At 52.2% G+C, this 47,331-nt stretch carries 45 protein-coding genes, 2 tRNA genes and 1 pseudogene; 30 read left to right on the forward strand and 18 right to left on the reverse strand.

Annotated elements, in window-relative coordinates:
* Window positions 1-23 precede the first annotated feature (23 nt).
* From JRI95_03745 to JRI95_03755, 3 genes are read right to left on the reverse strand one after another with little or no spacing between them, the layout of a single operon-like run.
* Window positions 24-548, reverse strand: coding sequence for a hypothetical protein (locus JRI95_03745; protein ID MBW2060658.1), 525 nt, complete (start codon window positions 546-548; stop codon window positions 24-26).
* A 2-nt stretch (window positions 549-550) separates the two neighbouring features.
* Window positions 551-958 (reverse strand): helix-turn-helix transcriptional regulator, encoded by a 408-nt coding sequence (locus JRI95_03750; protein ID MBW2060659.1) that lies wholly within the window; start codon window positions 956-958, stop codon window positions 551-553.
* Window positions 942-1,355, reverse strand: a complete 414-nt coding sequence (locus JRI95_03755; GenBank protein MBW2060660.1) for a type II toxin-antitoxin system RelE/ParE family toxin — start codon at window positions 1,353-1,355, stop codon at window positions 942-944. Before JRI95_03755 ends, JRI95_03750 begins: the two co-directional genes overlap by 17 nt.
* A gap of 310 nt (window positions 1,356-1,665) precedes the next feature.
* Here JRI95_03755 and JRI95_03760 point away from each other — a divergent pair, with 310 nt between their 5' ends.
* Together JRI95_03760 and JRI95_03765 are read left to right on the forward strand one after the other, a co-directional pair.
* Window positions 1,666-2,409 carry a hypothetical protein gene (locus JRI95_03760; protein ID MBW2060661.1) on the forward strand — a complete coding sequence of 248 codons (744 nt, stop codon included), beginning with the start codon at window positions 1,666-1,668 and terminating at the stop codon, window positions 2,407-2,409.
* Window positions 2,406-3,815 carry an aminopeptidase gene (locus JRI95_03765; protein MBW2060662.1) on the forward strand — a complete coding sequence of 470 codons (1,410 nt, stop codon included), beginning with the start codon at window positions 2,406-2,408 and terminating at the stop codon, window positions 3,813-3,815. Before JRI95_03760 ends, JRI95_03765 begins: the two co-directional genes overlap by 4 nt.
* 21 nt (window positions 3,816-3,836) lie before the next feature.
* On the opposite strand, the gene radA is transcribed toward JRI95_03765, so the two are convergent.
* Window positions 3,837-5,192 carry a DNA repair protein RadA gene (gene radA / locus JRI95_03770; GenBank protein ID MBW2060663.1) on the reverse strand — a complete coding sequence of 452 codons (1,356 nt, stop codon included), beginning with the start codon at window positions 5,190-5,192 and terminating at the stop codon, window positions 3,837-3,839.
* A 261-nt stretch (window positions 5,193-5,453) separates the two neighbouring features.
* Between radA and trxA the strand changes: the two genes are divergently transcribed.
* The 3 genes from trxA to JRI95_03785 are packed head-to-tail and all read left to right on the forward strand — an operon-like array spanning window position 5,454 to window position 7,439.
* Window positions 5,454-5,786, forward strand: coding sequence for a thioredoxin (gene trxA, locus JRI95_03775; GenBank protein MBW2060664.1), 333 nt, complete (start codon window positions 5,454-5,456; stop codon window positions 5,784-5,786).
* A gap of 1 nt (window position 5,787) precedes the next feature.
* The gene (gene trxB, locus JRI95_03780) at window positions 5,788-6,729 is read left to right on the forward strand and encodes a thioredoxin-disulfide reductase (GenBank protein MBW2060665.1); all 942 of its coding nucleotides are present in this window, start codon (window positions 5,788-5,790) and stop codon (window positions 6,727-6,729) included.
* A gap of 14 nt (window positions 6,730-6,743) precedes the next feature.
* Window positions 6,744-7,439, forward strand: a complete 696-nt coding sequence (locus JRI95_03785; GenBank protein ID MBW2060666.1) for an outer membrane protein assembly factor BamD — start codon at window positions 6,744-6,746, stop codon at window positions 7,437-7,439.
* A gap of 66 nt (window positions 7,440-7,505) precedes the next feature.
* Here JRI95_03785 and JRI95_03790 read toward each other — a convergent pair whose 3' ends face one another.
* Entirely contained in the window at window positions 7,506-8,108 is a 603-nt protein-coding gene (locus JRI95_03790; protein MBW2060667.1) for an IMP cyclohydrolase, read from the reverse strand.
* Between the two features lie 303 nt (window positions 8,109-8,411).
* Here JRI95_03790 and JRI95_03795 point away from each other — a divergent pair, with 303 nt between their 5' ends.
* From JRI95_03795 to JRI95_03835, 9 genes are all read left to right on the forward strand, one after another.
* The gene (locus tag JRI95_03795; GenBank protein MBW2060668.1) at window positions 8,412-8,654 is read left to right on the forward strand and encodes an AtpZ/AtpI family protein; all 243 of its coding nucleotides are present in this window, start codon (window positions 8,412-8,414) and stop codon (window positions 8,652-8,654) included.
* Window positions 8,655-8,793: 139 nt separating this feature from the next.
* A complete protein-coding gene (locus JRI95_03800) occupies window positions 8,794-9,195 on the forward strand; it encodes an ATP synthase subunit I (protein MBW2060669.1) in 402 nt (133 codons plus the stop codon).
* A gap of 1 nt (window position 9,196) precedes the next feature.
* Window positions 9,197-9,868, forward strand: coding sequence for a F0F1 ATP synthase subunit A (gene atpB, locus JRI95_03805; GenBank protein ID MBW2060670.1), 672 nt, complete (start codon window positions 9,197-9,199; stop codon window positions 9,866-9,868).
* Window positions 9,869-9,885: 17 nt separating this feature from the next.
* Complete coding sequence (gene atpE, locus JRI95_03810) at window positions 9,886-10,857, forward strand: ATP synthase F0 subunit C (GenBank protein ID MBW2060671.1); 972 nt, start codon at window positions 9,886-9,888, stop codon at window positions 10,855-10,857.
* Window positions 10,858-10,877: 20 nt separating this feature from the next.
* On the forward strand, window positions 10,878-11,126 hold the full coding sequence (gene atpE / locus JRI95_03815) for an ATP synthase F0 subunit C (GenBank protein MBW2060672.1): 249 nt from the start codon (window positions 10,878-10,880) through the stop codon (window positions 11,124-11,126).
* A gap of 50 nt (window positions 11,127-11,176) precedes the next feature.
* Window positions 11,177-11,602 (forward strand): ATP synthase F0 subunit B, encoded by a 426-nt coding sequence (locus JRI95_03820; GenBank protein MBW2060673.1) that lies wholly within the window; start codon window positions 11,177-11,179, stop codon window positions 11,600-11,602.
* The gene (locus JRI95_03825) at window positions 11,602-12,195 is read left to right on the forward strand and encodes an ATP synthase F0 subunit B (protein ID MBW2060674.1); all 594 of its coding nucleotides are present in this window, start codon (window positions 11,602-11,604) and stop codon (window positions 12,193-12,195) included. Before JRI95_03820 ends, JRI95_03825 begins: the two co-directional genes overlap by 1 nt.
* A gap of 98 nt (window positions 12,196-12,293) precedes the next feature.
* The gene (locus JRI95_03830) at window positions 12,294-13,139 is read left to right on the forward strand and encodes a hypothetical protein (GenBank protein ID MBW2060675.1); all 846 of its coding nucleotides are present in this window, start codon (window positions 12,294-12,296) and stop codon (window positions 13,137-13,139) included.
* An 81-nt stretch (window positions 13,140-13,220) separates the two neighbouring features.
* The gene (locus JRI95_03835) at window positions 13,221-13,445 is read left to right on the forward strand and encodes an NAD(P)-dependent oxidoreductase (protein MBW2060676.1); all 225 of its coding nucleotides are present in this window, start codon (window positions 13,221-13,223) and stop codon (window positions 13,443-13,445) included.
* Here the strand turns inward: JRI95_03835 and JRI95_03840 are convergent.
* On the reverse strand, window positions 13,412-15,265 hold the full coding sequence (locus tag JRI95_03840; protein MBW2060677.1) for a M48 family metalloprotease: 1,854 nt from the start codon (window positions 15,263-15,265) through the stop codon (window positions 13,412-13,414). The two genes, JRI95_03835 and JRI95_03840, sit on opposite strands and share 34 nt — an antisense overlap.
* Window positions 15,266-15,578: 313 nt before the next feature.
* Here JRI95_03840 and JRI95_03845 point away from each other — a divergent pair, with 313 nt between their 5' ends.
* From JRI95_03845 to JRI95_03855, 3 genes are all read left to right on the forward strand, one after another.
* The gene (locus tag JRI95_03845; protein MBW2060678.1) at window positions 15,579-17,816 is read left to right on the forward strand and encodes a DNA translocase FtsK 4TM domain-containing protein; all 2,238 of its coding nucleotides are present in this window, start codon (window positions 15,579-15,581) and stop codon (window positions 17,814-17,816) included.
* Window positions 17,809-18,519, forward strand: a complete 711-nt coding sequence (locus JRI95_03850; GenBank protein MBW2060679.1) for an outer membrane lipoprotein carrier protein LolA — start codon at window positions 17,809-17,811, stop codon at window positions 18,517-18,519. The genes JRI95_03845 and JRI95_03850 overlap by 8 nt, the downstream gene beginning before the upstream one ends.
* 214 nt (window positions 18,520-18,733) lie before the next feature.
* A complete protein-coding gene (locus JRI95_03855; protein ID MBW2060680.1) occupies window positions 18,734-20,185 on the forward strand; it encodes a CoA-binding protein in 1,452 nt (483 codons plus the stop codon).
* A 366-nt stretch (window positions 20,186-20,551) separates the two neighbouring features.
* Here the strand turns inward: JRI95_03855 and JRI95_03860 are convergent.
* Window positions 20,552-20,644, reverse strand: a tRNA-Ser gene (locus tag JRI95_03860).
* A 17-nt stretch (window positions 20,645-20,661) separates the two neighbouring features.
* A tRNA-Ser gene (locus tag JRI95_03865) sits at window positions 20,662-20,747 on the reverse strand.
* Between the two features lie 948 nt (window positions 20,748-21,695).
* Between JRI95_03865 and JRI95_03870 the strand changes: the two genes are divergently transcribed.
* Entirely contained in the window at window positions 21,696-23,396 is a 1,701-nt protein-coding gene (locus JRI95_03870; protein MBW2060681.1) for an acyl-CoA dehydrogenase, read from the forward strand.
* Window positions 23,397-23,509: 113 nt separating this feature from the next.
* Here JRI95_03870 and JRI95_03875 read toward each other — a convergent pair whose 3' ends face one another.
* From JRI95_03875 to JRI95_03900, 6 genes and pseudogenes are all read right to left on the reverse strand, one after another.
* Entirely contained in the window at window positions 23,510-23,845 is a 336-nt protein-coding gene (locus JRI95_03875) for a hypothetical protein (protein MBW2060682.1), read from the reverse strand.
* A gap of 42 nt (window positions 23,846-23,887) precedes the next feature.
* Window positions 23,888-24,128: pseudogene (locus JRI95_03880) on the reverse strand (integration host factor subunit beta).
* A 94-nt stretch (window positions 24,129-24,222) separates the two neighbouring features.
* Window positions 24,223-25,737 (reverse strand): hypothetical protein, encoded by a 1,515-nt coding sequence (locus tag JRI95_03885; protein MBW2060683.1) that lies wholly within the window; start codon window positions 25,735-25,737, stop codon window positions 24,223-24,225.
* A 157-nt stretch (window positions 25,738-25,894) separates the two neighbouring features.
* Window positions 25,895-26,176, reverse strand: a complete 282-nt coding sequence (locus JRI95_03890; protein ID MBW2060684.1) for a hypothetical protein — start codon at window positions 26,174-26,176, stop codon at window positions 25,895-25,897.
* Between the two features lie 235 nt (window positions 26,177-26,411).
* Window positions 26,412-27,074 carry a ribulose-phosphate 3-epimerase gene (locus JRI95_03895; protein MBW2060685.1) on the reverse strand — a complete coding sequence of 221 codons (663 nt, stop codon included), beginning with the start codon at window positions 27,072-27,074 and terminating at the stop codon, window positions 26,412-26,414.
* An 18-nt stretch (window positions 27,075-27,092) separates the two neighbouring features.
* A complete protein-coding gene (locus tag JRI95_03900; GenBank protein ID MBW2060686.1) occupies window positions 27,093-28,043 on the reverse strand; it encodes a PASTA domain-containing protein in 951 nt (316 codons plus the stop codon).
* 162 nt (window positions 28,044-28,205) lie between these two features.
* Between JRI95_03900 and JRI95_03905 the strand changes: the two genes are divergently transcribed.
* Window positions 28,206-28,820 carry a CoA pyrophosphatase gene (locus JRI95_03905; protein ID MBW2060687.1) on the forward strand — a complete coding sequence of 205 codons (615 nt, stop codon included), beginning with the start codon at window positions 28,206-28,208 and terminating at the stop codon, window positions 28,818-28,820.
* Window positions 28,821-28,834: 14 nt separating this feature from the next.
* Here JRI95_03905 and JRI95_03910 read toward each other — a convergent pair whose 3' ends face one another.
* Window positions 28,835-29,596 (reverse strand): AAA family ATPase, encoded by a 762-nt coding sequence (locus JRI95_03910; protein MBW2060688.1) that lies wholly within the window; start codon window positions 29,594-29,596, stop codon window positions 28,835-28,837.
* Between the two features lie 23 nt (window positions 29,597-29,619).
* On the reverse strand, window positions 29,620-30,237 hold the full coding sequence (locus JRI95_03915) for a DUF3786 domain-containing protein (protein MBW2060689.1): 618 nt from the start codon (window positions 30,235-30,237) through the stop codon (window positions 29,620-29,622).
* Window positions 30,238-30,379: 142 nt separating this feature from the next.
* On the opposite strand from JRI95_03915, the gene JRI95_03920 reads away from it, so the two are divergent.
* From JRI95_03920 to JRI95_03940, 5 genes are all read left to right on the forward strand, one after another.
* Window positions 30,380-31,090: a Smr/MutS family protein gene (locus JRI95_03920; protein MBW2060690.1), complete on the forward strand. Its 711-nt coding sequence runs from the start codon at window positions 30,380-30,382 to the stop codon at window positions 31,088-31,090.
* A 162-nt stretch (window positions 31,091-31,252) separates the two neighbouring features.
* The gene (proC, locus tag JRI95_03925) at window positions 31,253-32,065 is read left to right on the forward strand and encodes a pyrroline-5-carboxylate reductase (GenBank protein ID MBW2060691.1); all 813 of its coding nucleotides are present in this window, start codon (window positions 31,253-31,255) and stop codon (window positions 32,063-32,065) included.
* A gap of 126 nt (window positions 32,066-32,191) precedes the next feature.
* Window positions 32,192-33,802, forward strand: coding sequence for an efflux RND transporter periplasmic adaptor subunit (locus tag JRI95_03930; protein MBW2060692.1), 1,611 nt, complete (start codon window positions 32,192-32,194; stop codon window positions 33,800-33,802).
* Window positions 33,803-33,807: 5 nt separating this feature from the next.
* A complete protein-coding gene (locus JRI95_03935; protein MBW2060693.1) occupies window positions 33,808-34,494 on the forward strand; it encodes an ABC transporter ATP-binding protein in 687 nt (228 codons plus the stop codon).
* Between the two features lie 46 nt (window positions 34,495-34,540).
* Window positions 34,541-35,773 (forward strand): ABC transporter permease, encoded by a 1,233-nt coding sequence (locus tag JRI95_03940; protein MBW2060694.1) that lies wholly within the window; start codon window positions 34,541-34,543, stop codon window positions 35,771-35,773.
* 95 nt (window positions 35,774-35,868) lie between these two features.
* Here JRI95_03940 and JRI95_03945 read toward each other — a convergent pair whose 3' ends face one another.
* Window positions 35,869-36,771, reverse strand: coding sequence for an MBL fold metallo-hydrolase (locus JRI95_03945; GenBank protein MBW2060695.1), 903 nt, complete (start codon window positions 36,769-36,771; stop codon window positions 35,869-35,871).
* Between the two features lie 48 nt (window positions 36,772-36,819).
* A complete protein-coding gene (locus JRI95_03950) occupies window positions 36,820-37,680 on the reverse strand; it encodes a DMT family transporter (GenBank protein ID MBW2060696.1) in 861 nt (286 codons plus the stop codon).
* Window positions 37,681-38,239: 559 nt separating this feature from the next.
* Between JRI95_03950 and JRI95_03955 the strand changes: the two genes are divergently transcribed.
* The 6 genes from JRI95_03955 to JRI95_03980 form a co-directional block, all read left to right on the forward strand.
* Window positions 38,240-42,460, forward strand: a complete 4,221-nt coding sequence (locus JRI95_03955; protein MBW2060697.1) for a CoA activase — start codon at window positions 38,240-38,242, stop codon at window positions 42,458-42,460.
* A complete protein-coding gene (locus JRI95_03960) occupies window positions 42,457-43,965 on the forward strand; it encodes an Rne/Rng family ribonuclease (GenBank protein ID MBW2060698.1) in 1,509 nt (502 codons plus the stop codon). The genes JRI95_03955 and JRI95_03960 overlap by 4 nt, the downstream gene beginning before the upstream one ends.
* Window positions 43,966-43,970: 5 nt before the next feature.
* Window positions 43,971-45,005 (forward strand): hypothetical protein, encoded by a 1,035-nt coding sequence (locus JRI95_03965; GenBank protein MBW2060699.1) that lies wholly within the window; start codon window positions 43,971-43,973, stop codon window positions 45,003-45,005.
* A 56-nt stretch (window positions 45,006-45,061) separates the two neighbouring features.
* Window positions 45,062-46,036, forward strand: coding sequence for a P1 family peptidase (locus JRI95_03970; GenBank protein MBW2060700.1), 975 nt, complete (start codon window positions 45,062-45,064; stop codon window positions 46,034-46,036).
* Window positions 46,037-46,067: 31 nt separating this feature from the next.
* A complete protein-coding gene (locus tag JRI95_03975) occupies window positions 46,068-46,931 on the forward strand; it encodes an amidohydrolase family protein (GenBank protein ID MBW2060701.1) in 864 nt (287 codons plus the stop codon).
* A gap of 115 nt (window positions 46,932-47,046) precedes the next feature.
* On the forward strand, window positions 47,047-47,331 hold a 285-nt coding region (locus tag JRI95_03980), incomplete at its 3' end, for a patatin-like phospholipase family protein (protein MBW2060702.1).

Here is a 47,331-nt window from a genome sequence, read left to right on the forward strand (position 1 = left end):
CCTGCAAACCAGGGGCTTTTGTTTTACAGATCTTCGGTTTCCTCAATTACTAATTCTGATAACTTATATCTAGGTTGCCTTATTGGTAAAGTTATTGGCTCAATGCCCATGCGGGAACTCATGTTGTGAACAAGTTCCCTCCAGAAAGGCCAAACTTGATGTTCTCCATTTATCACCACAAATGAGGCGATATCATCAGTGGTTATGCCTTCTCTATCTTTTAAAATATAAGTTAAAAGGAAAGATCCTTCAATTATAAAGGCTTCTATAGGTTCTACCCCTTCATTTTCCAACATACCTCTGACGCCGAATTCACATATTCCCATAAAAGTCTTGCCAGGGGGTTCTTCTTCACCAGTTTGTGCTATACTTTTAGTTTGGATCGTTAGATCATTATAATTTATATCCTCTTTTATCCGTTTAGTGGATGAATCTAAAAGGATGATATCGACCAATTGGACTCTGCGAATTATTGTTTCTAGTGTCTTCTTATCTGGTCTGAATTTGCAGGGTCTCTTCTTCCCTTTTTTTTCTCTTTTTACTGTCAAGGTCAATTCACCACCTTTTTATAGGTTTGCTCTTGACCGGATGCCCAAGTTTCATAAAAGGTTACTTGTTGAGAATGCTTCTTCTGTTTTGTACCACGACCGGATAAAATCTCCCATTTAGTTTCTTCATCCTTACGGGGGGTTGCGGTTGGGGCTAGTTCGAATCGAAGCTCACAATTGAGCGCCCAGAGAAAATCTGCCAAAGTGCGCAAAGTCAGGTTGCGACCGCCATTTAGTACTTGTGAGACGAAGCTTTTGTTTTTACCTAACTTACGAGCTAGTTCGACTCGCGAAACATTATGATCTTTCATATATTTGCATAACGCTTCCGTTACCTTTAAAATTACGCGTTCTTGATTATAAAGGCGATGATAATCCTTATCTTTAAGGTATTCATCCATTAGCGCCATCTTGATCCTCCTTTTTCTGGGGCTTTTTCATTTGTTTTTCATACTCATCCTTTATATATTTTGCTCTTTTGATTTCAGCTCTGGGAATTTTGTTTGTTTGCTTTTGGTAGCCGTGAGTCAATACAATCCTGCCCTGAGCCTTTTTGGTAAAATATCCTATGATCCTATGGTGAGGCCTTGTGTGTTTGAATTCAAAAAAACCTTCTTCTAAAAATCTGAATTTTTCCTCATTCCAAATAGAGCCTACTTCGGCCATAGTACTGATGAGGGCTTCAAATTTTGCCTTGACTCTTGGTTCCAAGTTTTCCAAATATTCTTTAGCAGGATAGGTTCCATTAGGCCGCCGAGCTATGTAAACCTCGAATTTCCAGCCCGTTTTCCGACTTACATACTTCATCGGACTGGTTCCCTAAGGAGTTTACATAAAAGTAAACCCAGGTCAAATAAAAAATAACCTATATGGTAATTTTTTTCAATCCCTGATTCCATTTCAAAACTATTTTAACTTAAATGACCTTTCTTTTGCAAATCATGGGCCTCTCAATAAAAGCCTCTGCAAACCAGGGGCTTTTGTTTTACAGATCTTCCAAATGTAAGGCAAGTTGGACCATTTTAAGCGCTCGCAGGCATTTTCAAATACCGGCCCTTTGATATTCTATGCTATCATGGCCTGGCAAGTTAAAAACTTGAAGCTGGCTTGACGAAATATGCATCAAAGAATTCCCAAAAGACAAGGCGGTCCGGCTGGTCATACCGGAAGACGTGGCTTAATACCACTCATGATTTCCGTGTCGCTCATCCTGGTCGTCCTGATACTGCAAGCGGTTACGCTCGGAGGATGCACTGCTCGGGTTCCTTCCAGACTGACGCCGCCCAAATCCGGAATCCAGGATATGGTGGGCCTGGCCCTGGCCGAAGAGGTTTATCTCAACTTCAAACGGCAGGCCATGGTTAAGCTGGCGCCTGCCTTGGGGTCCAGTTCCATTTACCGCGGTAAAATCCTCCCTCAAGGAACGGAGTTGATTTTCAAGCAGCAGCGCCCCGGCCAGCTTTATCTGGCCTGGGTTCCGGCCAGTCGTCTTCTTCTGGGCGAAGGAAAACCGGTCGTGATTCTGACCGGCCATGAGATAAAAAGCCGTGCCGGTGTTTTTCGAACCACCTGGCCTCAAAGGCAGGCCCCTGTCATTTCCAGCCGTTTTCAAGCCGGTCGGGTAACCTACCTCGGTTTAGTCAAGCGCCGTCTATACCCTTTGCCTCGAACATTTGAGCCGGAAAAGGAACGGTCAGTGTTTCAAAAATCGCCTCCCTCCCGCATCGAATTGACTTACTCACCCGACATGGAAGGATGGGGCCTCATGACCGCCTGGCATGACAGCCCCTGGTTAAAGGCAATACTTCTTAACCCGCCCCCGGGGCTAAAAAACCATACAGGAGAAAAGCAAAAACCATGAACAAGGCAAGTATCAAGAGACTGGAAAAGGAATTAAAATTCAAGTCCACCCTGGTGTGGGACAGGCTCAAACCTGTGGAACGCAAAGCCGCCTTGAAGCTGGCCGAGGATTACAAGACCTTCCTCGATGCAGGTAAAACTGAGCGTGAAGCCGTGAGAGAGATAGAAATCCGGGCCAAAGCAGGCGGCTTTCGAGCCATATCGGCTCGAAAAAAACCGGGCCGAGTCTACGTCGCTTTCATGGATAAGACCATGGCCCTGGCCGTGCCGGGGCAGAGGCCCCTGACCGAAGGGCTGCGCCTGATCGTGTCACACATAGACGCCCCCCGTCTGGACCTCAAACAGCACCCCCTCTATGAAGAGGTGGACCTGGTCCTTTTGAAGACCCATTACTACGGCGGGATAAAAAAGCATCAATGGCTCTCTCGGCCTCTGGCCTTGCACGGGCGGGTCATCAAGGCCGACGGGAGCGCGCTGGATCTGGTTCTGGGCGAGGATGACGCCGACCCGGTCTTCACCATCGCCGATCTTCTGCCTCACCTGGCCAGGAAGGTTCAGGCCGAAAAAAAGGTCTCGGACGCCTTCCCCGGGGAAAAGCTCAATCTCTTGGTCGGCTCTCTGCCGCTGGGGGATGACGAGGTCAAGGAGCGGTTCAAGCTGGCCGTGCTGGAGATTCTGCGCCAGCGCTGGGGTCTGATTGAGGAGGATTTCTTGAGTGCTGAGTTTGAAGCGGTGCCTGCGGGCCGGGCCAGGGACGTAGGTCTGGATTCGAGCCTCATTGGGTCTTATGGCCAGGATGATCGCGTCTGCGCTTTTACCAGCCTGGCGGCCTTACTTGACGTGAAACAGCCGGCTTACACCTGCCTGGCCCTGTTCATGGACAAGGAAGAAATCGGGAGCGACGGCGCCACCGGGGCCAAGTCCAGGTTCTTTGAGGACTTTTTGGCTGATCTTTTCGTTATATCCGGCTTAACGCCCACCTCGGCTGTGCTCCGGAAAGCCTTGATGAACACCCGGGCCATATCCGCCGATGTGACCGGCGCCCTTGATCCGGATTTCCAGGAGGTTCATGAAAAGATGAATGCGGCCCGCATAGGGTACGGTCCCTGTGTCACCAAGTACACCGGATCGCGAGGAAAGTACGGCGCCTCGGACGCTTCGGCTGAATATTTGGGCTGGCTGCGGCAGGTCTTCAACCGGAACAGGATAATCTGGCAGGCTGGAGAACTGGGCAAGGTTGATGAAGGCGGAGGAGGAACCGTGGCCAGGTTCCTGGCTGAACACGGGATGGAGATTGTAGATTGCGGCCCGCCCCTACTGGACATGCACTCACCTTTTGAAATCGCCTCCAAGGCGGACGTCTATATGACCCGCCAGGCATACCAGGCTTTTTATGAGGCGAAATGAAGCCGATAAGGCTTTTTAAAATCAAGATAGCCACTCAAGGAGATCGGCCGCTGAGTTTATTCCGACAAGTTCCAGGTCTGTCCCCGAACCCAGGCGCTTGAGGTCATTTCCAGACAGGACGGCCCGTTTGAATCCGAGCTTGGCCGCTTCTACCAGCCGAATGTCGAGCCGACTCACCCCCCTGACCTCACCGGCCAGTCCAACTTCGCCCAGGAAGACCGCATCGTAGTCCACCGGCTTTTCGAAATAACTGGAAAACACCGCCGCCACCAGGCCAAGATCGGTTGCCGGTTCAATGACCTTGACACCACCGGCCACATTGACAAAGATGTCCCGATCAAACAGCTTCAATCCAACCTTCTTTTCCAGGACAGCCGCCAGAAGTGAAAGCCGCGCCTGGTCAATGCCCAGGGCCTGCCGCCGCGGTATGGCCAGACCGCTGGTCGAGACCAGGGCTTGCAGCTCAATCAGGATGGGCCGTGTTCCTTCAATAGTGGGCACCACGACCGATCCAGGCGCCGAGGGGGAGCGTTCAGCCAGGAACAAGGCCGATGGATTGGTGACCTCGACCAGGCCCCTGTCCTTCATCTCAAAGACCCCGATCTCGTTGATCGAACCGAACCGGTTCTTAAAGGCGCGCAAAATACGCAGGTTGTGTGTGCGTTCCCCTTCAAAATAAAGGACTGTATCAACCTGGTGCTCCAGGACCTTGGGACCGGCAATACCTCCCTCCTTGGTTACGTGACCCACCAGAAAGATCGGCCGGTTTTCACTCTTGGCCAGGTTGATCAGCCGCGCGGCCGCCTCTCTGATTTGAACCAGGCTTCCCGGCGCCGAAGCCACGTCAGCGCTTGAAACGGCCTGGATGGAATCAATAGCCAGCATATCCCAGGCATAATCCGCTGCCAGGCTCTGAATAGCCTCAAGGGAAGTCTCGGCGGCCACGTGCAGCAGGGACAGGTCCAGTCCCAGCCGCTCGGCCCGAAGCTTGATCTGAGCCAAGGACTCTTCGCCGGAGATATAGAGTAAACAACGGCCCTGAAGCCCCAGTTCGGCCGCGGCCTGCAGGAGCAGGGTTGACTTCCCGATGCCCGGGTCTCCGGCCAGGAGCACCACCGAACCGGGAACCAAACCCCCGCCCAGGACTCGATCCAACTCGCTCCAGCCGGTGATGAGCCGGCCTTCCTCTTTTAAGGGGAGTTTGTCCAGGGTCAGCGGTCCTTGCCCTGGCCTGACTGCAGCCGACGATTTTCGTGTCAGCGGCTGGATTTCTTCTTCCATCGAGTCCCAGGCCTGACAGTCCGGGCAGCGCCCCAGCCACTTGGGCGAACGGTGGCCGCAGTTGCTGCAGACAAAGTAGATTTTCATTTTAGACATCGTTCTCCACCATGGCTGCGGGTGCATTAGACTCTTCCGGATTAAAGAGCAATCTACAGTTTCCGCTTCGGGATGTACCTCATATAAGCCCTCTTCACGCCAGGCTAAAATCTTCTGAAACGCCACATCTTCCAGAAGGGTTTTTCCCCGCCTGGCAGAAGCCAACAGGCCTGAGAATGCCGGGACTTCATATTCAAGAGTTGACAGTTCACACCCTGTGATATATATCATTAAAAACAGTAGTTTCACAAGGAGATCGTTATGAACCAAGAAAACCTATTCCATGTAAGCGATGATGTCTTTGAAGAAGAGGTTCTTAAATATAACCAACCGGTGCTGGTTGACTTCTGGGCGGCCTGGTGCGGTCCGTGTATAGCCATCGCCCCAACCATAGAGGCTCTGGCTGACGAGTATGCCGGACGCATGCGCGTCGCCAAGCTGGATGTGGACAGCAACCCCAAAACAGCCAGTAAGTATGCCATCAGAGCCATCCCGACCATGCTCCTTTTCAAGGATGGTGAAGTGGCAGACCAGATAACCGGGGCCGTGGGTAAGGCCCGGCTGGAAGAGGCCGTTAAGAAAGTACTCTCTTAAGATGAGCCAGCCTGAATACGATCTAATTATCATTGGAGGCGGGCCGGCGGGCCTGACCGCGGGTATCTATGCGTCCCGGGCGCGTTTAAAGACCAGGCTCATCGAGAAACTCTCCCCTGGAGGCCAGGTTCTGACCACAGACTGGGTGGAGAACTACCCCGGCTTTCCGGAAGGCGTTTCCGGCTTCGATTTAATGGACAAAATGCGGCAGCAGGCCGAACGCTTCGGCCTGGAGATCGCCTCTGGCGAAGCGGCCTCCCTGAAAAAAAACGGGGAACTCATCCAGGCGAATCTGGCCGAAGGTGAAATTTTATCCAAGACGATCATCATCGCCACCGGGGTGCAGCCCAACAAGCTCGGGGTGCCCGGTGAGGAGGAACTGACTGGTAAAGGGGTCTCCTACTGCGCAACCTGTGACGGGCCCTTTTTTAAGGACGTAGAGGTGCTCGTGGTCGGCGGAGGAGATACGGCCGTGCAAGAGGCCCTTTTCCTGACGCGGTTCGCGTCCAGGGTCCACCTCTGCCACCGGCGGGATGAGCTTCGGGCTACGGGCATACTTCGCGAAAGAGTTCTGGCCGAACCCAAGATCGAGCTCCACTGGTCTACGGTCGTGACCGCTATTGAGGCCGACTCCCAGAACCAGGTGGAGGCCGCGGAAATCAAAGACCTCAAGACCGGAAAGACGTCCCGGCAGCCGGTGCAAGGGGTTTTCATGTTTGTCGGTATCCAGCCAACGACTGAATTTCTTAAAGGGTTCATTGAACTGGATGAGAGAGGGTTCGTCAAAACCGATCTGGAAATGGCCGCTTCCCAGCCGGGTGTCTGGGCTGTCGGGGACGTGCGGGTGAAGTATTTAAGACAGATTGCCACTGCCATTGGCGACGGCGCCACAGCCGCCTTTAATGTCGAGAAATATATTGAGGAAAGATTCAATACGCCGTGATAATCCCCAGGAATATGAAGATCCATAAGCTGATTAGATATCTAACTCTTTTAATACTGCTTCCGCTGCTGCTTCCAGGCTGCGGCTTTTTTAAAGGTCTCACCGGAGAGATCGAAGAGCCTCCTCAGGTCTTGATCGAAGAAGGCATGAGGGACTTGAAGGCAGAACGTTATGAGGCTGCAGCCGAAACGTTCCAGGAACTCATAGATCGTCACCCATACAGCCGCTATGCCGTGCTGGCCGAACTGAAGATGGCCGACGCTCTCTACCTGCGGCAGGATTATATCGAGGCGGTCGAAGCCTACAAGAATTTTGAAACACTTCATCCCAAGAATGAGGCTATCCCCTATATAATATTTCAGCAGGGCATGTGCTATCACCGCCGGATGAGAAGCCTGGACCGGGATCAGACCCCGGCCCTTAAAGCCATCCAAACCTTTAATCGTTTGCGACAGGCCTATCCTGAAAATAAATATGCGGCCCTGGCCGAAGCCCGCCTGGTTGAGGCTCAGAATCTGCTGGCCGGACATGAATTTTATGTCGGGGAGTACTATTTTAAGAAGAAGAAGTATCGCGCCGCCCTGGGACGCTTTGTAAACCTGATCAAGAGCTTTCCTGATACTGGTTACCACGGGCCGGCCATGGCCTATATCAAGGTCTGCCGAGAGAAGATCGCGGCAGAGGAAGAGGCCACCCTGAAAAAAAAATAGAAAAAGCGGCATCCGCCTCTCAATTAGCGCACATCTCCCAATGCCTCTTGACGCCTGGAAATGTCTTTATTCCGGCCCCTTCACCCCTTCAAGGTAACGGCTGATAACGGCGTCGTAGCTGTGAGTCAAGGCGAAGACTTTTTTGGCCAAGGCAAATCTGGTGGCAAGGGTTGTGCCTTGGTCATGAGTCTCTAGCTCTTCGATGATCTTGGGATAGTCGCTTGGATCAATGATAACCGTCACACTGGCATAGTTCTTGGCCGCCGCCCTGAGCAGGGTCGGTCCCCCGATATCTATGTTCTCAATGGCCTCCTCAAGGGTTACGTCGGGTTTAGCTACCGTTGCTTCAAAGGCATAGAGATTAACGCAAACAAGATCAATCGGGGGAAGATGATGCGTCGCCATCTGGGAAACGTGATCCTTGTTGTCGCGGCGGAAAAGGACACCGGCATGGACTTTGGGATGGAGCGTCTTGACGCGGCCGTCAAGCATTTCCGGGAAGCCGGTGTAGTCGGCCACTTCAACCACGTTGATCCCGCCCTTGCCAAGCGCCCTGGCCGTGCCGCCCGTGGATAAGATTTCGATCCCCATCTGAGCAAGCTGCCGGGCAAAATCAACCACGCCCGTCTTGTCAGTCACGCTGATCAAGGCTCGTTGGATCCTGCTCATATCATTTTCCTTTCGTTAAAAAGTGGTGTTTCAATATAGCCCTCTTTCCTGCCCTGATCAAGGTAAACTCTATGTAAAAGGAAAATTTGAAGGGGAAAAACCGTATTTGTTTTGAGGTGTTTCTCGCTGAGAAAGAGAACATTGACGCTAGGGACAATAATTGTTATTTAACAGGTAGCATAATCTCGAATACCCGTTGGTTACGCCGTATGGTTAGCAGAGACACTGCTCCGGGTTTACTTATAAATTAACAATTCCTGCAAGGCCGGACACTTAAAAGAAGTCCGGTTCGGGCGCGGGCTTATGGCTAACGGTAATTATAAGGATTTATTCAAAGAATTAACCCTGGTGACCCAGCTCGGGTTGACCATGGTCGGTTCCATCCTGCTTTGCTTTGCTATCGGCTATTTTTTGGATAAATGGTTAGGCACCCGAGGCATATTTCTAATTATTTTTATTATCCTCGGGGTGATTGGAGGAGGCTTTACCGTCTATCGTCAAATCTTACAGTTGTATGAAAAGCGGGATAACAATGATTCTTCCTGAGCTGCCTTGATGGCTGACAGTCGGCCCAGGCGTGAATATAAAGTTCTCTAAAAAGCTTTTCCGGTTGACAAAACATGTCCATTCAACTAGATTTAGGCCTGTTAACCTGTGAGGCACTTGCTTTCTGTTTAAGTGGTTTATGGAATCTCTCATCCAGTTCAAGAAGACGATTTCGGTTCAGATAGTGGTCATCGCGGCCGTTGTCGCTGTTATCGCCCTGGGTCTTGGTTATGTGAATGTGGCTAGAGGATTCGTGCTGGGCAGTATCTTTTCCTGGGGCAACTTTTTTGTGATGAACTTTTTCCTTGCCTCTCGGCTAGGCAAACGTCCCAGACGAGCCGGGGTTGAGAGCACCTTGAGCTTGCTGGTCCGGTTGAGCCTCCTGGGGTTACCCATCTTTCTGGCAGTCCGATACTCCACCAGGTTTAACCTTGTCTGGACTATTATCGGTATTTTAAACCTTCAAATCTCCGTCTTGTTCTACCAGCTAGTCGTCGAACGCTACGGTCTAGTTCGCTCGACCGATCTCAAGAGGCGCTGAAATGGAAGAATTAACCACCATTTCACAATGGACCTTTATGTTCGGCGGCTACCAGGTAGTCTTCAACTCCGCGACCCTGATTAACACCTGGATGATCATGGCCGTGCTCATTATTTTCGGTCTTCTGGCCACCCGTCAAACCAAACTGGTGCCAAACCCGCTGCAAAGCATGGCCGAAATCATTATCACCGTTTTTGACGACCTGGTGCGGGACGCGCTGGAACTGGACGACCGCCGCTACTTTCCCTTGATCTGCGGCCTGTTCATGTTCCTGCTGCTCAGCAATATCTGGGGCATCATCCCGACTTTCCAGGAGCCGACCCGGGATCTGAACACGCCTTTGGGCCTGGGTATTCTGGGTTTCGTTATTGCTCACTATTCAGGCATCAAGTTCAAGGGATTCAAGGGTTACCTCAATGAATACTTTCAGCCCATTTTTTTCATGCTGCCTTTAAACATCATCAGCGAGCTGGCCAAGGTCGTTTCCATCTCCTTCCGGCTCTTTGGCAACATCATGGGCGGTTCGATCATCATCATCGTCGTCAGCCACCTTGTTTACAGTCTGGTCCTGCCGCCATTCCTGAGCGTCTTCTTCGGGCTTTTTGTCGGGACCATTCAGGCCTTTGTTTTCACCATGCTCACCCTGGTCTATATTTCGGTCCAAATAAGATAGGGAGTCGCAAGCGGTAAATGGCCTTTGATGTCGAAATACTGGTAAAAGGGGCGGCCTTCCTCGGGGCTGGCATGGCTATAGGTCTGGGTGCCATCGGAGCCGGTATCGGCGAAGGATATACCGCCGGTCTTGCCAACCGGGCTATTTCCAGGCAGCCCGACAAGGCCGGGGATGTCCTGAAGAGTATGCTCATCGGGCAAGCCCTGGCCGAATCGGCCGCTATCTTCGCCCTGGTTATCGCTATGCTTCTCGTGCTCATGGATTTCGGAACGAACATCATCACGGCCGTGGCCCTGGCCGGGGCAGGAATCTGTATGGGCTTTGGAGCGCTCGGCCCGGGCATAGGCGCGGGATTTCCCGCCGGCCGGGCTTGTGAAGGTATTTCCCGGCAGCCCGCGGCCTCGAGTTCACTCTCTAACACCATGCTCATCGGGTCGGCCATCTGCCAGACCTCGGCCATCTACTCCATGGTCGTGGCCCTGATGCTGATGTTTTTTGATTACAGCTCACGCGCCCTTAACCCCAACGCGGCTGCTCTCTTCGCGGCCGGATTATCCACCGGACTGGCGGCCATCGGATCCGGAATTGGAGAAGGCTTGACCGCCGGCGGTGCCATGCAGACCATAGCCCGCCAGCCCACGTCTGCCGGCCCCGCCACCGCGGGTATGCTGGTCGGCCAGGCCGTGGCCGAAACTCCGGCCATCTTCGGTCTCCTTATCAGCCTGATCCTGCTGTTTAGGGTCTATCCGCCCGCGGACACAATTATTACGGCCGCAGCGCTGGTTGGAGCCGGGCTCTGCATGGGCCTCGGGGGGATCGGTCCGGGTATTGGCAGTGGTGCGGCCGGAGAGTATGCCATAAACTGGCTTGGCCGCAATGAAGAGATCAGCGGCCTTCTGACCCGGACCATGCTCGTGGGACAGGCGGTGAGTCAGTCCACGTCAATATACGCGATGGTAATTTCTCTGGTATTAATATTCGTCATCTAAAACCTGTTTAGGAGGCAGTCATGGACATTTCAGGACCTGATATTATTCGGGCAGTTTCACTGTTAGGAGCAGGATTGGCCATGGGATTCGGAGCTATCGGACCTGGCATTGGCGAGGGTTATGCCGCCGGCCGGGCCTGTGAGGCTATCGGCCGGAATCCCAAGGAAGCTGGTTTGCTTACGCGTACCATGCTTGTCGGTCAGGCCGTCTCGGAATCCACAGGTATTTATGCCTTGGTTGTGGCCCTGCTGCTGATATTCGTGGTTTAGAGTCAAGAGCCAGGACCCTGAAACCTTACACCTAAACGGAGCCTGGGGGTATGATCAGCATAAACGCCACCCTCGTCGTCCAGATTATCAACTTCCTGGTCCTGATCTGGATTCTCAACCGGATTCTGTTCAGACCCATCTTTAGAATCATCGAAGAGCGAGAGAAGTCCGTCGAAAGTTCAAGGGCTGACATGAGACGGCTCAAGACCTCCTCCGAGGAAAAAATTAAGGCTTGCGAAGTCCAGCTCAAAGAGGCTCGAACGGCTGCCGCGGTTCACAAAGAAGAAATCCGCGGCCAGGCCGCGGTCCAGGCCCGGCAGATCATGGAGCAGGCCCGGACTCAGGCTCAGGAACATATTTCCGCTATCCAGACTGAAGTGGCCATCGAAGCTGAGCGGGCCAAGGCGGACCTGGCTGATTTTAAGGAGTCCATTGTCAGGCTGGTCTTTACCAAGGTCATGGGCAGGGAAGGTTAATGAAGAAGCTGCCATTTATAAAAAGATGTTTGATCCTCCTGGGCGTGATCCTGGTTCTGTTTGCGGCCGTCCCGGCCTGGGGGTCAGAAGGCCCTGGTACGGTACGCAAGATATGGGACACCGTCTGGCTCTTTATCAACTTCGGAATTCTGGCCTTTTTTCTGGTTAAGTACGGCCGAAAACCTCTCATGGACTACCTGGTCCGGCACGGCTCTGAGATCGGACAAGACCTGGACAGGGTCAGGGACCTTCTGGCCAAGGCGGAAGACGAATACAAAGAAAGCGAGAAGAGCCTGGCTGAACTCGAACAGAGAATCGCCGAGATTGAAACCATAACACAGAAGGAGGCTCAGCGAGCCAGGCAGCGAATTCTTGCGGGGGCTGAACAGAACTCGGCCAAGATACTGGATGAGGCCAGGGAGGTTGCGGAGTCGGAGATTAAAAAGGCCTGGTCTCAGGCTAAAACCGAACTCGTGGAAATGGCTATCGTGGAGGCTGAAAAACGGATCCGGGAGCAGATCAAGCTGGAGGATGAAACCCGAATCATCGAAGAATACGTAGGCCGACTTTCGGCTCAAAACCAATCTTCTTAACCTGAAAAATTATCAAGTCTGCGGCTGTATATGCAGCCGCAAGCTGTTTAAGATTTTTGATGAAAAAATAATAAACAAACTTGATTAATGCCGCTACCTTGAGTAACACATCGAAATTTTCCACCCTGTGCCAGCCTGATAACGAAAAATCATGTTTTGCCTGCTGCCCTCCCATCCGGCCGGAGGGATATGACCACGCCGATTATCAGAAATCTCTGATTAAACAACTCCGGAAGAACACTACTTCATTTCAGGATAAAGGACCCCGTCAAAAAACCATCACTGGTTTTCATTGCTGGGGTCTGGGCTTTCTGGACCGGAAAGGGTCCCTGATCGGGTGCCTGCTCCACCCGGCCCAAAATCAGGGCTGCGATCTCAGAGACTTAACAGGGTACGGGGATAAGTGTCGGCGAGAGCTCTGCCAGGAAGCAAAAGTTTTTTCACGGTTGACGCCTGGCTCTACTGAATTTGTCCTGGGACTGACCAGGGGACTGGACTCTTTTGCCTACTCCAGCTCAAAAAGGAACCCGGCCTTCAGGTTGCTTCGCTGGGGACCCAAGGTCATAGAGCGCCTGGCTTTGTCCGGGTCCCATGGCCTGAGTTATGATGAATACCACAAGCGTTACGGCTTCCTTGACCATGATTTAGACCCGAGGCGGGACGCCTTTTCTATTGAACTGCTTCTCGACCGGGTTAACTTGGATGTTTTAGGCCAGCACAATTTTTTAACTGAATATAAAGAGACCCTTTCCCACTTTAGAGCTCGCCACCGGCAGATTGCCACTCTACCTCTGGATAATCGGCCCTTCCTGCACCAGCTGGACCTGCCTTCTTCATTCATCAGCTTCCTGCGCTACGGTCTGGACTGGACGCGGGCGCTTCCTTCAGAGGCCGAGACAGTGAGGCAGGAGTTTGAAGATTTAATAGCAGAACTTACGGTCTAGCTGTTTTTAATAAGATTGAATCGTTAGTGTTAGTTCAGCGCATGGGCTGCGGCCAAAGGGCTGGGCGGGAAGGCCGAGATCGTGTGGGGCGATCTACGTCGCCCGGCGGACGCGGCTGCATCTATGCAGGACCAGGAGGTCGTCGTTCATCTGGCCTTTGTCATTCCCAGGCTGTCGGCCACAGGAGTCAGCAGTGAGGATGACCCGGAATGGGCCAGGAGAATCAATGTACGCGGCACGCGGAATCTTCTGGAGGCCATGGAAGCGCAACCTCAGCCCCCTGAGCTACTCTCAATCGCCGCTTGAAACTTGGCACGCTGTTTTTGATAGTATTCCTTGCTTTCCTGCGGCTTGAGCAGAGAGATGGCCTGGTCCATAATTTTTAGAGACACCTCGGGGTAACCATTGACGTAGTAAGCCTCAGCCAGGGTATCCAGAATAAACGGCGCGGCCATGAGGCCGGCGGCCTTTTTAGCCAGAATTAAGGCCAGGGCCTTTTCAGACGGGGTGGCTTGCTGTTTAGTGACCAGGAGCCAGGCATAATTATTAATTGTCAGAGGATCGTTTGGGGCCATGGCCAGGGATTGCTCATAAGCTGAGATGGCTTCGTCCTGGCGGGACTGCTTGTTGTAAAAATCTCCAAGCAAGCGGTATAGTTGGGAATTTTGAGGGTAACGCCTGATTTGAGCCTTGATCAATTTGAGGGTCAGGCTGGTGTTGACCTCTTCCCCCAGCCCTTTCTCGTGAACCTGAAATCCCACCAGTGCAACCAGGGCCAGCCCGAGACAGTACGCCAGGATCATGCGGCGCACCTTTCGCTCGTGCCTCTGAACCAGGGAAGGATCCCCCTCACAGGCCTCTAAAAACGTCACCCGTTCCGCCACGGAGTAATGGTGCCAGCTTGGCAGGGAGCGGCTCTGGCCGGAATGAAAGGCGATCTTTTCCAGGGAGGTGACCAGGCCCTTGACGGTTCCGGTGACGCGAAAGGAAAACAGGTCTGCCTGCCGTTCGAAATTGCGCATAAAGACACCGAAACCGAAACGGAAGTAAAAGAGCATGACCAGGACAAAGGGTATGCTGAGCAGCAGGGTGATGGTCGTGCTCTGCCGACCCTGCTCGGCCAGGAGAAGATCAATGGTCCAGTCGGTTGTCAGAAGGAGGTAGAAGCTGAGGTCAAAGAGGGAGTATGCGATGATCAGATAACCAATGAAGAAAAAAAGATAAAACGGAAGGTGACGCCGTTTGACATGCCCGAGTTCGTGAGCCAGAACCGCCCCTATTTCATCCTCATCCAAGATGTCCAATAAGGACTTGGTGATGAGGATGTAGCGCCAGCGCCGAATCAGGCCCATGACGCCGGCGGTCATGGCTTCGCCCTCGTAGAGCGGCCAGAGCATAATCTCAGCATAGGTAAACCCGCTTCGCGCGCAGAAGGACTCGATAACCGCCCGGTGCGGACCGGATGGCAGCGGAGTTAGTCCCCACATGTACCGGACCAGCACTGGGAAGATGACGGCCAATATAACGAGGAAGACCAGGAAAAAAACGACCTGACCCATCCCGGTCTCCAGCCAAACTTTGAGCCCAACCTGAGGCATCAGGGTCATCAGGTCGGTCACTGCCGAAAGAAGCAGCCAAGGCAGAATGATGGGGAAGTTTAATTGAAGCTGACTCAGGATGAACCGCGAGCGGGTGAGCCGGCTGCGGTACAGCCGCGCATAAGACTCAAAGGCCTCATACCAGAGGATACAGAGATACAAAGCAAATAAGCCCAGGCCCGCAAGTCCGGTCAGGGCCACCGAACCGCCAATCACAGGAATGGATGCAACGAGGTCTTTAAATCCTAACAAATAGATATGGATCGCGAAAAAAACAATGGCCAGGATGGAAAGACGCATCATGAGCCGGTGGTAATTGATAGAGGCCGTTCCACCCGACGGATGCATATGGGCCTCCCGGCGTCTTAACCGCATAAAAGAGACTCGCGCCAGCGTATAGTACCCCGCCAAGAGGGCCAGGCAAAAAGCCAGACTAAGCCCATGAGGCAAAATGAGTTCACCCGAAGGCTGGTAGGTACTGAATATCAGCAGCACCAGGATGAAATAAACCAGGTTGTTGAACATCATACCACCGGTCTCCTGCTCTTTAGACAGTATCTTGTCTGACCCGATATCGCAAGGGTTTATGATATAAACCAGGCATATAAAGGAAATTTGGCCATAGCTCAAGTTTAATCTTAAAGAGGGGGGCGGCTAGTATAAAAATATTACTCTTCAGCCCCGGTCCTGTACCTCCCATACTTTACAGACACTTGATCCAGGCCGTCCGCTAGATATAATTTATAATAATTTTAAATAAATTGTTGACAATTGTGGCTGGGTTGGGTATTGCTTTAAAAGGGGAGGGGTTCATCCTTAATATATGAGGATACCCTTATCAATGCCCAGCACCATCAAAGAATCCCATAGTTACATCACCCGAGAGATCCCGGGCCTTATCTTCCTTTTCCTGGCGGTTATCACCTTTCTCTCTCTGGTTTCGTACAGCCCTGCGGATCCCTCCTTTTCCAGGTACATCACCTCACAGGCTTCAAGGACGTTCTCCAACTACATCGGCCTGTTCGGGGCTTACTTTTCCGCCCTGTTAATTGATCTGCTCGGTCTGTCCGCCTACTGGCTGGTTATCGCCCTTTTGCTACTTTCCTGGCGTTTTTTCCGGGGACGGCCCTTCACCCTCTCCTGGCTTATTGCCTTGGGTATTTTGCTCTTACTGGTTTCCACTTCGGCCGGTCTCTCCCTGTCAAGGCCCGAAGGTGAAAGCTTGCGCGATTTTCCTTTAAGCGGCGGCTTTTTAGGTGATGCGCTCGTTAAAATTTTCGTTCATTTCCTGAACCAGGTCGGGGCGACATTAATCGTGGTCGCCTTGGCTCTGATCGGTCTTCTCCTCACAACCGGCCTGTCCTTGATTCGCCTTGCCAGAGCCATAACACGCCTCGTCGGCGAAATGATAGCCCGAGGCAGGGAGGGTCGGGTCAAGCGGCGGGAACGCACCGAACGGTCCAGGCGACTTCAGAAGATGCTGGCTGATCAAAAAGAACGCGCCAAACCAAAGATTAAAGAGCGGCCAAAACCGGTCGAGGTTCCTCCAGAATCGCCCAAGCAGGAGGTCTTCGACTGGATGATCCCGGAAGGGCCTTATGACCTTCCGCAGCTCGACTTTCTTGATCGAACGGACAAAGGCCATAACGGCATGGCCGAAGAGAGCCTCATGGTCAGTTCCCGGCTGCTGGAAAAAAAGCTCGCAGACTTCGGCGTGGAAGGCAAGGTGGTGGCGGTGTCTTCAGGCCCGGTCATCACCATGTTCGAGTATGAACCCGCGCCTGGCATCAAGATAAGCAAAGTCGCCAGCCTGGCTGACGACCTGGCCATGAGCATGCGGGCCACCTCTATACGGATCATTGCCCCCCTGCCAGGCAAGGCGGTCATTGGCATCGAAGTTCCCAATCCCAGACGGGAGCTGGTTTCCCTGCGAGATGTCATCGGCACGCCGTCTTATCAGGACTCCAGGTCACTGCTGACGCTGGTCATGGGTGTGGATATCATGGGCCAGCCTGAAGTGACCGATCTGAGAAGGATGCCTCACCTCCTCATCGCCGGGGCCACCGGTTCAGGCAAATCGGTCGGACTGAACGCCATGATTCTTTCCATCCTGTATAAGGCCCGGCCGGATGAGGTTCGATTCCTGATGATTGATCCAAAACGGATCGAGCTGGCCGCATACAACGACCTGCCTCATCTGCTCTACCCGGTCATCTCCGAGCCCAAAGAGGCCAACCAGGCCCTGAAATGGGCTGTAGTGGAAATGGAAAACCGCTACCGTCTCCTGGCTGACAAAGGGGTCCGTAACATCGAGGCTTATAACCGGAAGGTGAAACGCGAACTGGCTCAAGCCCCGGTCTCCAATCCCAGAGAGAAACCGGAATCAGATCAAGAGGTCGAAAAAGACGAGGCCGAAACGGTCTTCCCGCTCAAACCGCTGCCTTATCTGGTGATCGTCATTGACGAGCTGGCCGATCTGATGATGGTCTCCTCCCGGGATGTCGAGGAATCCATCACGCGTCTGGCTCAGATGGCCCGGGCTGCGGGCATCCATCTCATCCTGGCGACACAGCGGCCTTCAGTGGACGTCCTGACCGGCATCATCAAGGCGAACCTACCGACTCGCGTCTCTTTTCAGGTTTCCTCCAAAACGGACTCCCGAACCATCCTGGACGCCAATGGCGCGGAAAAGCTGCTCGGTGACGGCGACATGCTCTTTATGCCGCCTGGCACGGCCAAGCTGCACCGGATTCATGGGGCCTTTGTTTCCGAAGATGAAATCAAGCAGATCACCAATTTTATCAAGGCTCAGAAGAAACCCGAATACCTGGAAGACCTGAAGGTGGCCTCTGAGGAGCTTGAGGACGAACTGGATGATGAGGAGTATGATGAAAAATACGATGAGGCCGTGGAACTGGTGACTAAGACGGGCCGAGCCTCCATCTCGTTAATCCAGCGCCACCTTCGTGTCGGATACAACCGCGCCGCCCGCATGATCGAGGTCATGGAACGTGAAGGTGTCGTCGGCCCGGCTGACGGCATCAGGCCCCGACAAATCCTGGCAAAAAGCTATGACTAAACAGCGGTTTCATTCAAAGGCCCTGCCTCTGGCAGCAGCCTTGATGTTCCTGGTCATGTTATCCATCCCGTGCGCCGCCCCTGCCGGTCCAACCAAACAGGAGATCCTCAAGGCGCTGCAGCAGCGATACCTGGGCGTGAATGACATAGCCGCGGATTACACAAGAATAACCACCTCACCGGCCATGGAAAGTTTTTTCAAGGCCGCCTCAAGGCACCGCGCCTCCGGCCGGCTCATGTTTAAAAAGCCCAATCAGCTGACCCTCAACCAGCTGGAACCCCGGCCGGAAAAGCTGGTCACCGACGGGGTTACGGTCTGGTGGTACATCCCGGCGGACAACAAAGTCCAGCGCTACTCCGGCCTGGACCTCTTTGCTGAACTTAAACCCTTCGTGGACTTCCTGGGCGGCCTGGCCAACCTGGAAGATCGTTTCGCCGTTGAACTGACACAGGGCGAGGAAGTTCCGAACGCCATTCACGAGCTTGTGCTCCTTCCAGCCAAACGAGGCGCCGGTCCGCAGAAGATCACGCTCTGGGTGGATGTCCGGGATTATACCCTGGTCGGCTTCCGCTTAACTTCGGTCCTGAAAGAAACCACTGATTTTCATCTGGAAAACATCCAGTATAACCAGGGGCTAAGGGGCGACCGCTTCGTTTTTCAAATCCCGCCGGGCACTGAAGTCATAGACATAGAAAGTCAGTAATTAAAAGGTCTTATTTGGGGGAGTCTTTTTATATTATAAAGGATATCCTCTAAAGTTTTTTCAGAGTCTATATATCCGGCTGCGGCTGCGGAAGCTGGCGCAGCCCTGTTTATTTATAACGATGCGCCTGCTTTTTCTTGACCTTCATGGGTTTTTACAATATCTTTTCGGCGCATTTGTGATGTAGCGTGCAATCTGGTGCTGGAGGTCTTTAATGTCAGATAAGGCAACTCATGAACTGGATAAACTTTTTTATCCAAAAAGCATCGCCATGGTCGGCGCTTCGCCCAAACGCGGCAAAGGATGGTCGAGCGGGAACGCTTATATTGCCGGTAGTATCAAACAGGATTTTCCAGGAAAAATCTTTCCGGTACATCCCCAGGCAGACTATATCCTTGGATTTAAGTCATACCGAAGCATTCGGGAAATCCCCCATGAAATTGACCTGGTCGTTTTGACCGTGCCTGTCTCGGTAGCGTTTGAGGTTATGGAGGAGTGTGTGGACAAAGGCGTGAAATTTGTTCACCTGCTCACGGCTGGTTTTACTGAAACCGGCCGTCCGGAGCATGCTGCACTTGAAAAGAAGCTCCTTGAGATAGCTCGAAAGGGAGGTGTGAGGATCCTCGGTCCCAACTGTATGGGACTCTATTGCCCTGAAGGTGGTCTGGCCTGGATGGATGAGTTTCCCACGGCGCCCGGTCCAGTCGGTCTCTTTTCCCAGAGCGGGCAGCTAGCCAGCCATATTGTCTTTGAGGGTGCGCCACAGGGCTTGCGTTTTAGCAAGGTGGCCAGCTATGGCAATGCTCTCGATCTGCAAGCTCACGAATTTCTTGCCTATTTTGCCCAGGATGAAAAGACGGCTCTCATCGGGTCATACATCGAAGGCTTAAATGACGGACGGGCCTTTTTTGAAATCGCCCGGGAGGTGACCCGGAAAAAACCCCTGGTGATCTGGAAAGGCGGACAGACCGAGGGCGGCTCAAGGGCCACTCAGTCCCATACTGCCGCCATGGCCGGGTCCTCAAAAATCTGGCAGGCCCTGTGCAGGCAGGCAGGGGTTATCTCAGTGGATTCAATGGAAGAACTGATCTTCACCCTGTCAACCTTGCAGAGGATAGACCTGCCTCATGGCACGAACGTGGCCATCCTGGGAGGGGCCGGCGGCGGATCCGTGACCATGACCGACATTGCGGAAAAAGAGGGCCTGAAGGTCCCTCGTCTGGCCGATAAAACCATCCGTTCCCTGGAAGAATTCGTACCCCTGGAAGGCAACAGTTCCAAAAACCCCCTTGATCTCATGGAAGCCGTATTTTCCACAGAAAAATTCACAAAATTGATTACCCTGCTGCGAGACGATCCTAATATTGACGCCCTTATTTTTGCAATGCACCTGAACTGGTTTTACCGGGAAATGGGGCGCACCGGCCTCAGCATGTTCTTTGAATCAATAATTAAACTGAAAAACCTGCTGAAAAAGCCCTTCCTGACTATCCTGGAAAGGGAAAACGATCCCATAATTGAGAGCGCGCGGCAGGATATCGAAGAAAGGCTGCGCGAGGCCAAGGTTGCCACCTTTCCCACCTTTGAACTGGCCGCCCGCGTGCTGTCTAAGACTAAAAAATATAACGACTTTTTATCTTCTCATAAGGAAGCCTCTGCTATATAGAGAAGATGGAGGTTCTGCTTAAGGAGACGATTGAGGTAGCCAAGCGCAATAAGGTTTTGAAGGCCGTTACCGTCACGCCAATCAACACAAGCGGGCAAACAGGGAGGTAAAAAGGCTCAAGACATACCTTGGCCGTGTGGTTCGTGACATCCGCTGGCCCGATTTTTTGGCCGCCATATTCCGTGCATATCAGGATTTTTTCGTTTCTTATATGACTCAAAACCGGCGTCGAGCATTAATATGGGCGTAATGGCTGCCTAAACAGATTTTTTCAGGGACGACTAAATAGGGTACGCAGATGGGTACAGTTCGGGTCAGTTTTCGAGGATTCTTTATAAGAATGAAGTGGCCTAAGTATTTGATATATGGCGGAGAGAGAGGGATTCGAACCCTCGAACGAGTGTAACCCCGTTACTCGCTTAGCAGGCGAGCGCCTTCAGCCAGCTCGGCCATCTCTCCACATTTGACGCCAAAAATGGCGGAGGGAGTAGGATTCGAACCCACGGTGCTTTCGCACAACGGTTTTCAAGACCGCCTCCTTAAGCCACTCGGACATCCCTCCATGTAAAATGATTAATTAGCACCTTCTAAATATAGTGTCAACGAGCCATTTGCATTGTCAGGATGTTTTCTTATCCGGCTTCATGACTGTGCACTGGATAATCGTTCCGGCCCTTGTCCTGCTCCTATTTCAAGAACCTGCATCAAGGCTTTATCTGTAATTATGCGCAGTCGCCGCGTTACTCATGTTTTTCTGCGTTCGTTTCCGTTTTTTACTTGGCATTTAAGGTTCATCAGCCCAGCAAACTATTTTTCAAAGGCTCTTGCGTGTCAGATGCGCCGATAAACAGCCCGGTAAAACGGTATACCCAATTTTTAGAGATACTACTCCATAGGAACTCCCGCAGTCAATATTTCCCGATCGGTCACTCATATCCAAACACCGCTTGGCAATGGCGGTGTAGCGGGAAGGCCGAGCCATCATTACCGGGCGGTGCTTGGACATAGGTAAGGTAAATATTTGGTTGACAGAGTAAATTTTTGAGGGTTACTATGCTTGAAAATCAACAGTTAGGGTTTTCTTCTGTATTTTTGACGAGAAATCGTCATTATAGGGCAGGCAAAGGCTTTTCAACACCCCCAAATGGTCCAACGAGTTAGATGGCGGCTGCGAAAGGCTGATTATAAATGAAACGCGGCAGTTGCCGCATAATTTAGGTTAAGAAGTACGAAAATATGTGGTTGAAGGTGATTATAAAGGGAAGGAAGATGAAAATTTCCAGGAATGATATCGAACCGAGAATATTACTTTTGGCCATCTGGGGGATCTTGAACTAGACTGTGAAATGGTTCAATCCGAATGGTAAGTACAGCTTTCAAGAAGTAGCTGAGGTCTATGCGGCATTCATTTTAACTGGCCCGCAGGGAACGTGCCGCTATGAATAGAAAATGGATCATCCGCTTTTCCCGTCAAATAACTACAGCTTTCATATAAGGAAAGGATTTTATAATGTTATTTAATCCTAGGAAATACGACCGAGAACACGCCGATGAGCGCTCCAGAGAAATCGTGCTTAAAACCATTGATTTCTTTGAGAAGAAAGGCCTGAAAAAAATTAAATCAGACGATCAGGAAGGTGTTTGGCATGAAGACTTCCTCGAATTCATTAAAAAAGAACAGGTCTTTTCGACCCTATTGACTCCGAGTGGATATGGTGACCCGGATTCACGGTGGGACATGTGGAGAATCAGTGAGTATAACGAGGTCTTGGCATTCTATGGACTTTGTTACTGGTACGCCTGGCAGGTCTCGATCCTCGGTCTGGGACCGATATGGATGGGAGAAAACGAACAGGTTAAGAACAAAACCGCCCGGCTTTTACAACAGGGGGGTATATTTGCGTTCGGCCTTTCCGAGAGAGAGCACGGGGCGGATATCTATTCCACGGAAGTTGTGCTTCAGCCTCAGAATGATGGAACATACATGGCCAACGGTAGAAAATATTATATAGGTAATGGTAATTGCGCAGCCCTTGTTTCCACCTTTGCCAAGATGGCTGACACTGGTGATTATGTGTTCTTTGTTGTCGAAACCGATCATGAGAATTATGAATGCGCAAAAAAAATCGAGACTTCAGGGGTCAGGCAGGCATACGTGGCCGAGTATGCTTTGCATGATTACCCCATTAAAGCAGAGGATATTCTGTCAAAAGGCGGCCTGGCCTGGGATTCTTCCCTCAGTACCGTTAATATTGGCAAATTTGAGTTGGGTTTTGCCTCCATCGGCATGTGTACCCACGCTTTTTATGAGGCCATCAATCACGCGGCTAATAGAAATCTTTATGGGCAAATGGTGACCGATTTTCCTCATGTGAAAAAAATTTTCACCGAGGCATACACCCGCCTCATGGCCATGAAACTGGCCGGCCTGCGCACGGCCGACTACTTGAGAGCGGCCTCTGAAACCGATCGGCGCTATTTGCTCTATAACCCCATAGTAAAAATGAAGGTGACGAGCCAGGGTGAAAAAGTGGTTGCATTGCTCCATGAAGTAATCGCGGCCAAGGGTTATGAACAGGACACATACTTTGAGATGGCCATTCGGGAGATCAGTATGCTGCCTAAACTTGAGGGTACCGAGCACGTGAACATGGCCCTTATCATAAAATTTATCGAGAACTACTTTTTTAATCCCGTTCATTATCCGGAAATTCCCAAACGAAATGAGTCCGGTAATGACGAGTATCTATTCCGGCAAAGCGTGGGCGGACTGGGTTCCATAAAATTCCCGGATTATGGCAAGCCTTATGAGGGAGTTGAAATTCTCAACGTAAAGGTATTCAAAGAACAAGTCGAGCTTTTTAAAGAGATATTGCTAAAGGCCCCGCCGGATAAAACTCAAAGAGCGAGCATTGATTACATGCTGGCTACCGGTGAGTTATTCACTCTTATCGCCTATGCGCAACTAATTTTGGAAAACGTCAAAATCTACGATATTCCTGATAATTTAATAAACGAGATATTTAATTTTGCCATTCGGGATTTTTCAAATTTTGCCTTGAACGTGGTCCTTAATCACGAGAACACACCAGAGCAAGAAGAGATATTTATGAAAATGATAAAGAAGCCAGTCATGGATAAGTCCGGCTTTGAGAGCGTTTGGCAAAATCATGTATATGCCTTGAAAGACCAGTATGTGATGAGTGAATGATTTTATAAGATGAATGTCTGGTAAATGGTTAAAGATGATTTTTTTCAATACTATCTGAGGGACCAAGTCACCGAGCATCGCATATCTTTGCGTGTGAATCCCTTGAGGCTTGATTATCCCTTCTTCAAACTGACTCCGGTTTTAGTTTTTCGTACAGTGAAAGAATCTCCGATCTTGTAGCCCATCTCTTCAATCATTCCTCGAGATATGGTCAGACTACCTCGTTTCCCGATCTTAAACCGTTTAGTCTTTTTAGCCGGTTTAGCTTTTTTGGGTTTACGGCCGACAATACCTCTAACCTTCCCCATCTCAACCAGAGCATCTAGATAATATGACTTGAGCTGAATTGACGTGTTGATCCCAAATTCAGCCATGATTTCCCTTGATGGCCTCCCTAACTCAATTGCCTCGATCAGTTTGATTGCATCTACTTCCTTTTTCTTCGGCATGCTTCTCTCCTTGCTGATTATTAGATCTCAATATTTGATATCTCAGTTATCTATTCTCTGTTTAAGATCCTTCCCCACCTTAAAGACCGGCAATTTCTTCGGCTTGACTTCAATCTTTTCGCCGGATTTCGGGTTCCGGCCAATATAGCCGTTATAGCTCTTGACCTTGAATGAGCCGAAATCCCTGATCTCTGCTCTCTCTAGGTACAAGGCTTTCAGAAATGTTTGTAAAAAGAGTGTTGACGATAACTTCTGCTGTTTTGAAGCTCAGACCTTCGTGCATAGCTAAAATTTCGATCAACTGGTATTTATTCATGGTTTTACCTGTGAAGAATGGAATTTGATCAATAGATTAAATTTAATATAAAGGTGATCAATCAGGGCCAGAAGAACTCTCTGGCCTTTTCTTTCAAAAAATCCCTGTGCTCGGGATGAGCCACAGCAATTAGCTCCTCAGCCCTCTCCTTGTGCGTTTTATCCAGCAAACGGGCAACACCGTACTCAGTGATTATTGTATCTGCAAAATGACGCGGAATGGTAACCAGCGACCCTTCATCTAAGTGGGGTACTATGGTAGGCATCCCTCCAAGAGCTGTAGATGGTATGAGCGTTATCGCTCGCCCTCCACGGGACAGGAAGGAACCGATATGCAACTCTGTCTGCCCTCCCTGGCCATTGATCATCCGGGTACCGAACTGGGTTTCTGAGCAGATCTGGCCGGTCAGGTCAATCTGGAGCCCGTTATTTATTGATACCATGTTATCGTTCATGGCCACAGTTCTGATATTGGCCACGTAGTCCGAGTCGTATTGCTCAAATGCAGGATTATCTGCCACAAACTCAATATCCTCTGCATCACACCCCGTAAAGGTGGAAAAAACCGCCTTTCCAGGATGGAGTGTCTTATATCTGCCGTTAGCCACGCCTTTCTTGACAAGGCAAGGCATGCCGGGGCAGCCCATCTCGCTGTGAATTCCCAGGTCATTCCTGTCATCGAACACCCCCAGCTCAACCATGAAGGAGCTGGGACGTCCAACACCGAGCTGAATGGTATCCCCGTCACGAATAATCTCCTTAAGGTGTTTGGCAATGCCAATGGCGGCTTCAGTGGGATCATCCAGACCCCTATTAGGGGCAAGAAAATCACCGCCCTCTTCAAGGCCCATGGCCTTGCCGATATCAATAATGACCCGAAGAACACGAGGGGTGGTCAGAGATAGTTTGGAATTCACCTCTGCCTGTGTTTTCTTATAGAACATCTTATAGATAGTCTCCCACTCCTCGCTGCTGAGATCCGGCTCACTGGGCGGTTTTATGAAATAGTCAATTTCTGAGACATGGATGTAGTTGGCGCCATAGGTACGTATTGCGGTTTCATCAATTTCAGCTATCACACACCTGGCCCTCTTGGCGTAGGAGCGCTTGTTCCACATGGTGGATCCAAAACTGCAAAAACCGTTTTTATCCGGGGGAGAGAGAGGCGTCATAAAGATAAAATCTGTCATTTTCGCGCTCTCAGGCCTTCCTTCATCTATTCCCTTGTATCTCATGGAGAAGAGGTCGGGTAAGTAGCTGGCTCTCTTTTCATCCACGCTATCACGTATCCTTGAGCCAATGAAGAGCTCCACGAAAATATTGAAGGATTTTTCCATTTCCGGGGCTAGCCAGCCAGGGTCAATACCCGTGGCTGATAACGATACGGTCACGTTTTTAAGCTCCGGGGCTCGAGCAGCCAGGGCCTCCATGAGGATTGACGGCTGGACAGGAAGAGGGGTTACGACAAAATCCCCTGACTTGACTACCTTAACTGCCTTTTCAGGCGAAACCAGTTTACGCTTATATTCCTCCTCCCAGTTACTTTTGTAATGCAGCTTTTCTCTCTGGAAATCCATACTGCTTCTCCTTTTTAACCTGAATTATGCGGCAACCGCCATCTAACGCCCATTGAGTAATTTGACGGTATTGAAAAGCTCGCTGCCTTTTGCTAATAGAGGCTTCCTCGTCAAACATGCTGAAAAACAACCAATATCAGGTTTTCAAGCATACTAATCACTCACATCCCTTTGGGTCAACAAAAAAGTCGGTCATTACCCATACCCAAGCACTGCCCGGTAATGATGGCTCAGCGGAAAAACCGAGGCCACATGCACCCACCAACGCCGACCTTGATATGAAATGCGGAGTAGTGTTCTTACCCTTCTTGATTCGGTTCTCCACATTGGCCCGACCATTGTAAATTTTGACCACCTCCCTGGCCGGAAGATTCGAATTGGTCACAATGAATCCCTTCCCGGGGAAAAGCTCATCGTAATGCCATTCGATCTGGCACACTACTCGCCTCGATTTTCTCCAACTAAGTGTCTGATGAAAGCCTGGCTCCCTGAAAATCCAACCTGATTGATCCATTAAAATCAGGTCTTATGGCCTTCTTTTTTCTTTCACCATTGACGGACACTGGCCAACCTCTACTTATGCTATTTTTTGGCCATTATATCAGATATTTGGGTGAAATACTAGAGGTTTTTTAACTGTTTTGCCGTATAATTCAGGTTTACCAGGCGCATGCTCAAGGCAGGCGGCTCACGTTAGCCTGCATCTGTTCGATGGTCGCCCGGTAATCGGGTTGGCCGAAGACGCCAGAACCGGAAACAAAGACGTTGGCCCCGGCCTCAGCCACTTTGGCGATGTTATTAATCTTGATTCCGCCGTCAACTTCTATCTGAATGTCCCGGCCGGAAGCGCTGACCATTTCGCGCAGGCGGCGAATCTTTTCCAGGCTCTTCGGGATGAAGGACTGATTCCCAAACCCGGGATTGACACTCATGATCATGACCAGGTCCAGGTCATCCATGACATACTCCAGGATGTTCAACGGCGTGGATGGATTGAGCGAAACGCCTGGCCGCATGCCTTTTTCCCTGATGGCCTGCAAGGTTCGCTGAAGGTGAGGCAGGACCTCGACATGCACTGTCAGCCAGTCTGCTCCGGCCGCGGCAAAATCTTCGATGTAGTTGTTTGGATTATCAATCATCAGATGAACGTCAAAAGGCACATCGGTGACCTCGCGTAAGGCCTTTACCACCAGAGGGCCGATGGTTATGTTGGGCACGAAATGGCCGTCCATAACATCAATGTGTATCCAGTCTGCACCCGCCTCGGTCACAGCCCGAACTTCCTCCCCCAAGCGCGTAAAATCAGCCGATAGAATGGAAGCAGCAATCTTCATCATTTAAGCAATCTCCAAACGTTAATTTTCAAACAAGGTCTTTCTTTCATCGTCCTCATATACATAGGCCTCGAAAGGATCCGGGACTAAAGCCAGCGTTCGGACAAACTCACCCGGCCCATGCCAGCCCTCATGAACATCAAACCGGAAAAAATCTACCTCGACATGGAACCGGATCTCCCGCCGCAGGAGACCATATGGAATCTGGTAATCTATGAGGTGAAATTTATATTCGGATATACCGCCACTCCCCTCTCTATTGACGGTCAGGGTGATCAAGGCCCCTTGAGACACCCGGCTTCCAGGGGCGGGGTCCTGGACCAGAACCGCCCCCACGGGCCAGTTGGGCCGGTTTTCATACTCGAGCGGACCGACTTTCAACCCGGCCCTTTCCAGGGTTAGAAGAACCAGGCTGTAATTCTGAGCGGTCAGGTCGGGCATGACCAGCCCCACCGGTCGGGGGCCAAGGCTTAAAAGCAGATCAATCCGTCCCTTGCGGTCCACCGGCGTCATGGCCTCCGGAACCTGCGCCAGGACGCGATCCCGCTCCTGATCCGAGGCAGAACCATAGACGTAACTGACCAGACCCACCAATAACTCGCTCTGGCTCAGGATGGATCGGGCCTGGTCTAAAGAAAGGCCCCTGAGATCGGGCAATTTTACCATCCGGCTGTCTTTGGAGATGATGACCCTGATATCCCGGTCTTTCTTCACCTGCATGCCCGGCTTGGGATCCTGGTCCATGATCTGATCTTTGGGGACCTGATCGCTGTAATTAAAGCCCTGGACCTTAAGGTTCAGCCCCAGTTTAGATAAAACCTTAAGAGCAGCGATTGAGTCCAAGCCGGTCAGGTCAGGCACCGTGACTTCAGGCTCGCTCTTGATAATGAGCCGGGTGGTCAGGTAAGCGCTTACACCAAGGGCTATGAAAAAAATCAGGGCGTATAAACTATACTTGACCCAGCGCTTCATTCCCATATCTTAAGCAAAAAAAGGCTGTGTGTGAAACCTTTTCTCAATCTATATCTCCGAAACAAGCCAAAGCCTGGGATCTCCTCTGAAGTTAAAGCCCTGTTTCTGGAGACCAATTTATGTTAGGATATGACAAATTAAATTCCAAGATGGCTCAAACCTGTGAAAAAAAATTTTACGATTACCGAGATTTCAAAAATTCTCAAAGATTATAAACCTAAGATAAATCCCCCCAAAAGCGGATACCGGCTGGCCTCAGTCTTTATCCCGTTTTATCCGGACCCGGACGACCTGTCTCTTGTCTTCACCAAGCGTCCCGACCACCTGAATTCACACAGCGGGCAAATCTCGTTCCCCGGCGGAACAAAGGACCCGGCGGATAAGGATGATCTGGCTACCGCCCTCAGGGAGACAAAAGAGGAAATCGGCGTTGATCCATCCAATGTCGAGGTTTGGGGACAACTGAAGTCGGGCCCGACCGTCAACTCCAACTACTGGGTCACCCCTTTTGTCGGCCTCATACCGTTTCCTTACCCCTTCAAACTGAACGCTTACGAGGTGGAACGCCTCATTATCGCGCCTCTATCACATCTTCTTGACCCTGAAAATTTCTCCGAAGACTTTTATTCCTGGAATAACTATACCTACCGAACCCAGTTGTACACCTATGGTCAAGATGTCATCTGGGGCCTCACCGCTAGAATCCTCAACGACTTTCTATTCCTCCTCCGGACAGGCAGAGAACCAAAGGACACCGACCCCTTGATTTCGACCTGACCTCTGGCCTGGATTTATCTGACCAAATTCTGATAAATCTGCTGCACCGCTTTCACGGTGGCTGGAGCGTTTTTATAAACCGCTCCGCCCGAGAGGTCGGCTTCAATGACTTCATCGTTATAAGGTATAAACCCCAGAATCTCGAAATCTGGCAGCCCGCTGCGGATATAAGCCTCGTCACTTTCGTTTCGAACCTTGTTCCCGACGATGGCAATATTCATCAATTTCAGGTCCTGGGCCAGCCGGCGCACCGCCTGCGCTGTGTCCAGGGAACGCCGGCCCGGTTCCACTACCACCAGGAGCTTGTTCACGCTAGAGGCTGTGCCTCGGCCCAGGTGTTCGAGCCCGGCTTCCATGTCAATAATCACAACCTCATTTCGAGCCAGGACCAGATGGCTGACCAGCTGTTTGAGCATGACACTCTCAGGACAAACACATCCGCCTCCACCTTTCTTGACGCCGCCCATGACCAGGAATTTAATTCCATCTATCTCCCGGGAAATGGCGTCGGGCAGATCGTCCACCTTGGGGTTCATTTTGAACATGGCGCCAAAAGAGCCTGGCTCGGCCCCGGTGCGCTCGGCGATAAGCTCCCGCATTTCAGATAGGGGCGTGATCTCCTCGGACCCGTCGAAGCCAAGGGCCAGGGCCAGATTCGCGTCCGGATCGGCGTCAATGGCCAGGACCTTGCTGCCTTTAAGGAAAAAGATACGGGCTAAAATGACGGCCAGGGTTGTCTTACCCACGCCGCCCTTACCACTGATTGCAATCTTCATCTTAAAAACTCCTGAGCGGCTGTTTATGAGGCCAATCGAATCAGCCGGTAGATCACCATCCCGGAGAGGACGGCCACATCCTCGGTGGATAAGTAATGACTGATATTCCGATCAAAAAGGACCTTCCCCGTGGGCTCGAACTCTTCATCCCCCTCCCAGAGAACTAAAGTTAACGTTACATGGGGGAAGGCCTGGATAGACACCGCTATATCACCCAGGCCACGGACGGGCTCCCCACCCAGTAACGGCGCGGTTTCGATGAGTTTGTGAGTGGCATGGCCAAAAAAGGAGACCAGAGGCGCCTCAGCCCGTTTGACAAAGGCCGGATAATAGAACTCACCGGAAGGGATTTCGCGATAGGTGATGTATTCGTTCATCCGCGGCACACCGTCAGCCTTGTTCAGATAGTGCAGGATCAGGCCCTGTTCCTGGATAGGAACTTCCTCGTCTGAATCCAGCAGCAGCACGCTGATTTGAGGCAAACGAACCAGAAGGGGCCTTCCGATAAAATCGAAAGAAAACTCTTGCTTGTCCGGGTCATACTCGACCGCGCTCAAACGACTTACCTCTTGAGGCGCCTTTTGTTTTATTTCGGCGGCAGCCAGATTAAAGGCCTTAATATAATCATCTTTTCGCGCCAAAAATATCCTCCCTCTAAAATTTCGAAACGAATCTTTTCTTTCCAGGGGCCCCTCTTTATCTATCTTCTATTTTATGCTAATATATATTCGGGCCTATGTCCATACCCGGACAGGGTTACTATTTTATTCGGGAGCCCTTGCCATGGCCCGGCGACGAATAAAAAAGGGTGAGATAAAACCCGCGCCTGAAAAGATGGACCCAGGGCCGCTGAATTACCATCCTTTCAAGACACTTAAAGGTTATAAAATAGCACCAGAGCCTTCTCGGCCAGAACCCCCTGCCCGCAGAACGCCGGTACAAATGGAAAGTGATTCCAGCCTGTTCTGGTCAGCGGTGGCCGACGTCATCCCCATTAATCGCGATAATGCTAGAATAGTCAGGACTTCCCCGGACGCCCGCCCTCAAAGCCCAGGGCCGCTCGAAACGGAAAATCTGGAGGTGCTGGCTCGGCTCGAGGACCTGGTCAGCGGACGAGCCCAGTTCGATATTGTGGATACCGACGAGTATATAGAAGGTTTTATTAAAGGCATTCATCCCATTATCCTGGAAAAACTGAGAAAAGGCTCCTTTTCGGTCCAGGCCCATCTGGACCTGCATGGCCTTACCGTTCGTGAGGCGGAAGAGGCGGTCAAGGATTTCATTGATGAAGCCGTCAGCCTGAACTACCGCTGTGTGCTGCTCATACACGGCCGGGGAATGAACTCCAAAAACCACATCCCGATTCTCAAAAAAAGACTCCAGTCTCTCCTCCTCAAAGGCCCGGTCAGGAAAAGAATCCTCGCTTTCACTTCTGCTCGTCCTCACGATGGAGGCGCTGGGGCCAGTTACGTCCTTTTGCACGCCCGGAACTGATTTTAATTCCACAGCTCAATGCTGGTTTCTGCCTTTGGCCGCCCCTTATCTTATCACGGCTTGAAACATCTATATCCTTTGAACATTTCCCGAACCCATACTTGCATAAAGACGCTTTTCATTATAAGTTCAACCTGAACCGGTGATCTGAAGGAGGCGATCGTGGGAACAGAAAGGAGATTTGGCCTGATCGGTGGTGGGAACATGGGTGAAGCCCTGATCAAAGGGCTGATTCAAAGCGGGCAGGCTCGGCCTGAAGACATCATTGTCTCCGATCCCCTGGCCGCGCGCAGGAGTTACTTGCAAGAAGAGTATCAGGTGGCGGCAAAGGATGATAACAAGAGCCTGGTAAAAGAGGCGGCTATTATCATCCTGGCGGTTAAACCTCAGGTTCTGGATGAGGTCCTGAACGAGATCCAGTCCGTGGTGGAACCGAGGCACCTTATTATTTCCATCGCCGCGGGGGTGAGCCTGCCTCGTATCGAGTCGGCCCTTCCGTCTGGAACACCGACGATCAGGGCCATGCCGAACACCCCGGCCCTGGCCCTGGCCGGAGCCACAGCCATAGCCCCTGGAAAACATGCTTCCGAAAAACACCTGGCCATGGCGCGCATCCTGTTTGAAGCCGTGGGTCTTGTGGTGGAGGTCGCGGAAAAAAACATGGACGCCGTGACTGCCTTGTCAGGCAGCGGTCCGGCCTATATCTTCATCATCTTAGAGGCCTTGGCTGACGCCGGAGTCCTCGAGGGCCTGCCTCGCGACCAGGCGCTTCTCCTGGCCGCGCAGACCATTCTTGGCTCGGCTAAATTAGTACTGGAGTCTGGATTCCACCCGGCCCAGCTTAAAGACAGGGTCACCTCGCCCGGTGGAACGACCATCAGCGGGCTCATGGTTCTGGAAAAGGGCGGCTTAAGAGGCTTGATCATGGAAGCGGTCAGGACCGCTGCCAGGCGTTCGGCCGAACTGGGGAAGTAGAAGGCACCACCCGTCGTCAGGCTGGCAGATCGAAAAAATTGGTATCCATCTTAAAATTAATATATAATGTTATTTATTGAAATTACGATTTATAAAATTTTGACCCCCATTTAAGGAGGCCATTTTATGAAGAAACTAAGGATTTGGGGACCGCTGGTGGCGGCCTTAGCGGTGGTAATCCTTCTTCTGGTTTGGTTTTTCGACAATAAAGGAGAGGCATCCAGGCAGACTTACAAAATCGCAACCGTAACCAAAGGGAAGGTCCTGGCTACGGTCTCATCCACCGGTACTGTCAAACCCCTTAACACGGTTAAGGTTGGGAGCCAGGTTTCGGGAAACGTGAAGGAAATCCATGCGGATTTCAATTCAAAAGTGGAAAAGGACCAGGTCATCGCCCGCATAGACCCTGCTATATACGCCGCGCAGGTGGAACAGGCCAAGGCGCAGCTCCTAAAAACCCAAACCCAGCGCATGGAAAAACGAAAGGACATCGAAGCGGCCAGGGCCGGGGTTACAAGCGCCAAAGCCAACATCAATTCAGCCCGGGCCACCCTGAAGCAGTGCAAGCTCCAGTATGAACGCCTGGGCGCTCTGGTAGACAAAAAAACAGTGGCCAAGTCCGAGTTTGACGCAATCTTAGCCAAACGGGACAACGCCCTGTGGGCCCTGGAAGTGGCTGAAGCCAAGCTGCAAACGGCTCATGCCCAGCTGGCAAGGATGATCGCCCAGGAAAAAGGCGTGCGAGCCCTCATCGCGGAAAGAGAAGCGGCTCTCAAGCTTACTACTATCAGGCTGAATTACTGCACCATCAGATCCCCCATCAAAGGAGTGGTAACATACCGGTCTGTGGATGTGGGGCAGACCGTGGCAGCCTCGCTCCAATCACCGATCCTTTTTCATATTGCTGAAGATTTGACCAGGATGCAGGTTGAGGTGGATGTCAGTGAGGCGGACGTCGGCCTGATCAAAGCAGATCAGAAGGTCGAATTCACGGTGGACGCCTATCCGGAAAAAAAATTCAAGGCCACGGTTCGCCAGATTAGAAATTTCGCGACCAACATTCAAAACGTGGTTACTTATAAAGTGGTAGCGGACGTGAATAACGATGCCCTCCTCCTCCGGCCCGGCATGACCGCCAATGTAACCATCATCGTGGCCGAAAAGAAAGATATCCTCAGGCTGCCCAACGCCGCGCTCAGATTTCGCCCCCTGGGAGATATTAAAGAAGCCAAACAGAAAAAGGAGCCTCCAGTCACAGAACGTCCCTTTTTCAAAAAAACCGTTGAAGGACTGGAAATGGATTCCCAGCAGGCTAAGGCTTTTGAGGAGATTTTCAAGGAAGCCAGCGTCAAACTCAAGGCAGGCCTGGCAGAAACCACGGAAAAGGATGACAAGAGGCAGGCCTGGATCACCTTCTTTAGCCAGATTAACACCAAACTCGAAGGGATTCTCCGGGAAGATCAGGTCAAGAAACTAAGGGCCTATAGTAAATACATGGCCAGGATGCGAAAACGGCAGAAGAAAACCGGACGCCCGGCCCAGGTCTATATCCTCGACAAGGATGGCTTGCCACAGGAAATGAAGGTTATGATCGGGATCACCAATGAAACCGAGACCGAACTGGTCAAGGGGGACCTGAAAGAAGGCGACGGGGTAATCGTCGGCCTTTCCTTAACCGCCATGGAAGGCGGCTCCAAGTCTAACCCGCTCCTGCGTATGTTTGGCCGGGGAAGGTAGTAAGGATGGGTACCCCGATTATACAGCTCCAGAGCGCCACCAAAGTCTATCCCATGGAAGGGGAGACGGTGGAAGCCTTGAAAGAAGTTGATCTCGAGATCAAAACGGGTGACTTTGTGGCGGTCATGGGCCCGTCCGGCTCGGGAAAATCCACCTTGATGCACATCCTGGGACTTCTCGACAGCCTGACCGCCGGTCAGTACGAGCTTGAAGGCGAGGATGTCTCCTCCATCTCCCGAAACATGAGGGCCGATATACGAAATCGGAAAATCGGCTTTATTTTTCAGACGTTCAACCTGCTGTCTCGGTCAACCGCCCTGGAAAACGTTGAACTTCCCATGCTCTACCGCCGGCCTGGCGATCAAAACCGGCGTGAAAAGGCCATGGAGGCCCTCAAGCTTGTCGGGCTTGAAGATCGGGCCTTCCATCAGCCCATGCAGCTTTCAGGCGGGCAGCAGCAGCGGGTCGCTTTCGCCAGGGCCTTGATCAACAGCCCCAGCCTGATCCTGGCTGACGAACCGACCGGAAACCTGGACACCAGGACCGGGCAGGAGATCATCAAACTGCTTGACTCCCTCCACGATCAGGGAATCACCGTCATCCTGGTCACTCATGACCCGGAGGTGGGCCAGGCCGCCCGGCGCAGGATCTTTTTTCGAGATGGGCTTCTGGAACGGGAGGAAGTGAACTAATCCAGTGCGGGCTGATGTAAACGGCCCACTCGAGGTGTGAACCGATATGGATATCATATTAACAGCCTTCCGTCTGGCCGTCAGGGCCTTGTTAGCTTACAAGGTCAGGAGCCTTCTGACCATGCTGGGCATCATCATCGGCATCGGATCCGTGATCGTCATGTTCAGCATCGGGCGAGGAGCCAACGCCAGTATTCAGAAGCAGATCAACGACCTGGGCACCAATATGCTCATGATCTTTTCAGGCTCCAGTAAAAAGGGCGGGGTGCGGGCCGGGTGGGGGACCATGCCTAGCTTAACGGTCAAGGACGCCCTGGCCATCGAACGGGAATGCCCGGCCGTGCGGCTCTCGAGCTATCTCATCTCCCGAAACGTGCAGGTCGTGAATGGCAAAACAAACTGGGGCACAAAAGGGTACGGCGTCTCTCCGAATTTCGCAGAGATTAGAGCCTGGCCCATTCAAGAAGGGCAATTCCTAACCGCCCAGCACCTTAAATCCGCGGCCAGCGTGGTGGTCCTGGGTTCTTCCGTGGCCGAAAACCTCTTCCAGCCCGGGGAGGAGATCATTGGTCGCAAAGTCCGTATAAAAAACTTTCCCTTCCGCGTTATCGGGGTTCTGATACCCAAGGGACGTAATCCCAGCGGGCAGGATCAGGACGACGTCGTTTTTATTCCTTACACTACACACGTCCGGAGGCTCATTGGCAGGCGACTGCCTGGAATCGTCCATTACATCGGGGTTTCCGCACAATCACAGGAGCTTGTGCCCGAAGCCAAGCGTGAAATTGAGGAACTCCTCCGTCAGAGACACCGCATCCTTCCTGGTCAGGACGATGACTTTACCATCCGCACCTTAGATGAGTTCTCTAACATGGCCGCCAAAACCACCGGCACCATGACCCTGCTGCTTACCGCCGTGGCCGCGGTGAGCCTGGCCGTGGGCGGCATCGGTATTATGAACATCATGCTGGTCTCGGTGACGGAACGCACCCGGGAGATCGGCATCCGCATGGCCGTGGGGGCCAGGGAACGGGATGTGCTCGTTCAATTCCTGGTGGAATCCGTGACCATGAGTATCGTCGGCGGTCTCCTTGGAACCATCCTGGGGATCGCATCATCAAAGCTGATCTCCGGCCTGGCCGAGTGGCCGACTATCATCACCATGGACTCAATTCTACTGGCGACCTTGTTTTCTATGGGGGTGGGGGTCTTCTTCGGCTTCTACCCGGCCCGCAAGGCCTCCCGCATGGACCCTATCGAAGCCCTCAGATACGAGTAACAGCTAAATAGCGGGCGGGGATAAACCCCACACCTACTCTAAATCGGTATTGTAGGGGCAGTGTTTATCCCCGCCCGCCTGAAAACCTTTCGGGATTATTCCCCCATTAATTTCACCAGGTTCTTCACCATCTGCTGCGTCGTCATGAAGACCATTTCTTTGGAGAGGAAGTATCCGGGCGAGGCGTCCAGACGAATTCTGGTGACCTCTTCTGCGGTTTGCCGCACATCCTGAGTGCGGGCGTAAGATTCCTCAATTAACTTTCGCGTCTCCTGAGCGGCTTCGGTGGCGTCCTGGATATACTCCCGGGCGTCCCAACCGGTCATGACGCCGTAATGCCCGGCCAGATATATCTCAACATCTAAAGCGGCTATCCTTTCCAGGGTCTGCTGGTACTGGTCGAAGTTGGAATTGGCCACGGTGAAAGCCGTGTCCCCGTAAGGAATTCCTCCAGCGTCAGAAGCGAACAGGGCTTTTTCTTCAGGGAGGTAAACGGCAATGGAACAGGAAGAGTGACCGCGCGCGTCAATGATCTCCAGGTTCAAGTCGCCGCAAGGCAGTGTATCCCCGCCGCCAACCGCCTCTTCGATTTCGAGCCTTGCGAAATCCAGGAGGCCCTGTTCCCTGACTTCCTCTTCCACTCCATGTCCGGCGGCCGTAACCTGGTTCATGCTGGCAATGGTCTCAACGACCCTCGGCTCTGCAAACATCTCTTTAGCCCTGGCCGAGGCCGTCACCTTTGCCCAGGGCCAGCGTTTTTTAAAGTAGGGAATACACCCCACATGATCAAAGTGGGCATGGAGGATGACGATACGTCTGATCCTGTCCTCTTTAATCCCGAAATTCTGAATCTGCTTTGGTATTTCAAAGGCAGCATAGACCATGCCTCCGCCTATCAAGGCATACTCTTCGCCTCCGTCCACAAGGTATATGCACGATTCCGTGCGCCCCAAGAAAAAAATTCTGTCCGTGACACGGCCTGGTTCGGTGATTCTCATCAGCTCGACTCCTTTCCCTGTTACCAGACTACAGGCCGTATGCTTATACTACAAATCACGGACAAGAACCAGGACCGCGGCGCACATGAACACGTATCCCGCGAAAACCGCCCAGGTGATGACCTCTCCCCAGGCAAAAAAAGCCACCAGTCCAGCCAGGAGCGGTTCGGATAAGGTAGCCGTGGAGATTCGGCTGGCGCCGATGTAACGAATGGCATAGTTTAATGAGGTGTGCCCGGCCATGGTGGGGATTAAGGCCATGAGGATGAAGCAGAGCCAGGTGACGCCGTTGTATTTAATGATCGGCAGATCGAGAAAAACCAGGCAGATAAAACCAAAGACAGCGGCTAGACCGTAAACCGCTGAGACATAAACCATATTTGGTAAAAATTCTCTGAGCCTTCGCCCAAGAAGGAGATATGCCGAGAAGAAAATGGTGCAAAGTAGCGCCAGACCGTCGCCGGCAAGGTGCTCCGGGTTTAAGCTCAGGTCATTGCCTCCTAGAAAGACAATCCCGATTAGACCGAGGCTGATAGCCAGAAAGAGGCTGGCACTCAGGCGCTCACCAAAAATGAAGTAGGCGGCCGTGACGGTAATGACCGGGTTCATGGAAAAAAAGATGGTCGCATTTGCCACGGTTGTCTTTTGAACCGCGCCGATAAAGGTGAAAAAATGCGCTGCCAGAGCCAGGCCGGACAGGCAAAGAAGAAGGTAGTCTCTTTTGCGCAGGCGTCTGAGCATATTGAGTCTCGACCCGGCCAGGGGAAGCAGGAGTATGGCGGCAAGGCCCAGGCGCCAGGTGGCGATGGCAAAAGGATGCGCCTCACCCAGCCTGACAATGTTTCCAGACTGGCTGGCCGATATCAGTCCCACGATCAGAAAGAGATAGACGCTTCTTGGAACAGTCATGAAGGTCCCGGTCCTAACTTCTGCCTGGCTGATCAATTTCCGCATCAGACAGGGACACGAAAAACAGCTTACTAGAATTATTTCTTCTTAGCATGCTGGGAGCGAAATGCAAAGAATAAGCGAAAATGAGCGCCCGCATTATTACTTCAAGAAGTGAGGAGTCCAGAAGGTGAGGAGCAGAAGATAGACGAGCAAGGCCGCAAAAAGGCAGGCGAGGCAGACACATCCCCTTGAACGTTCCAGCGTCACCAGGCTTTCCTGCCTCTATTCCGTCAAATGTCACACCTGCTTGTCATTAATATAGATAGTGCTTCCAAATACCAGAGTTGACACTACTTGGGAAAGTACTATACTGCTACTACTATAATTGTGATCAGATCAGGACTTTTTTCTTGACTCTGACGAGGTAAGGTTGTTTTTATATTCTACTGTAGGACGTCAATGAGGTTTATGAAGAAGGACGCTGTCTTTCACGAAGGATACGCTGTGGATATTTTTTCAGTGAGTTCTACCCGCTCTCATAAAATTTTCAAATTTTAGGAAGGAGGCCTGTGTGTCCATGAGCAAAAGGTGCCACTTAGGTCTTGATATAGGTTCGATCAGTCTTAATACTGTTCTGCTGGACGATAATATGGAGGTTATATTTGAGGATTATACGCGCATCCATGGTCGTCCTTATGAGGTAACTCTGGAGGTCTTAGGACGACTGCTAGGCGAATACGACCAGGACCAGATCGCCACCGTTTCAATTACGGGCACGGGAGGCAAGAGCCTAGCCGATCTTCTCGGAGGGTCCTTTGTCAATGAAGTCATCGCTCAAACCCGGGCCACCAGCCATTTTGTGCCGCAGGCCAGAACCATCATTGACATGGGCGGTGAGGATTCCAAGCTTATCCTGGTTACGAGTGAGGATGGGGGAGGCCTGACCATTGCGGATTTTGCCATGAACTCCATGTGTGCTGCTGGCACGGGTTCCTTTTTGGATCAACAGGCTCACCGGCTTGGTTACGCTATTGAGGATTTTGGCAAGGAAGCCCTTCGTTCGGAAACCCCGCCCCGGCTGGCCGGTCGGTGCAGCGTTTTTGCCAAAACCGACATGATCCATCTTCAACAGGCCGCCACGCCTGATTTCGAGATCATTGCCGGTCTTTGCTATGCTTTGGCTCGCAACTTACGCAGCAATCTGGCCAAGGGTAAAAAGATTATGCCTCCGGTTAGCTTCCAGGGGGGTGTGGCCGCCAATGACGGTGTCCATAAGGCTTTCAGGGAGGTCATGGATCTGTCTGAAAAAGAGTTCATTATCCCTAAATATTTTTACTTCATGGGCGCCATTGGCGCTGCTTTATGCACGATGGACCGGCTGAAGGAGCACTCGGAAGCCGCGAATGGTTTCGCCGGGCTGGAAAAGCTTAAGCACCATATAAACCAGCAGAAGCCTGAGAGGAGCCTCCTCAAACCTTTAAAAAAACCTGAAACAGAACCCTCGATAGCCTACCGCCGCCTGGACGATCTACCTCCGGGGGAGAAGGTGGAGGTCTACCTTGGCATTGACGTCGGGTCCATCAGTACTAATTTGGTCTTAATTGACGAGGACATAAACGTCATTGACCGGGAGTACCTCATGACCGCCGGTCGGCCTCTTGAGGCCATCCAAAAGGGACTCCGAGCCGTGGGTGAGCGTGTCGGGGATAGAGTTCAGGTCATGGGAGTCGGCACCACTGGTTCCGGACGATACCTTACCGGCGATTTTACCGGCGCGGATATTGTGCGCAATGAAATCACGGCCCAGGCTACCGCGGCGGCGGTAATTGATCCGAAGGTAGACACCATTTTCGAGATCGGCGGTCAGGACTCCAAATACATCAGTCTGGAAAACGGGGCGATTGTTGATTTTATGATGAACAAGGTCTGCGCGGCCGGAACCGGCTCCTTCCTTGAAGAACAGGCGGAAAAGCTCGGGATCAACATCGAAGAAGAGTTTGGCAGCCTCGCCCTTTCCGCTGAACATCCGGTCCAGCTGGGTGAACGCTGCACCGTGTTCATGGAGTCCGACCTGATTCACCATCAGCAGCAAGGGGCTGAAACTCCGGACCTGGTGGCTGGTTTATCGTACTCTATCGTGACCAACTATCTGAACAAGGTCGTGGAAGGTCGCCGTATTGGCGACCACATATTTTACCAGGGGGCGACCGCCTTTAACAAAGGCATTGTCGCTGCTTTCGAAAGCATCACTGGTAAAAAGATCACCGTGCCCGATCATACGGACGTGACCGGCGCCATCGGTTCGGCCATCCTGGCTATGCGTGAACGAACCTGGGGAAAAAGCAAGTTCAAAGGGTTTGACCTTTCAGAGCGCCGCTATGAAATTACCTCTTTCGAGTGCAATGGGTGCTCCAACGCCTGCGAAATCCGTAAGGTGACCCTGGAAGGAGAGACGCCGCTTTTCTATGGCTCCCGCTGTGAGAAGTATGATGTCAAGAAAAAGAAGGCCGCCGAAAGCGGCATACCCGACCTCTTCGCCGAACGGGCCGAATTGCTTTTCAATCCCCCTGAAGCAAAGCCTGTTGACGGGCTGGATCGCGGCGTGATCGGGGTGCCTCGGGCCATGTTCTTTCACGAATTGATGCCCTTTTTCAAAACCTTTCTCACCACCTTGGGCTTTGAGGTAATTCTATCAGAAAAATCCAATAAAAAATTGATCCACCAGGGGATCGAGGTCGTAGTTAATGAACCCTGCTTCCCGACCAAGGTTGGTCACGGCCACATCCTGGACCTGATTGATAAAGGCGTGAAGCGGATCTTCCTGCCAAGCGTTATCAACATGCCCAAGAAGGACCCGGATATGGAATGGAGTAAAATCTGTCCCTACTCCCAGACTCTGACCTATACCTGCCACTCCGCCATTGATTTCAAGGCCCATGACGTGGAACTGATCCAGGGACCGATCTATTTCGGGGAGGGGGAGAAAATCCTGACCGACGGTATGATTAAAATTGGAAAAAATCTGGGCGTTGGCGCCAGGCAGGTAAAAAAAGCGGTGCGCCGGGGAATTGAGGCTCAGGAAAACTTTTACCAGCGCCTGCTGGCCCGGGGCCGTGAAGCCCTGGATTTACTGGATGAGAAGGGTTGGCTGGGAATGGTCGTGGTTTCACGACCGTATAATGGCTTTGACCCCGGTTTGAACCTGAACCTCTCCAGCAAGTTCAGGGACCTTGGGGTGCTGGGTATCCCCATGGACTTCCTGCCTTTAGATGATCCCCGGTATCACGAAGAATCTCTGCACCACTACTGGCGCTATGCGCAAAAACTCTTATCCGCCGCTGAAATCATCCGGCGGGATGAACGTCTTTATGGAATCTTCATAACCAATTTCGGCTGCGGGCCGGACTCCTTCATCGAGCATTTCTTCCGGGATATCATGCGCGGCAAGCCCTATCTGGAGATCGAAATTGACGAGCACAGCTCCGACGTCGGCGCCGTGACCCGGCTGGAGGCTTTTCTCGACAGCTTGAAGAACGTGACCGTACCCAAAGAAAGCCAGAGTCTGCTCACCTTCCGCGGCCGCAAAACAGCGGAGTTGAAAGATCGAAAGTTCTTTATCCCGCCCATGACCGACCATACCTTTGCCCTTGCGGCGAGCTTCGAGGCTTGCGGCGTGGAAGCAGAAGTGCTTCCGCCTTCGGACCCGGAAACATTGCAGCTGGGACGGAAGCTGACTTCAGGCAAGGAATGCTACCCCTGCTGCTTGACCACCGGCGACATGGTCAGGTTGATCAGGCGGCCTGACTTTAATCCTGAACAGATGGCCTTCTTCATGCCTTCAGGCAATGGACCATGCCGTTTCGGCCAGTACCACCGCTTCCAGCGTCTGGTTCTGGATGAGCTTGGCTACCCGGAGATCCCCATCTATGCCACCGAACAAGGGACAACGATGTATGAAGAGATGGAGGACCTTGCCGGTAAAGACTTCAAACGGATTGCCTGGCATGCAATCGTGGCCGTGGACCTTATTATCAAAAAAAAGCTGGAGACGCGGCCTTATGAGGTGAATCCAGGGGAGGTTGACCGGGTCTACCAGGCCTGCCTGGACGACATTTGTGAGACCGTTAAAAATCACCGGGACCTGACGGACTGCCTTGTTCGCTGCCAGAAGCGCCAGGATGCGGTCGAGCTTAAGGACCCCGGCTCGAAACCCGTTATTGGCGTTGTGGGCGAGATCTACACCCGAAACAACGAATTCTCCAACGAGGATACGGTTCGTAACATAGAGCGTTTCAATGGTGAAGCCTGGATGGCGTCCGTCGGGGAATGGATTCTTTACCTCAATCAAGCCCAGATGGCCGTCGTACGCCGGCAGAGGCAATGGAAAACCCTTCTGTCCAGAAAAACCATTAACTACTTCCAGATCAAGGATATGCATAAGCTGGAGGAGACGTATCGGGGTTCGCTGCGCAACTTCCATGAGCCTCTGATCACCGATACCTTTGATTACGCCAGCCCTTATCTGGATCGCAGTTTTGAAGGCGAAACCATCCTCTCTATGGGCAAATCAGAAGACTTCTTCCGGAAGGGGGCCTCCGGTCTGGTGAACATCATCCCCTTTACCTGCATGCCCGGGAATGTAGTTGTTGCGCTTCTCAAGCGTTTTCGGGAAGACCATAACAATATCCCGATCCTGAACGTAACCTGTGACGGTCAGGAGCAGACTAACAGCCTGGTCCGCCTGGAAGCCTTTATGTATCAGGTCTACCAATATCGGGAGTTTCAAAAAGAACAATGAAAAAAATGCTCATCAATGCCTCGGACTCTGAGGAGTACCGAATCGCCATTGTGGAAGACGGTCACCTGGAAGAAGTTTATACGGACAGCTCCATCAAAGAACAGGTGCGAGGCAACATCTATAAAGGCGTCATCGTCAATATCGAGTCCGGGCTCCAGGCGGCCTTTATTGACTTCGGCGCGGAACGCAACGGCTTTTTGCAGATCAACGACATCCACCCTGAGTACTATCAGCAGGAGCCACCGAAGCGAGGCTGGCCTGACATCCGCAAGGCCCTTAAAAAAGGCCAGGAGCTCCTGGTTCAGGTCACCAAAGAGGCGTCGGGGAGCAAAGGCGCGGCGCTGACCACCTTTATCTTTCTTGCCGGCCGGTACATCGTTCTCTCCCCCGGCCAGGAGCATGTGGGCGTTTCCCGCCAGATCGAGAACGAGGACGAACGCCAGCGCCTTAAGGCAATCATTGAAGACCTGCCTGACAAGGAGGGTTTCGGGTGTATCGTGCGCACTGTGGCCCAGGGACGCAACAAACGGGAAATAACCCGGGACTTAAGTCACATGCTTCGGCTCTGGGAGGAAATACGCCGCAAGGTTCCCGAGCTGCCTTCACCTTCACTGGTTCATAAGGAACACGACCTGGCCTTACGGACCATCCGGGATTACTTTACGCCTGAAATCAAGGAAATTCTGATTGACGATTCCGAGGTCTATGGCAATGCCCGTGAATTTATGAAAGTCGTCTCTCCCCGCCATCAGAATCTCATCAAGCGCTATAAAGAAAAAAGGCCCATCTTTTCCAAATATCAGATCGAGGAACAGATTCAGGCGGTCTTCTCTCGCGAGGTCAGGCTCAAGTCCGGGGGCTCCATCGTTATTAATCCGACCGAGGCCCTGGTGGCTATTGATGTCAATTCAGGCCGATCCACCAAAGAAACCAAGCTGGAGGACACAGCCTTCAAGACCAACCTGGAGGCGGCGGAGGAGATATGCCGCCAGCTGCGGCTGCGCGATCTGGGCGGTCTGATTGTCATAGATTTTATTGATATGCGGGAAAGCGCCCACCTTAGGGAAGTCGAAAAAACCTTGCGGAATGAATCCAAGAAAGATAAGGCCAGGATCGCCCTGGGCCGCATCTCCAAATTCGGTCTGCTGGAACTGTCCCGGCAGCGCCTCCGCCCTCCCATTGAACATGGCACCTATCTTACCTGTGAGGTCTGCGGCGGGCGGGGGGTGGTTCGTTCTCCCGAGGCGACAGCCCTGGCGGTCATGCGAACCATTACTCAAAAAATTTCCAAGGGACGCCTGGGAAAGGTCCAGGGACGCCTGTATCCTACGGTGGCCGATTACCTTCTGAATCGAAAGCGCCAGGAGCTTTTGGACCTTGAAGACCGGTTTAAGGTGAGCATTGAGCTGAAAGGGCATCCTGAGGTTCTGCCAGAACAGATGGACCTGAAGTTTATCCGGCGAGAATCCGAGACCGAAGAGCCTGGATCGGCCATTGAGTCGTGATACAGTTGTTACGAAAACCGCTCGCCGCCATCCTGATGGCGCTATTTCTCCCCTGGTGTTTCGCTCCTGCTTTCGCTGGCGTAAACAAAACCGAGCAGGCCCTTCTTTCTCCACCCGACCAATACCTGCGACGAGTGGTTATCGAGGTCCATGACCCCTCAGGTAAGCCTGTCAAAGGGATCAAGGCTGAAGTGAGTTCCATCCTCGGCCGACTTCTGGTTGAAGAGAGTGAGTTCATCTCCGATCCGCATGGTCAAATCCGCTTTCAGATTCAACCCGTAATCGAGGAGCCGATGGCCGGTCACATGGTTCAGGACCGATTTCTCTTTTATCGGTCCGCATTCAAATACCGGCTGACCAAGCCAGATTTCATCAGCCAGCAGGGCGAGATCAAAGACGTGCAGGAGTTCGCCGCCTTTCAGGACCTGCTTTACCGCGTCCTCGACCGGGAGCCGACCCAGGAGCCTCTCATCGTACCGGTGACCCTTTATGCTTATCAGGGCTATCTGTCTTCGGCCCAGAACGCCTTCGCCTGGTCCAAGTCTGATCATCAAAGGTTCAAAGATCTTGTTGACACCCTGAAAAAGAACGGGCAGAAACATGACTTCACCCTGCCGCTTGCTTCCATTGCTTTTCCCTCGGGGCCTGAGGCCGTTTTTAAGCTGCGTTTGATCTTCGATCCGCATTTTGACCCAACCGAAATGGGCCTTCTTAGCGCGGGCGTTGTTCTTTTCCGTGGTCCCTTTCTAACCGCCCTGTCGGCCCTTAAAAGCTACTTAACCCCTGCAGACCGAATCAAGACGATTCGGATCGCTATCCTGGCTCATTTTCAAAGCAGGTCCGATCCCAGGGCCCGCTCTATTGCTCAGGTTTTCGTGTTTCGTCTTCCCATGACCCACGTCCCTTTGATTCTGAATAAAGGCAACACACCACCCTTCCCCCTTGAATCGCTGGAAATAAAAGTAAACGGTCAAACCCTGAACCTAAGCCAGGAACTGAACCGAGTGGCAAGGGAAAGGAGTTCAGGCAACCCCTCTTAGCTAAATTGCCTTCAAGACTCATTCCGCTGGATACTCTTTCATGTTGAGGTGGACCCATGAATGATAAGCAAATAACCTTGACCAATATAGCCGGGATTACGGTCGGTCATGCAACAGATGAGGCAAACCGCACCGGCTGTACCGTCATACTGTGCCCGGAGGGAGCGGCGGCCGGGATGGAACTCAGAGGCATGGCCCCGGGCTCACGAGAAACCAACCTCTTTGATCCATTGACCCGGACCGAAGAAGTACACGGCCTTCTCCTCACGGGGGGGAGCGCCTTTGGATTGGCTGCGGCCACAGGCGTGGTGCGCTGGCTGAGTGAAAATGGCTATGGCTTGGACACGAGCTGCGGCCGGGTGCCTCTGGTCCCGGGCGCGGTCATCTATGATTTGTTTTTCAACCAGTCTTTCAGGCTGCCAGATGAGGCCATGGGATACGAAGCCGCCCGTACAGCTTCCTCCGACCCGGTGAGGCAGGGCTGCGTCGGGGCTGGAACCGGCGCTACCGCAGGCAAAATGGCGGGTATTGAGCGAGCCATGAAGACCGGCCTGGGTTCGGCCGGCTTTGAGGCCGGTGGAATCAAGGTCGCCGCCCTGGTCGCGGCCAATCCTGTCGGTGATATTGTTGATCCTGACACTGGTGAAATACTGGCTGGAGTCCGCAGTCCGGACGGCCGAACCATAAGCGGGACCATGACCGCCATCAATTCCGGGCAGGGTTTCCTCGCCCCGCCGCCTTCAAATACCGTTCTTGGCGTAGTGGCTACGGAGGCCCGGCTGACCAAGCTTCAGGTCGCGCGAGCGGCCCGAATGGCCGCCTGTGGTTTTGCCCGCGCCATCCGCCCGACCAGCACGCTTCACGATGGAGACATGGTTTTTGTTCTAGCCACTGGCAAAGGCCCCGCGGTGGATGAAAATATTATCGGGGCCCTGGGGGCTGAAGCTCTGGCGCAGGCTATTGCGGCCGCCGCCCGCACGGCCACAGGCATTCCTGGAATCCCGGCTTATCGGGACCTGGTTCATCCATGAAGGCCGGGCCTTTTTTAATCAGGATGCGAACATGATCATTGACGTTCATACTCATATCTTCCCGCCCGACATCAGGAACGACCGTATCAGGTTTTTCACCGGAGAACCGGCCTTCACCCGCATATACAGGGACGAGAAGGCCCGCGTGGCAGGGGCGATCGAGCTGATTCAGACCATGGATGAAGATGAGGTGGACCTGGCTGTCATCTTTGGCTTTCCTTGGTCTGATGAAGATAATGCCAAGGCCCATAATGACTACATCCTTGACGCGCAAGGCCGCTTCCCGAATCGGCTCATCGGTCTGGCATCGTTTGACCCTTTGAAAGACTGGGCTGAACGGGAAGCCGAACGGGCCCTGTCCGCCGGGCTCTGGGGTCTTGGAGAACTGGCGATTTATAACAGCGGATTCGATGAGCGAATTCGAGAGCGGCTGACCGGCCTGGGGCAACTCTGTAAAGCCCGCGGCCTGCCGCTACTCATGCATGTCAATGAGCCGATCGGCCACCAGTATCCGGGCAAGGCGCCCTTGACCTTGAAAATGATCTATGAACTTGTTCTGGCCTTAAAAGGGGTTAAACTCATCCTGGCCCACTGGGGTGGGGGCCTCTTTTTCTATAGTCTCTTGAAAAGGGAGGTGGAGGCAGCCATGGCCGATGTTTACTTTGATACGGCCGCCTCCCCCTTTTTATATAAACCGCAGGTCTATGAGCTGGCAGTCCGGATTATCGGACCGGAAAAAATACTCTTTGGCAGCGACTTCCCGCTTATTCACCCGAACCGCTATTTTAAAGAGATGGAGTCTGTCCGTCTCAACCAAAAAGCGAAAAAGACGATAAAAGGGGAGGCCGCCGCCCGCCTGTTATCAAAGGTCCTGGAAGAAAAAAAGATTTTGTAAAGAAAGATCGTCGTTACTCCCGGGTTGCAACGGCCGGGGCCAAGCGGAACCGCAGCAGCTTGTATTCTCTTGGGTCTTGCTTGATTTCCTTCTCTAACCGATATAAACTTTTTGTATGTTCCAAAAAGCAAAGATTGGTGTGGCTCTGGGGGCTGGCGGAGCCCGGGGGCTGGCCCATATTGGCGTGCTCAAGGCCATGGAACGCGCCGGTATCAGGATCTCCTTCTTATCCGGTTCCAGTATCGGCGCCATTATTGGAGGGTTGTATGCTTACTATCTGAGTGCGGCCGAGCTGGAAGGCGTTATTCCGAAAATCCTGAACACGGAGCTCTTCCGCAAGGCAGGTTTGCCGCTGATACGCAAGGCCTTCCACGACCGACCTGAAACTCTTTCCCAGCGT

The sequence above is a fragment of the Deltaproteobacteria bacterium genome, assembly GCA_019308995.1.
GTDB lineage: Bacteria > Desulfobacterota > Desulfarculia > Adiutricales > JAFDHD01 > JAFDHD01.

Coding starts and splice junctions, on each gene's coding strand:
- JRI95_03750 (MBW2060659.1), bottom strand. CDS start 958: ATGGCGCTAATGGATGAATACCTTAAAGATAAGGATTATCATCGCCTT.
- JRI95_03755 (MBW2060660.1), bottom strand. CDS start 1,355: ATGAAGTATGTAAGTCGGAAAACGGGCTGGAAATTCGAGGTTTACATA.
- JRI95_03760 (MBW2060661.1), top strand. CDS start 1,666: ATGCATCAAAGAATTCCCAAAAGACAAGGCGGTCCGGCTGGTCATACC.
- JRI95_03765 (MBW2060662.1), top strand. CDS start 2,406: ATGAACAAGGCAAGTATCAAGAGACTGGAAAAGGAATTAAAATTCAAG.
- radA (MBW2060663.1), bottom strand. CDS start 5,192: ATGTCTAAAATGAAAATCTACTTTGTCTGCAGCAACTGCGGCCACCGT.
- trxA (MBW2060664.1), top strand. CDS start 5,454: ATGAACCAAGAAAACCTATTCCATGTAAGCGATGATGTCTTTGAAGAA.
- trxB (MBW2060665.1), top strand. CDS start 5,788: ATGAGCCAGCCTGAATACGATCTAATTATCATTGGAGGCGGGCCGGCG.
- JRI95_03785 (MBW2060666.1), top strand. CDS start 6,744: ATGAAGATCCATAAGCTGATTAGATATCTAACTCTTTTAATACTGCTT.
- JRI95_03790 (MBW2060667.1), bottom strand. CDS start 8,108: ATGAGCAGGATCCAACGAGCCTTGATCAGCGTGACTGACAAGACGGGC.
- JRI95_03795 (MBW2060668.1), top strand. CDS start 8,412: ATGGCTAACGGTAATTATAAGGATTTATTCAAAGAATTAACCCTGGTG.
- JRI95_03800 (MBW2060669.1), top strand. CDS start 8,794: ATGGAATCTCTCATCCAGTTCAAGAAGACGATTTCGGTTCAGATAGTG.
- atpB (MBW2060670.1), top strand. CDS start 9,197: ATGGAAGAATTAACCACCATTTCACAATGGACCTTTATGTTCGGCGGC.
- atpE (MBW2060671.1), top strand. CDS start 9,886: ATGGCCTTTGATGTCGAAATACTGGTAAAAGGGGCGGCCTTCCTCGGG.
- atpE (MBW2060672.1), top strand. CDS start 10,878: ATGGACATTTCAGGACCTGATATTATTCGGGCAGTTTCACTGTTAGGA.
- JRI95_03820 (MBW2060673.1), top strand. CDS start 11,177: ATGATCAGCATAAACGCCACCCTCGTCGTCCAGATTATCAACTTCCTG.
- JRI95_03825 (MBW2060674.1), top strand. CDS start 11,602: ATGAAGAAGCTGCCATTTATAAAAAGATGTTTGATCCTCCTGGGCGTG.
- JRI95_03840 (MBW2060677.1), bottom strand. CDS start 15,265: ATGATGTTCAACAACCTGGTTTATTTCATCCTGGTGCTGCTGATATTC.
- JRI95_03845 (MBW2060678.1), top strand. CDS start 15,579: ATGCCCAGCACCATCAAAGAATCCCATAGTTACATCACCCGAGAGATC.
- JRI95_03850 (MBW2060679.1), top strand. CDS start 17,809: ATGACTAAACAGCGGTTTCATTCAAAGGCCCTGCCTCTGGCAGCAGCC.
- JRI95_03855 (MBW2060680.1), top strand. CDS start 18,734: ATGTCAGATAAGGCAACTCATGAACTGGATAAACTTTTTTATCCAAAA.
- JRI95_03870 (MBW2060681.1), top strand. CDS start 21,696: ATGTTATTTAATCCTAGGAAATACGACCGAGAACACGCCGATGAGCGC.
- JRI95_03875 (MBW2060682.1), bottom strand. CDS start 23,845: ATGCCGAAGAAAAAGGAAGTAGATGCAATCAAACTGATCGAGGCAATT.
- JRI95_03885 (MBW2060683.1), bottom strand. CDS start 25,737: ATGGATTTCCAGAGAGAAAAGCTGCATTACAAAAGTAACTGGGAGGAG.
- JRI95_03895 (MBW2060685.1), bottom strand. CDS start 27,074: ATGATGAAGATTGCTGCTTCCATTCTATCGGCTGATTTTACGCGCTTG.
- JRI95_03900 (MBW2060686.1), bottom strand. CDS start 28,043: ATGAAGCGCTGGGTCAAGTATAGTTTATACGCCCTGATTTTTTTCATA.
- JRI95_03910 (MBW2060688.1), bottom strand. CDS start 29,596: ATGAAGATTGCAATCAGTGGTAAGGGCGGCGTGGGTAAGACAACCCTG.
- JRI95_03920 (MBW2060690.1), top strand. CDS start 30,380: ATGGCCCGGCGACGAATAAAAAAGGGTGAGATAAAACCCGCGCCTGAA.
- JRI95_03930 (MBW2060692.1), top strand. CDS start 32,192: ATGAAGAAACTAAGGATTTGGGGACCGCTGGTGGCGGCCTTAGCGGTG.
- JRI95_03935 (MBW2060693.1), top strand. CDS start 33,808: ATGGGTACCCCGATTATACAGCTCCAGAGCGCCACCAAAGTCTATCCC.
- JRI95_03940 (MBW2060694.1), top strand. CDS start 34,541: ATGGATATCATATTAACAGCCTTCCGTCTGGCCGTCAGGGCCTTGTTA.
- JRI95_03945 (MBW2060695.1), bottom strand. CDS start 36,771: ATGAGAATCACCGAACCAGGCCGTGTCACGGACAGAATTTTTTTCTTG.
- JRI95_03950 (MBW2060696.1), bottom strand. CDS start 37,680: ATGACTGTTCCAAGAAGCGTCTATCTCTTTCTGATCGTGGGACTGATA.
- JRI95_03955 (MBW2060697.1), top strand. CDS start 38,240: ATGAGCAAAAGGTGCCACTTAGGTCTTGATATAGGTTCGATCAGTCTT.
- JRI95_03960 (MBW2060698.1), top strand. CDS start 42,457: ATGAAAAAAATGCTCATCAATGCCTCGGACTCTGAGGAGTACCGAATC.
- JRI95_03970 (MBW2060700.1), top strand. CDS start 45,062: ATGAATGATAAGCAAATAACCTTGACCAATATAGCCGGGATTACGGTC.
- JRI95_03975 (MBW2060701.1), top strand. CDS start 46,068: ATGATCATTGACGTTCATACTCATATCTTCCCGCCCGACATCAGGAAC.